Here is a 55,549-nt window from a genome sequence, read left to right on the forward strand (position 1 = left end):
GCTCTGCCCCCGGGCCCCCGTTTTTTCGGCCTGGACGGCCTCGTCCTCAAGCGCCGGACGGGCTGAGATCGCCCTGCGGGCTCGTCCTCAAGCGCCGGACGGGCTGAGACTCTCCGGCGCCGGACGAACTCAGATCAGCGTGCGCAGCATGCCCGCGTCGTACGGGGCTGCCTCGTTCAAGCGGCTTGTCAGCGCCTTGTCTGCCCATTCGGGGTCCGCGATCAGGGCGCGGCCCACCGCTATGACGTCGAACTCGTCGCGCTCCATGCGGTCCAGGAGCAGGTCGATGCCGGTCGACGCGCTTTCCTTGGCGAAGCCCTGGGGGCCGATGAACTCCTTGTCGAGGCCGACCGAGCCCACGGACAGCGCGGCCTTTCCTGTGAGCTTCTTGACCCAGCCCGCGAGGTTGAGGTCCGCGCCGTCGAACTCGGGGAGCCAGTAGCGGCGCGTGGAGGCGTGGAAGGCGTCGACGCCTGCCGTCGCCAACGGGGTGAGCAGGGCGTCGAGTTCGGTCGGGTCCGCGGCCAGCTTCGCGTCGAAGGCGTGGTCCTTCCACTGGGAGAGGCGGAAGATCACGGGGAACGTCGGCGAGACCACCGCGCGGACCGCCTCGACGATCTCCGCGGCGAAGCGGGTGCGGGACGCGAGGTCGCCGCCGTAGCCGTCGGTGCGGCGGTTGGTGGTGCCCCAGAGGAACTGGTCGATCAAGTAGCCGTGCGCCCCGTGCAGTTCGATGCCGTCGAAGCCGTTCCGCTCGGCGGCGGCGGCGCTGTCGGCGAAGGCGCCGATCACCGCGTCGATGTCGGCGCCCGTCATCGCGTGGCCCTTGGCGGCGCCGTCCAGGGCGAGGCCGGAGGGGCCCGCGGGGGGCGCGGAGGGTATGGGGCCCTGGCCCTCGTCGCGGGTCGCGCCGACGTGCCAGAGCTGCGGGACGATCCGGCCGCCCGCCGCGTGCACGGTGTCGGCGACCCGGCGCCAGCCCGCGAGCGCGTCCTCGCCGTAGAAGTGCGGGATGCGGTGGCTGCTGCCCGCCGACGCGTGGTCGACGTACGTGCCCTCGGTGATGATCAGGCCGACGCCGCCCGCGGCGCGCCGCGCGTAGTACTCCGCGACGTCCGCGCCGGGTACGCCGTCCGGCGAGAACTCGCGGGTCATGGGCGCCATGGCGATGCGGTTGCGGAGGGTGAGGCCGTTGATGTCGAAGGGGCGGCCGAGGATGTTCGCGGCTCGTGAGGTGGTGTTTTCCGTGGTGTTTTCCGTGGTGTCGTCCACGGTGTTGTCCGTGGTGTCTTCCATGGTTCCCATGCGGTCTCCTGGCGATTCTGCAGCGATTCTGCAGGGCTTCCGGCGCGAACAGAGGCATACGCGTCTGACAGCACTGTAAGCCCTTTACCCATGTCGATGTCGAGGCGGTACGGTGAAGGACATGAACTGGCCCGCGACCGAGCGCCTCCGTCTGACCCCCGCGCCCGGCGGCCTCGCCCTCGTTCAGGAGCTCCTGAACACCGCGCCCGCCGGCCATCCCGACTCCCCCGACTCCGTCGATCTGATCGCCGACGGAGCCCTCGGCCCTGCCCAGGAGTGGGCCGACCTGGCCGTACGGTCCTGGGCGGCGGAGACCGGGCGGGGCGACGTACACCTGGCCCTGACCGCCGGTGACCTGCCGGATCTGCGCTGCCTGCGCGACCAGCTGCGCCGCGCGCTGGCCGCGGACGACCAGGACGGCGAAGCGGTGCGGTTCACGTCCGCGCCGATCGTGGTCGGGCTCTCGGGGGACGGCGCCCTGTCCGTGGAGCCGGAGGGCGCGGGCGCGCGCTGGCTGGCCTCCGCCGTCCTCGCCGAGGGGCTGCTCGCCCAGGCCATGGGCCTCTGGCGGCGGCTGAAGATCTGCCGCAACGAATACTGCGCCGCCGCGTTCTACGACCGCTCCCGCAACAACAGCGGCGTCTGGCACTCGGTGCGCGGCTGCGGGAACGCCGCCCATCTGCGGGCGTGCCGGGAGCGTCGCCGGGCGGTGGGATAGGGGCCGCCCTCGTTGGCCCACTCTTGCGGCCGACAGCAGCATCAAGCTATTGCTGCTGTACGGGGTATCCGAGCCCTTGCCGATTCCGGGAAAGTTGCAGAAGATTCCCGTGGGGACCGGGGCCCCCGTGTCGGTAACGGCAGGGGCGGACCGCTACCCGGAGTACGTATCGAGGAGACAGCGATGTCCCCAGAGACGCCCGAGGCATCCCACGAGGAGCGCGCGTCCACCGAGGTCCCCGAGGCGGAGAGCCCGAACCTCGACTTCGCGGGAACCACCCCGTACGAGGACTACGTCCAGGCGGACGTCCTCACCCACCTGCAGCACCTCCGCTCGGACGACCCCGGCGAGATGGTCTTCCTGGTCACCACCCAGGTCATGGAGCTGTGGTTCACGGTGATCGTCCACGAGTGGGAGACCGCCGCGCACGCCCTGCGCCGCGACGACATCCCCGTGGCGCAGAACGCGCTCAAGCGCAGCCTGCGCGAGCTGGAGGCCCTGAACGCCTCCTGGCACCCGCTCGCCCAGCTCACCCCCGCCCAGTTCAACTCCTACCGCGGTGCGCTCGGCGAGGGGTCCGGCTTCCAGTCCGCGATGTACCGCCGCATGGAGTTCCTGCTCGGCGACAAGTCCGCGTCCATGCTCGTCCCGCACCGGGGCGCGCCGCGCGTCCACGCGGAGCTGGAGAAGGCGCTGCAGGATCCGAGCCTGTACGACGAGGTGCTCAGCCTCCTCGCCCGGCGCGGGTACGCGATACCGGACGCCGTCCTGCAGCGTGACCTCACCAAGAAGTACGATCCTTCGCCCGAGGTCGAGGCCGTCTGGACCGAGCTCTACTCCGGCGACGAGAGCGGCGAACTCGCCCGCCTCGGCGAGACGTTGACGGACGTCGCCGAGCTGGTCTGGCGCTGGCGCAACGACCACCTCGTCGCCACCCGCCGCGCGATGGGCGCCAAGACGGGCACGGGCGGCTCCGCCGGTGTGGCGTGGCTGGAGAAGCGGGCGGCGAAGAACGTGTTCCCCGAGCTGTGGACTGCGAGGAGCCATGTCTGACGCCCGTTCCGGCGCCGTGCCGGACCTCACGACCGTGCCGGACCTCGTGGCCGAGGCGGACCTCACGGCCGAGGCGGCGAAGCTGGACGCCGACGACGGACTGCGGGACAAGCGCGAGCTGTTCGTCCTCGACGAGACCGTCTACCTGGACGGCAACTCCCTGGGCGCGCTGCCCGCGCACGTGCCGGGCCGGGTGGCCGACGTCATCAGCCGTCAGTGGGGCGAGCTGCGCATCCGATCCTGGGACGAGAGCGGCTGGTGGACCGCGCCCGAGCGCATCGGCGACCGCATCGCCCCGCTGGTCGGCGCCGCACCGGGACAGATCGTGGTCGGCGACTCCACCAGCGTGAACGTCTTCAAGGCCGTGGTGGCCGCCGTCCGCATTGCCCGTGCCGCGGACGAGGGGCGCGACGAGATCGTCGTCGACGCCACGACGTTCCCCACGGACGGGTACATCGCCGAGTCGGCGGCCCGCCTCACCGGCTGCCGGATCGTCCCGGTGGCCCCCGGTGACGTGCCGGGCGTCCTCGGCGAGCGCACCGCCGCCGTCCTGCTCAACCACGCGGACTACCGCACCGGGCGCCTGCACGACCTGCCCGGCCTGACGCGGGCCGTGCACGACGCGGGCGCGCTCGTGGTCTGGGACCTCTGCCATACCGCGGGGGCCCTGCCCGTCGGCCTCGACGAGCACGGCGTGGACCTCGCGGTCGGGTGCACCTACAAGTACCTGAACGGGGGCCCGGGTTCGCCCGCCTACCTCTACGTACGCGCGGATCTGCAGCCCCGCTTCGACTCCCCCCTGCCCGGCTGGAACTCGCACGCCGAACCCTTCGGGATGCGGCCCGGGTTCGCGGCGGCGGACGGGGCGGTGCGTGGGCGCGTCGGCACCCCGGACATCCTGTCGATGCTCGCCCTGGAGGCGGCGCTCGACGTCTGGGACGGCGTCGGCGTCGACGCCGTGCGCGCCAAGTCGCTCGCCCTGACCGACTTCTTCCTGCGGTGCGTCGGGGCGTACGTGCCCCAGGGGCGCGTGGAGTCCCTCACTCCGGCCGCGCACGCCGAGCGCGGCAGCCAGGTCGCGCTCCGCTGTGCGGGAGCGGGCGACGTGATGCGCCGTCTCATCGAGCGGGGTGTGGTCGGTGACTACCGGGCGCCTGACGTGCTGCGCTTCGGGTTCACGCCGCTGTACGTCTCCTTCGGCGATGCCGAGAGGGCCGCTCGGGTGCTTGCGGACACGCTGGACTGATAGCGTCCGGCGGATCTTGCCCCCGCGTTTCCGGCTCCCGCGTTTCCGGCTCCCGGAGAACCGGAGAACCGGAGAACCGGAGAACCGGAGAACCGGAGAACCGGAGAACCGGAGAACCGGAGAACCGTAGAACCGGAGAAGCGGGGGCAGTGCCGCCAGCCGCACTGCCGTTGAGAGGTTGCCGCATGCCGGACGACGCCGCCGTGGCCCGCGATGCCGCCGAGGCCGACGCCGCCTTCGCGCATCCCGTCGTGGAGCCGGACACGACCGCCGCATACGGGGAACACCCCGACCAGGTCATCGACTTCTACGCCCCCAAAGGCCCCGCGGGCCGTCCCGCGCCCCTCGTCGTCCTCCTGCACGGCGGCGCGTGGCGGGCGCCCTACGACCGGCACCACATCACCCCGTTCGCGGACTTCCTCGCCCGCCGCGGCTTCGCGGTGGCCAACGTCGAGTACCGCAGGGGCAGTCCGATCCCCGTGCAGGGCGGCACCTCCCCGGTCGCCGGGCGCTGGCCGGAGACCTTCGACGACGTGGCCGCCGCCCTCGACGCGCTGCCCGCGCTCGCCCGCGTCGCCCTGCCCGCCGCCGACCCGCGCCGCACCGTGGTGACCGGGCACTCCGCGGGCGGCCACCTCGCCCTCTGGGCGGCCGCACGGCACGTGCTGCCCGCCGACGCGCCCTGGCACACCGGCCGCCCGGCCCCGCTGCGCGGCGTCGTCGCGCTCGCGCCGATCGCGGACTTCCGCGTCGCCGAGGAGCTGGCCGTCTGCGACGGTGCCCCGTCCCAACTCCTGGGCGGGGCCGCGCGGTTCGAGGAACGGCTGCCGTATGCCGACCCGGCCGCACTGCTCCCGACGGGCATCGCCACGACCGTCGTACAGGGGCGCACGGACATCGTCGTGCCGCAGGCGGTGGCCGAGGCGTACGCCGACGCGGCCGCGAAGTCGGGCGAGGTCGTGGGGCTCACGCTCCTGGAGGACGTGGGGCACTTCCCGCTGATCGACCCGGCGGCGGACGCCTGCGCGGTGGTCGCCGAAGAGATCGCGCAACTGGCGTTCTGACCTGCGGCGACGGGGCGATGGGTCACCCGTGGGGGATACCCGTCATACCTGAGAGCTACCCCGCGGCTGTATACCCCAGCGGGATGTGAGCGACAGAGACTGATCCATAACTTCCCTTCCGTGGAAGCGAGTCGGAGCACCGACCCGCGAAACGGCGGAAGGGACACGCACGATGAAGATCCGGGCCGGACGGCTGCGCCGCACTCTGCTGGCCGCCGGGGTCGCGGCCGCCGTGGTGATTCCGGTGTCGGGCGCCGCCCGCCCCGAGATCCCGGCCCCCGCCCCCGCCTCCCTCGGCCGCGTCACGGCGGCGGCGCTTCCCGCCGCGTATGCCGCGAACCGGGCCAACGCCACCGAGGCGGCGGCCCTCGCCGACGGGTACGGCGCCACGGGACGGGCCGCCGTGCTGCGCGCCATGGCCGCGCCCGACCGGCGGTTCCTCACCTTCGACGGGCGCGGCACGGGCCGCACCGCCGAGGTCTTCGGCGACCTGGCGGCGGCGGACCGCGTCGCCGTCCTGGTGCCGGGCTCCGACACCTCCCTCGACTCGTACGGCAGGCTGCGCTCCGGCGCCCTCGCCCTGCACGCGGCGGCCGGACCCCGCACGGCCGTCGTGGCCTGGCTCGGATACGAGACGCCGGGCACGGTCAGCCCCGCCGTCCTGACGACGGGCCGCGCCGAGGAGGCGGCGCCCGCGCTGCGTTCCTTCGTCGGCGCCCTGCACGGCATCAACGCCGACGCCCGCCTCTCCCTGCTCTGCCACTCGTACGGCTCGGTGGTGTGCGCCGCCGCCGCTTCGGGGCCGCGTGGCCTGGACGTCGCCGACATCGCGCTCTACGGCAGCCCCGGCACCGGCGTCGACACGGCGGGCGACCTGAACACCGGGGCCCGGATCTGGGCGGGCCGCGGCGCCGACGACTGGATCGCCGACGTGCCGCACACCAGCCTCGGCCTCTTCGGCACCGCCGTCGGCTTCGGCACCGACCCCGTCTCCGGCCACTTCGGCGCCCGCGTCTTCGCGGCGGGCGACGGCGGCCACAGCGACTACCTGAAGCCGGGATCCGTACCGCTCGGCAACCTCGCCCGGATCGCGCGCGGCGACGGACCGGAGGTCAGCCATGCGTGAGCGTCTCTCCACACAGCGTCTCTCCACACTGCGCCTCTCCGCCAAGCGCCTCTCCGCACTCGCCCGGCACGTCGACGCCGCCACACCCCCCGGCAGGGACCGCGGCCTCGACGCCCTGCGGGCCCTCGCCATCCTCGGCGTGGTCGGCGGGCACTGGCTGGTCACCGCCCTGGTGTCGGACGGCGGCGTCCTGCGCGCCGCGAGCCCGCTGCGGCACCAGCCGTGGCTCGCGCCCCTCTCCTGGATCTTCCAGACGCTCGCCGTGTTCTTCCTGGTCGGCGGGTACGTGGCGACGAAGAGCCACGCGTCGGCCCGTGCGCACGGCACCGGACGCACCGGATACCGGCCGTGGCTCGCGGCCCGCCTCGGCCGCCTCTTCCGGCCGGTCGCCGCCGTGCTCGCGCTGTGGACGGCCGTCGGCACGGGCCTGGTCCTGTCGGGCGCCGACCCGGACACCGTGCACACGCTGGTCAAGCTGGCGCTCTCGCCCCTGTGGTTCCTGCTGGTCTTCGCCGGGCTCACCGCACTCACGCCCCTGGTGCGGCGGCTCCACCCGCTGTGGCCGCTCGCCGTCGTCCTGCACGTGGACCTCGTACGGTTCGGCCTCGACGGCCCGGCCCGGCTCGGCTGGGTCAACCTGGCGGCGGGCTGGCTCGTGCCGTGGACGCTGGGCGCGGCCTGGGCGCGGGGCGAGCTGACGCGGCGCTCGGGCCGGGTGCTCCTGGTGGGCGGCGCGGCGGCGGCCGCCGGGCTCGTCCTGCTCGCGCGCTACCCCGCCTCGATGGTGGGCGTCCCGGGCGCGGCGGTGTCGAACCTGAACCCGCCCACGCTGGCGGCCGTCGCCTTCGGCCTCGCCCAGTGCGGCCTGGCGATCCTGCTGCGGGAGCCCCTGGCCCGGTGGACGCGCTCCCCCGCGGCGTGGGCGGCGGTGGCGCTGACGAACCTCTCCGCGATGACGATATTCCTCTGGCACCAGACGGCACTGATGGCGGTCACCGCGCTCGGTCTGCTCGCCGACGGCCCGCTGCCCGGACTGCACACGGCGCCGGACGGCTGGGGCTGGGTGCTGGCCCGCCTCGCCTGGCTGCCGGTGTTCGCGGTCGGGCTCGCGGTGTGCTGGGCGGCGTTCGGCACGTACGAGCGGGGCGGCGGGTTCGGGGTCGGGGCCGGGGGAGTGAGGAGGGCGCGGCGTGTCTAGGGTTGATCTTGTGAACGGTGGGGGGAACGGCGGGGGCCGCGGGAGCGGTGACGGGGAGCGGTTCGGCGGGGTCGTCGCCGCGGGCCTCAAGGGCCTGCGCGCAGAGCTGGGGACGGTGGCGGCGATGCGGCTGCCGCCGCTTCGGCGCCCGCGGCTGCTGCGCTGGGCCCCGCACGTCGTGATCGTCTGCATCGCCGTCGGCACGACCGTCGGCAACTTCGACCAGCTGTCGGAGCGCTATCACATCGGGTACACGCACGGCACGTTCCTCGCGCTGCTACAGGGCGGCGCCGTGGTCCTCGCCCTGGTGCGCCCGGTCCCCGCGTGGTGGCTGTCCCTCGCGGCGAGCACCTACGCCGCCGCCGTGGCGAGCCTGCCGACCGGCCACGGGGCCGAACCCTGGCCGTGGGGGCCGCCCGCGCTGATCGCACACGCGACGGTCACACTGCTGCTCGCGCTGCGGCTGCCGCCCCGGGCCGCCTGGGCGGCCTGCGCCCTCGCCGTCGGCGTCCCGCTCCTGTTGCAGCAGTCGAGCAACAAGGGGCCGGGCCCGTACGACACCACCGTGCCCCTCGCGGCGATCGTCTTCGGCGTCCTCACCCTCGTCGGCACGCTGCTGCACGGCCGCCGCGAGACCCGTACCCGGCTCGTCGAGCAGGAGACGCTCACCGCCGAGGAGCGGGCCCGCCGCACCCTCCTGGAGGAGCGCAGCCGCATCGCCCGCGAACTGCACGACGTCGTCGCCCACCACATGTCCGTGATCTCCATCCAGGCCCAGGTCGCCCCGCACCTCGTGAAGGACCCGCCCGACGCGCTCAGGGAGAACCTCGACGGCATCCGCGAGAACGCCCTCGAAGCCCTCACCGAACTGCGCCGCGTCCTCGGCGTCCTGCGCGCGGAGGACCCCGGCACCCCCGGCGCGCCCGAGGCCGCGCCGCAGGCCCCGCTGCCCACCCTCGGCCGCCTGGACGGCCTCCTCGACAACGCGCGCGCGGGCGGTCTGACCGTGCACCGCGAGAACACCGGCGTGCCGCGCCCGCTGCCGCCCGGCGTGGACCTGTCGGCGTACCGCATCGTGCAGGAGGCGCTCAGCAACGCGATGCGGCACGCGCCGGGCTCGACGGTGCGGATCGAGCTCGCGTACGCGCGCGGCGGCCTTCGCGTCCGCGTCACCGACTCCGGCGCCCGCTCGAAGGCGCCGCCCTCGCCCGGCGCGGGCCACGGTCTGCTCGGCATGCGCGAGCGGGCCGCGATGCTGGGCGGCGACCTCGCCACCGGCCCCACCCCGGACGGCGGCTACGAGGTCTCCGCCTTCCTGCCCGCGAACGCCGCTGACGCCAATAGCGCCACCAACGCCACCGACAGAGAGAGCCGACCATGACGATCCGCGTGCTGATCGCCGACGACCAGATCATGGTCAGACAGGGCTTCTCCGTCCTGCTCGACGCGGAGCCGGACATCGAGGTGACCGGCCAGGCCGTCGACGGCGCGGACGCGGTGGCCCAGGTCGCCGAGCTCGCGCCGGACGTGGTCCTGATGGACATCCGCATGCCCGAGCTGAGCGGCATCGAGGCCACCCGCCGCATCACGGCCGCACAGCCCGATGTGCGCGTCCTGGTCCTGACCACCTTCGACCTCGACGAGTACGTGTACGAGGCGCTGCGCGCGGGCGCCTCCGGCTTCCTCCTGAAGGACGCCTCCGCGCACCAGCTCGCCGAGGCCGTCCGCGTGGTGGCCGCGGGCGACGCGCTGCTCGCGCCCGGCATCACCCGGCGCCTCATCGCCGAGTTCTCCCGCATGGACGGCGCCCCGCGCGGCCCCCTCAGGTCCCGGGTGGGCGAGCTCACCGAACGCGAGACGGAGGTCCTCGCCCTGATCGCGCGGGGCCTGTCGAACGCGGAGATCGCGGCCCGCCTGGTCGTCGCCGAGCAGACCGTGAAGACCCACGTGGGCCGCATCCTGGTGAAGCTGGGCCTGCGCGACCGCACCCAGGCGGCGGTGTTCGCGTACGAGTCGGGCGTGGTCCGCCCCGGAAAGCCGTCCGGCGATTGAGGCCCGGGGCCCGGGGCAGAGCCCCGAATCCTTGACCGGCACGGGCGACGAGTAGTACTCGGGACGGACCCCCCAGAACCCCTCTTGCTATGGACGCCCCCGCGCCGGAGCCCCCGTACCGTCGTAGACGTGACCGAGATGACTGATCCGCTCAAGGCCAGAGGCCAGAGAAGCCCCGAATACCGTCTGGTGGTGGGCGTCGTCGGCGGCCTGCGCGACGCGCTGTTCCACCGGGCCTTCGACTACCGCCCGCTGCGGCCGGGCAGCCCGGACGGACCGCTGAGGAGCCGCCTGCCGCGGCGGATACGGCCGTACGCGGTCTGGTCCCGGCACGCCCTCGTGGTGTCCGCCGCCCTGATCACCGTGTTCCTCGCCTTCGGGACGGGCCACAACAGCAACTACATCGCGTACGCGCTGACCGGTCTCATCCCCGGGGTCGCGGTCCTGATGACGCTGGCCAGGCCGGTCGGCGCCTTCTGGATCGCGCTGCTCTCCACGCCCTTCACGGGTGCGCTCGGGGACAGCTGGGACGGCTGGCCGTGGGCGCCCGCCGCCTTCTTCGCGCACATCGTGGTGATGGTCGTGGTGGCGGCCAGGACGGGGCCGCGCACCGCCGGATGGATGTGGATCGCGACGGCGGCGTTCGCCCTCGTCATCGAGCTGTTCCTGGGCGGCGGCTCCTTCAGCGACAGCCCGCAGATGCTGTTCTTCTCCGCGCTCGCGCTCCTTGTCACCACCGTGGTGCACGTGCGCCGCGAGGCGCAGCGCGAGGTCACCGTGCAGCGCACCGTCACCGCCATCGAGCGCGACAAGCGCACCCTCCTGGAGGAGCGCACCACCATCGCCCGCGAACTGCACGACGTCGTCGCCCACCACATGTCGGTGGTCGCGATCCAGGCGGAGGCCGCGCCCTACCGCGTGGAGAACCCGCCGCCCGAGCTGGAGCAGGCGTTCGTGACGATCCGCGAGAACGCGGTGTCCGCGCTCACCGAACTGCGCCGTGTGCTCGGCGTCGTACGGGCGGAGGACTACGAGGCGCCGGACGCCCCGCAGCCCACGCTCGCCGACCTCGACCGGCTCCTGGACAACGTGCGCGACGCGGGCCTGACCGTCGACAAGGTGGTCACCGGGGCGGCCCGTGAACTGCCGCAGGGCGTGGAGCTCTCGGCGTACCGCATCGTGCAGGAGGCGCTGAGCAACAGTCTGCGGCACGCGCCGGGCGCCGCGGCCCGCGTCGAGGTCGGCTACGTCCTCGGCGGCCTCGGCCTGCGCATCGTGAACGGCCCCGCGACCGGCCTGGTCAAGCCGTCGCCGGGCGCAGGGCACGGCATCACCGGCATGCGGGAACGCGTCGCGATGCTCAACGGCGAGATGACGGCGGAGCAGGCGGCCGACGGCGGTTACGAGGTCACGGTCTTCCTGCCGGTGCCGCTCGCGGACCGGCTCGACCCGGCGGCGGAGGACCTCGCATGACGATCCGCGTCCTGATCGCGGACGACCAGATGATGGTCCGCGAAGGCTTCTCCGTCCTCCTCAACGCCATGCCCGACATCGAGGTCGTCGGCGAGGCCGTCAACGGCCGCGAGGCGGTGCGGCGCGTCCGCGAGCTCGCCCCCGACGTCGTCCTGATGGACATCCGCATGCCCGAGATGAACGGCATCGAGGCGACCCGCGAGATCATCGCGTCCGACGGCGAATCCAAGGTGCTCGTCCTGACCACCTTCGACCTCGACGAGTACGTCTACCAGGCACTGCGCGCGGGCGCCTCCGGTTTCCTCCTCAAGGACGCGTCCGCACGCCAACTGGCGGACGGTGTCAAGGTGGTGGCGTCCGGCGAGGCGCTGCTCGCGCCCACGGTGACGCGCCGCCTCATCACGGAGTTCTCGAAGCTCGCGGAGACGCCGAGGCTCTCGGCGACCGTCCAGGCCCAGCAGTACGGCGAACTCACCGAACGCGAGACGGAGGTCCTCGTCCTCATCGCGCAGGGCCTCTCGAACGCGGAGATCGCCTCCCGGCTCGTGGTCGCCGAATCCACCATCAAGACCCATGTCAGCCGGGTCCTGGTGAAGCTGGGGCTGCGGGACCGCACCCAGGCGGCGGTGTTCGCGTACGAGGCGAGGCTGGTCACGCCGGGGTGAACGGGTCTAGCGTCCCTTCATGGACGCAGCGACCGAAGCGACCGACGCGACCGAAGCGACCGAAGCGACCGACGCGGTCGGGGCCTTCGCCCCCTCGTCACCGGAGTTCCTGGCCGACCCCTACCCGGCGTACGCGCGGCTGCGCGAGGCGGGCCGCGTCCACTACCACCCGCCCACCGACCAGTGGCTGGTCCCGCACCACGCGGACGTCGCGGCCCTGCTCCGCGACCGGCGCCTCGGCCGCACCTATCTGCACCGCTTCACGCACGAGGAGTTCGGGCGCAGGCCCCCGCCGCCCGGACACGAGCCGTTCCACGTCCTCAATGACAACGGCATGCTCGACCTCGAAGCGCCCACGCACACCCGCATCCGGCGCCTGGTGTCGAAGGCGTTCACCCCGCGCACGGTCGAGCGGCTCCGGCCGTACGTCGAGGGCTTGGCGGACCGGCTGGTGCGCGACCTGGTGGCGGACGGCGGCGGGGACCTCGCGGCGCGCGTCGCCGAGCCGCTCCCCGTCGCGGTCATCGCCGAGATGCTGGGCGTCCCGGAGAGCGACAGGCCGCTGCTCCGCCCCTGGTCGGCGGCGATCTGCGGCATGTACGAGCTGAACCCGCCCGAGGAGACGGCCGTGCGGGCGGTCCGGGCGTCCCTCGAATTCACCGCCTACCTGCGGGAGCTGATCGCGGTCCGGCGCGAGAAACCGGGCGGCGACCTGATCTCGGGCCTGATCGCGGCGTACGAGGACGGGGAGACGCTCAGCGAGCAGGAGATGATCTCGACGTGCGTGCTCCTCCTGAACGCGGGCCACGAGGCGACGGTGAACGCCACGGTCAACGGCTGGTACGCGCTGTTCCGCCACCCCGCGCAGCTGGCCGCCCTGCGCGCGGACCCCGGGGGCCTCGTCCCCACCGCCGTCGAGGAGCTGATGCGCTACGACACCCCGCTGCAGCTCTTCGAGCGCTGGGTCCTCGACGACATCGAGATCGGCGGCGTGACCATCCCGCGCGGCGCGGAGCTCGCGCTCCTCTTCGGCGCGGCCAACCACGACCCCGCGGTCTTCGCCCGCCCCGCCGACCTCGACCTGGCCCGCCGCGACAACCCCCACATCTCCTTCAGCGCGGGCCTCCACTACTGCATCGGCGCCCCCTTGGCCCGCATGGAACTGTCCGCATCGCTGCGGGCACTGCTCCACAGGGCCCCGCACCTCACCCTCGCCTCGCCCCCGCCCCGCAGGCCGAACTTCGTGATCCGCGGCCTTGAGGAGCTGCTGGTCGAGGTCTGAGCCCACACAGGCTCTGAGCCCACACAGGCTCTCACCGCGGCAGCGTGAGCCCCCAGGCCAGCGGATGCACCGTCCACGTGCGCGTGCGGACCGGGCCCGCCACCACCGCGTCCGCGCGGTAGCGGAAGTCGGGGCCAGAGACCGTCACCGTTCCGGCCCGTACCCGTACCGGCGCCGCCTCCGCGCCCACCGAGGCCGGCCGGACCTCCACCTGGGCCAGGCCACCGTCGACCGTGGTCACGCGGACGCTCTCGACCGGCTGGTCCAGATCGACGAGGACCACGCCGTCCGCCTCGATCCGCAGCCGCGCGGGCCCGCGCCCCGCCCCGGGAACCGGCCGCGAGGGCCGGGAGGCCAGCGTGCGGACGAAGGACTGGCAGGTCCGCAGCCACGGGTGACCCTCGGCGGGGCCACCGGCGGTCACCCGGGACACGGCACGGGCGGAGATACGCGCACCCTCACCTGTGCTCCCCTCCGCACCGAATCCACCGGCGGGGACGCCCGCCCCGCCCCCGCCGCCCTCGGCCGCTCCCACCGGCGGAATCCGCAGATCCCCGAGGACCACCCCGTCGCTGTCGTCCACCAGCAGATCGAGCCGCCGCTCCGCCCCTTCGAGGACCGCACGCGCCGCGGCGACCGCCCCGGGCGGCACCCCGAGACCTCGCGCGAGAGTCTGCGACGCGCCCACAGGAACGACCGAAAGCGCGCATCCTGCGAGCTCCCTGTCCCGGTGGAGAGAGCCGACCGCACGCAGCAGCGCACGGTCGTCGCCGACCACCACGAGACGTCTCGTACCCCTCCTGGCCAGCGCTTTTGTGAAGTCCTCGGGGCCGTCGGGCAGACAGACCCGGACCGCCGCGCCCGCACTGAGCACATCCTTCGCGATCCGTACCGACTCACCGTCCGTGCGCCGGGCGACCGGGTCGATGACGACTAGGAGCTGGTCGCGAGCCGACAACGTGCGCCCTTTCTTTTAGCCGTTCATTGAGACCTCGGGTAGCATCTTTGTGCAAGAGCCCCTTGCGCTATTGCGCCAGGGGCTTCGTCTATTCCGGGGCAGCATCCAAGGCACACCCATATGGCGGCTACGGCCCCTGACCTTGGACATGCCCCGCCCGGAAGGGGTGTACGCCTGTGCCCGCACTTGTGCTGCTCGGTGCTCAGTGGGGTGACGAAGGCAAGGGAAAGGCCACTGACCTGCTCGGTGGCTCCGTGGACTATGTAGTGCGCTACCAGGGCGGCAACAACGCCGGCCACACGGTCGTCGTAGGTGACCAGAAGTACGCGCTGCATCTCCTCCCTTCCGGGATCCTCTCCCCGGACTGTGTCCCGGTCATCGGCAACGGAGTCGTCGTCGACCCGTCGGTCCTGCTCTCCGAGCTGAGCGGTCTGAACGAGCGCGGCGTCGACACGTCGAAGCTTCTGATCAGCGGCAACGCGCACATCATCACGCCGTACAACGTCACGGTCGACAAGGTGGGCGAGCGCTTCCTCGGCAAGCGGAAGATCGGCACCACCGGCCGCGGCATCGGCCCGACCTACGCCGACAAGATCAACCGCACCGGCATCCGCGTCCAGGACCTCTACGACGAGTCGATCCTGACGCAGAAGGTCGAAGCGGCCCTCGAGCAGAAGAACCAGCTGCTCACCAAGGTGTTCAACCGTCGCGCCATCGAGACGGAGCAGATCGTCGAGCAGCTCCTGGAGCACGGCGAGAACATCAAGCAGTACGTCGCCGACACGACCCTGATCCTCAACAACGCGCTCGACGACGACAAGGTCGTCCTGTTCGAGGGCGGCCAGGGCACGCTCCTGGACGTGGACCACGGCACGTACCCCTTCGTCACCTCCTCGAACCCGACCGCGGGCGGCGCCTGCACGGGTACGGGCGTGGGCCCGACGAAGATCACCCGGGTCATCGGCATCCTGAAGGCGTACACGACCCGCGTCGGCGCGGGCCCGTTCCCGACGGAGCTGTTCGACAAGGACGGCGAGGCGCTGCGCACGATCGGCGGCGAGCGCGGTGTGACCACAGGACGGGACCGCCGCTGCGGCTGGTTCGACGCCCCGATCGCCCGCTACGCGACCCGCGTGAACGGCCTGACGGACTTCTTCCTCACCAAGCTCGACGTCCTCACCGGCTGGGAGCAGATCCCGGTCTGCGTGGCGTACGAGATCGACGGCAAGCGCGTCGAGGAGCTCCCGTACAACCAGACCGACTTCCACCACGCGAAGCCGGTCTACGAGATGCTGCCCGGCTGGTCCGAGGACATCACCAAGGCCCAGACCTTCTCCGACCTGCCGAAGAACGCGCAGGGTTACGTGAAGGCCCTGGAGGAGATGTCCGGCGCGCCGATCTCCGCGATCGGCGTGGGTCCGGGCCGTACGGAGACGATCGAGATCAACTCGTTCGTCTGAGTCCTGCCCTGAGTCTTGCCCTGAGTCTTGCTCACCCGTCACACGAAGGGGTGGGTCGCGCGCAAGTGCGACCCACCCCTTGTGCATGTCCGGCGAGCCGGGGCCGCTCGGTCAGTTGCCCTTGTCGTACGTCAGTTCGCCGCTGCCGTCCGTGTTCGCGCGGCGCAGTCTGCCGTCGCCGAGGAGCGTGACGACGCTCGGTTCGCCCGGGGTGCAGGACGCCATGGGTTCGCCGGACGTGATCACGGTGGGGCCGATGTGCAGGCGGTCGCCGGACGCGGACTCCAGTTTTCCCTCGAAGACGCAGCGGTACGTGCCGCCGGTGTCGGTCGGCCCCTCCGCCGTCACGGAGAGGACCGTGTCGCCCACCTCGCCCTGCTGGAGCGTGAGTTCGCGGGTGCTGTGACCGGACTTGGTGTCGAGGCCGCCGCTCCAGTCGCCCAGGTACTTGTCGGGCACCTCGCCCTCGGCCGTGTCCGAAGCGGACGGTGACGGCGACGGGCTGGTCGGGCCGGGTCCCGATGAGGTGGGCCCGGGGGTCTGTGAGGCGCTGCTCGCGTTGTTCTTGCGGTCGTCGCCCCGCTTCTTCTCGGTGCTGTCGCCGTTCATGACGGCATAGACGGTGCCGCCCGCTCCTATGGCCACTATCAACGCCACGACGATCAGCGCGGCGGTCGAACGGCCGTTGCGGCGCGGGGGTTCGGGCTGCGGCGGGACGGGCCCGTACGGGGGCGTGGGGCCGTAGCCGTTCTGCGGGTAGCCGTAGGCGCTGGGCTGGGGGAGTTGCTGCGGGGGCGGGGGCTGCTGGGGGTAGCCGTACGCAGGGGCGCCGGGTATCGGCGTCGGTGTGGGTGGTGTGGGTGGTGTGGGTGGCGTGGGCGGTGGGGCCTGTCCGGACACCATGGTCGGCAGGTGGTTCACGGGGGGTGGGGTGCCGGGTGGTGGCGGCGAGGCGGGCGCGGCGGGTGCTGGCTGCGCGGTGGCCTGCGCGTCCTCACCACCCGCAGTATCTCCGGCACCGGCTCCGGCACCGGCACCGGCACTCGCACCGGCACCCGCACTCGCACCCGCTGCCGTCTCCTCCGGATCCTCCGCGTCCAGCAACTGCACCGCGTGCCGCCCGAGTTGCGCGACGAGCGCGCCCGGCAGCCAGGGATCGATCGTGCGGCCGTCGCCGAGGGCGTCCGCCGCGCCCGTGCGCTCCTGGATCTCGTCCAGCGAGGGCCGGTCCGCCGGGTCCTTGCGCAGGCACGCGGCGATGAGTTCGGTGAGGTCCTCGGGGAGCCCCGCCAGGTCCGGCTCCTCCTGCGCGATGCGGAACATCAGCGCGTGCACCCCGCTGTTGGCGGTGCCGAAGGGCAGCGCGCCCGACGCCGCGTACGCGAGGACGGAGCCGAGGCAGAACACGTCGCACGCCGGGGTGAGGCGGTCCCCGCGCACCTGCTCGGGCGCCATGAAGCCGGGCGAGCCGACCAGCGCGCCGGTGCGAGTCAGGCCGCCGTCGGTGACCGTCTCCAGGGCGCGGGCGATGCCGAAGTCGATGACGCGCGGGCCGTCGATCGTGACCAGGACGTTCGACGGCTTGAGGTCGCGGTGGACGATGCCCGCCGCGTGGATGTCCTTGAGCGCGCCCGAGAGCCCGGCCGCGAGGATGTTCACGGACCGTTCGGGCAGCGGCCCGTGGTCGTGCGAGACGACGCTCTGTAGCGAGGGCCCCGCCACGTACCCCGTGGCGACCCACGGGATCGCCGCCTCGGTGTCCGCGTCAAGGACCGGCGCGGTCCAGGCGCCGCCGACCTGCCGTGCGGCCTGTACCTCCTGCCGGAAGCGGTTCCTGAACTCGTCCTGTTCGGCGAGTTCCTGGCGGACGAGCTTGACCGCCACCGTCCGGCCGCGGTCCGACCGCGCCAGATACACCTGCCCCATGCCGCCGGCGCCGAGCCGCGCCAGCAGCCGGTACGCGCCGATTCTCTGCGGATCTCCGGGCACGAGCTTCTCCATCGCCGCACCGACCTCCCCCACTGGTGTGCAACAGAGTGAGGATAGTGCGCCCGTACGACAGGGTGGGACGCGCTTGGCTCTACGGTTGCGTAACGGGTTCGTCGAGGGCCGCGGCCAGCCGTTCGAGGACCCGTGCCGTCTCCGCGAATCCGTCGGTGCCGAGCGCCGCCGCGAGCCGCTCCGCGAGCGCCGCGTGGCCGGGATCTATCTCCGCGACGGCGGCCAGGCCCGCGTCCGTGGGGCGCAGGAGTTTGGCGCGGCGGTGGGCCGGGTTCGGCGCGTACGCGGCGAGGCCGTCGCGCACCAGCAGGTCGGCGACGCGCTGCACGCTCTGCCGGGTGATGCCCATCGCGCGGGCGATCCCGGCGACGGGCAGCGGTTCGCGCAGCACGGCGCCGAGCACCTGCCAGCGGGCGGCGGTCAGGCCCGCGGGTCCGGCCAGTTCCTCGGACAGGGCGAGGAACCGGCCGTTCAGGCGGAAGACGGCGAGGGCGGTGCGGCTGAGCAGGTCCTGCCGTAGCCGGGTGCTGCCTTCTTCGTCGGTCATCGTCGGTACTCCACGGCCATCATGCTTGCCCCGTTCAGGAGTTGAGGGTTTCGTACGCGGCCGGGTCCGAGTCGTGGAAGAGGCGGTACCAGGCGTCGAGCTTGTCGCCCTCGAAGACGTCGCCGAGTCGGCCGAAGACCTCCCGGGCGAACGCGACGGGTTCGGTCGGGCCCGCCGTGACCAGGTCGCCGTCGGTGACCGCGTCCGTCTCGACGTACCGTCCGCTGCCCTGGTAGCCGGTGGCCGCCAGGTACATCGCTGCCGCGCTGGTGTGCGCGCGGTCGTCGAGCAGCCCCTCGCGGGCGAGGCCCGCCGTGGCCCCGCAGATGGCGCCGACCGGCACGCCCGCGCCGAGGAACGCGCGGGCGGCGCGGCCGAACGGTGCGAGGTCGTCACTCGTGTCCCACAGATCGGCGCCCGGCAGGATCAGCAGCGTGCTGTCCTCGGGGCGCAGTTCGGCGAGGGAGAGGTCGGGCTGGACGCGCAGGCCGCCGATGGAGACGACGGGTTCGGCCGACAGGGCGACCGTGCGAATTTCGTAGCCGACGCGGGCGAGCCAGGCGGTGGTGTGGCCGGTCTCCCAGTCCGCGAACGTGTCGTAGAGGGCCAGATGTACGGGCTTGCGGGACATGACGGCCTCCGGGGCTCGGGTCACGATGCTTTGCCGTGCTGCGTACGTAAGTATGCTGTCGTAGTGACAGCATACTGTCAATGGCTCTGTTAACGCTCATGGGGGGCGGCCTTAACCCGCCGCTCCCTAGCGTCCTCGGCATGGACAGCACCCTGAACCTCAGCGCCCACCTGGGCCTCGATCTCGCCGCCGTAGCCCTGCTGACCTTCGGTGTCTTCTATCCGCGGCACCACAGGCGCGAGCTCGTCCCCGCGTATCTCGCCCTGAACGTCGCGCTGTTCGCGGTGGTCGCCGGGCTCGGGACCGTCGGCGGCGACGGTGGACTCGCCCTCGGCTTCGGGCTCTTCGGCGTGCTCTCGATCGTGCGGCTGCGCTCCGACGCCCTGCAGCACCAGGAAGTCGCGTACTACTTCATCACCCTGGTGCTCGGCCTGCTCTGCGGCCTGCCCGAGCTCGACCTGCCGGTGGCCGCCGGGCTCGCCGCCGTGCTGCTCGTGGTCATGTACGGCGCCGACCATCCGCGCCTGTTCGCCCGCGACCGGCGGGCCGTCGTCACGCTGGACTCCGTGCACCGCGAGGAGGAGACCCTCCGGGCCGAGCTGGCGCGGCGGCTCGGTGAGCCGCTCGGGTGGACCGTCCAGGAAGTGGACTACGTACGTGACCTCATGGTGCTGGAAGTGCGTTTCCGTCAGCCGGAACCTTCCGTGCCCTCCGGGGAGTTGACGGTACGACGACGCACGACCCGGTCCGACACGATCGCCCCCAGGTACCCGAAGGAGACCGTGTGAACCCCGCCGTACGCGCCATCGGCCGCGCCGCCCTCGCCGCGCACCCCATCGCGCTCGAAGAAGTGAACGCCAAGGCGGAACTGCTCGCCCGCTACGACAACAGCTATCTCGTGCCCGTCGAGATATTCGAGGACCTCGCGGCCCTGCTGACCGATCCCCGGCGGGCGAGCGGCCCCTTCCGGGCGCTCAGCATCGGGGGCAGGCGCTGGTTCCGCTACCACTCGACGTACTACGACACCCCCGAGCTCGGCACCTTCCACGATCACCGCCAGGGCCGGAGGCTGCGCTACCGCATCCGGGAGCGGGTCTATCAGGACAGCGGGGAGCGGCAGTTCGAGATCAAGCTGAAGAGCGGGCGCGGCGAGACCGTCAAGCACCGCCAGCGGCTCGAAGGGGACGACCACGCGCTCGACGCGGTGCGGCTCGGCTTCCTCGACGGAGTGCTGCGGGGGTCGTACGGCCTGGAGGCGCCCGGCGGCCTCACACCCTCGCTCGTGACCGAGTACCAGCGGGCGACCTTCGTCGCCGACGGGCAGCGCGTCACGTGCGACGCGGGACTCGTCGTGACGGACACGGTGACCGGGCGCAGCGCCGCCGCCGACAGCGGCCTCGTGCTGGTGGAGACCAAGACCAAGGGGCATCTGACGGACGCCGACCGGGTGCTGCACCGGTTCGGGGTGCGGGCCGCGGACTTCACCAAGTACTGCGGGGGGTATGCCGCGGTCCGGCCGGAGCTCGGGATCAACAAGTGGGCGCGGGCGGTGCGGACGGCGTTCCCTCGGGGAGCACGCGCGGGAACGTGAGGGTGACGCGGGCGCCGGTGGTCCGTTGAGGAGCCACTTCGGCGCCCCTGTTCGACGTGTCGAAGCGGCCGTTCGCCTCCTCGGCGGTGCGGCGGGCGATGTCCAGGCCCAGGCCCGTGGAGCCCGCGCCGCTGGTGCCGCGGTCGGGGGCCGTCCCGTCGGGGAAGCCGGGGCCCTCGTCGGTGACGGTCAGCTCCGCCTCGCCACCGGGCGTGCAGCGGACCTCGATGGTGAAGGGCGTCCCTTGCGGTGTGTGGTCGAGGACGTTGCCGATCAACGCGTCCAGGGCCGCCGCGAGTTCGTCGGCGGGGACCGGGACCAGGATCTCTTCGGGCGGCGCCGTGGTGCGGGCGGCGCGGCTCTGGTCCTCCGCCAGCGGTGCCCAGAACGCCGCCCGTTCGCGCGTCACCGCCGCCAGGTCCGCGCGCGGCGCCTCGCGCAGGGGGCGCCGCGCCTTGCGGATCACGTCGTCGACACTGCGCTCAAGGGCTGCGACGTCCGCCGCGATGCGGCGGGCCCCCTCCGGGTCGCGGAGGGTCTCCGCGTCCAGGCGCAGGGCGGCGACCGGGGTGCGCAGCCGGTGGGCGAGGTCGGCGGCGTTCTCCCGTTCGGCGGTGAGCAGCTCGTCGATACGGGCCGCGAGGCGGTTCAGCTCGCCCGCGACGAGGCGGAGTTCGGGTGGGCCCGCCAGCTCGGCGCGGGCCGTCAGGTCGCCCGCGGCCAGCCGGTCCGCCGTGCGGGCGAGGCGCCGCGTCGCACCGACCAGGCGGGCGCCGAGCCGGTCGGCGAGCAGGAGGCCGAGCAGGACGAGGCCCACGCCGATACCGGCGAGGACGAGCCAGGACGCGAGGGTGCCCGCGTACAACTGCTTCTCGGTCAACGTCACTTGTACGACGGCCGTGCCGTCTTTCGCGCCCTGGACGGGGACGAGGACGAGGCGGCTGCCGGAGCTGGTCTCGTAGGTGAAGGCGCGGCCCGTGCGGGCGAGGCGGACGGGGTCGGTGACGGTGGTGGTGTCGTGTGCGTGTGCGCCGACGTGTGCGCCGATGACCTGGTCGTTCGCGAGGATCAGGGACGTGGCGGGCAGGCCGTCGCCGTTGACGCTCTCCACGGTCTGCTCCGCCGTCTCGTGCTCGTCGGCGGTCGCGAGCGCGGGGCCGAGGGCGTGGGCCACCCACTGGGCGCGGGCGGTGGCCTCGGCGGTGGCGCGGTCCGCGGCGTGGGTGCGGGTGAGCAGGGTGAGGGGGACGAGGAGGGCGGTGAGGACCAGGGCGGTGGTCGCGGCGGTCAGGAGGAGGAGGCTGCGGCGCATCGGTCAGCCCGCGTCCCGGCCGTCGGGGGCCGCGTCGGGGGTCGCGTCGGGGGCCGCGAGTTTGACGCCCACGGTGCGGACCGTGTGCAGGTAGCGGGGTTCCTGGGCGGTCTCGCCCAGCTTGCGGCGCAGCCAGGAGAGATGGACGTCGACCGTCTTGTCGGCGCCGCCGAGGGGCTGTTGCCAGACCTCGGCGAGGAGTTCGCGGCGGGAGACGACCTGGCCGGGGCGGCGGGCCAGGTAGGCGAGGAGGTCGAACTCGCGGGGCGTGAGGTCGAGAGCCGCGTCGTCCAGGGTCACCTCGCGGGACGCCGGGTCGATGGAGAGCGCCCCCACGCGCAGCGGCTCCTCGGTCTCGCCCACGCCGAGGCGGCGAAGGACGGCCTTGATGCGGGCGTCCAGTTGCGCGGCGCCGAACGGTTTGACGATGTAGTCGTCGGCCCCGGCTTCGAGGACGGTCACCATCTGCGGTTCGTCGTCGCGGGCGGTGGCCACGATGACGGGGACGTCGCTGACGGCGCGCAGCATGCGCAGCACCTGTGCGCCGTCGACGTCGGGCAGCCCCAGGTCCAGGACGACCAGGTCGGGCCTGCTGGTCACGGCCGTGTCCAGGCCTGCCATGCCGCTCGGCGCGGTCGCCACGGCGTGCCCCTTGTCGCGCAGGGCCCGTACCAGCGCGCCGCGGAGCTGGGGGTCGTCCTCGACGACGAGAAGATGTGCCATACAACCACCGTAGTCAGGGGCGGGGCGGCACCCTTGTCGGGGTCTTAACCGGACGTTAGGAAACGATGCGGCACAGTGGCGGGATGAGGAAGTGGCGGAACGCGGTCGGTACGGCGGCGTGGGTGGCCGTGGGCACGGCGGCGGGGGCGTTGGGCGCGTGGCAGTTGGCGAGTTCGGACAGTTCGGGTGGGGCGGCGCACAGTCGTCCGCTGGACGAGGCGGCGGTGCGGCGCGCACTGACGTCATCCTCGGCGCACCCTCCGGCTTCCACACCCTCGAAGTCCCCCTCCCCCTCCTCTGAGCCTTCCTCCCCAGAACGATCCACGCTCCGTTTCACGGGGGGCTCGGCGACGGTGGAGTGCCGGGGCGACGGGACGGTGTATCTCGTCTCCTGGAGTCCGGCGGACGGCTTTCACATCGACGACGATGTGGAGCGGGGGCCTTCGGCGGTCGCCCGCCTGGAGGCGGAGCCGGGGGACGACGACGAACAGGACGACCTCCCGTACGAGATCCGCTGCGCGCCGTCGGGCCCCCGGGCAAAGGTGGTCCCGGACCTGGACGACGACTAGCCCTCCCCGGTCCGGAACCTCGCCTGCGGGCCACACGTGGCTGATCGCGCAGTTCCCCGCGCCCCTAAAACCAAGCCCCGTGCCGCCCCCCGCCAAGGCAACGCCCAGAAGTCCTACCTCAGGGGGCGCGGGGAACTGCGCGACAAGCCCCCACCCAGCGGACGCAGAAAGCGCACCCCGCCCCGCAGGGGCGAACGCCCACCCGACACTCTGTCGGGTTCCGCACCCCACGCCCGACAAGACGCCCATGTCCCGTCCACTCCGCGGACACTTACCCTCGGCCCCATGACCCCTCAGCCGAATCCCCAGGTCGGCGCAGCCGTGAAGGCCGCGGACCGCGCACATGTCTTCCACTCCTGGTCCGCACAGGAGCTCATCGACCCACCGGCCATCGCCGGCGCCGAGGGCTCGTACTTCTGGGACTACGACGGGAACCGCTACCTCGACTTCACCAGTGGCCTCGTCTACACCAACATCGGCTACCAGCACCCGAAGGTCGTCGCCGCGATCCAGGAGCAGGCGGCGACGATGACGACGTTCGCGCCCGCCTTCGCCGTAGAGGCCCGCTCCGAGGCCGCACGCCTCATCGCCGAGCGCACCCCGGGCGACCTGGACAAGATCTTCTTCACCAACGCGGGCGCCGACGCCGTCGAGCACGCCACCCGCATGGCCCGCCTGCACACGGGCCGCCCCAAGGTGCTCTCCGCGTACCGCTCGTACCACGGCGGCACTCACCAGGCCATCAACCTCACCGGCGACCCCCGCCGCTGGGCATCCGACACCGGCACGGCGGGCGTCGTCCGCTTCTGGGCGCCCTTCCTCTACCGCTCCCGCTTCTACGCGGAGACGGAAGCGCAGGAGTGCGAGCGCGCGCTGCGGCACCTTGAGGACACCATCGTCTACGAGGGCCCGCAGACCGTCGCCGCGATCATCCTGGAGACCGTCCCCGGCACCGCGGGCATCATGATCCCGCCGCCCGGATACCTCGCGGGCGTCCGCGCGCTCTGCGACAAGTACGGCATCGTCTTCGTCCTCGACGAGGTCATGGCGGGCTTCGGCCGGACCGGCGAGTGGTTCGCCGCCGACCTCTTCGACGTCACCCCCGACCTGCTGACCTTCGCCAAGGGCGTGAACTCGGGCTACGTACCGCTCGGCGGCGTCGCCATCTCCGGCGCCATCGCGGAGACCTTCGCCGAGCGCCCCTACCCGGGCGGACTCACCTACTCCGGCCACCCGCTGGCCTGCGCCGCGGCCGTCGCCACGATCAACGTCATGGCGGAGGAAGGCATCGTCGGGCACGCCGCCACCCTCGGCGCCCAGGTCATCGAGCCGGGCCTGCGCGCGCTCGCCGAACGCCACCCCTCGGTCGGCGAGGTGCGCGGCGTCGGCATGTTCTGGGCCCTGGAGCTGGTGAAGAACCGGGAGACCCGCGAGCCCCTCGTGCCCTACAACGCCACCGGCGAGGCGAACGCCCCGATGGCGGCGTTCGGCGCCGCGGCCAAGAAGCGGGGCCTGTGGCCGTTCATCAACATGAACCGCACCCACGTGGTCCCGCCGTGCAACGTCACGGAAGCCGAGGCGAAGGAGGGCCTGGCCGCCCTGGACGAGGCCCTGACGGTGGCGGACGAGCACACGGTGTAGCCCGCACAGAGATCGATCACACCGGGTAGCACAGCCGTTTCCCACGGTGACGAAGGGTGGGGGGCCGGATCGCGGCCCCCTGCCCCGGAACCCCGACCACGTAGTCTGACGTGCTCGTAAGCGACCACGTACCCGGACCCCGCGGGGGAAACAGATGCCCGGCACCGACGGCTCCGCCGTCATCCGCAGCACTCTGCGCCAGCAGATCGCCGACGCCCTGCGCGACGAGATCCTGGGCGGCCGCCTCGAGCCGGGCCAGGAGTTCACGGTCAAGGAGATCGCCGAGCAGTACGGCGTCTCCGCGACCCCCGTCCGCGAGGCCCTGGTGAACCTCACGGCGCAGGGCCTCCTCGACGCCGACCAGCACCGCGGCTTCCGCGTCCACGAGCACACGCTGGTGGACTACCGCTCCATGCTGGAGGCCCGTGGCCTCGTCGCCGACGGCATCTTCCGCGACCTCGCGGCGCACGGCCCCCGCAGGGACGTCGCCGACGCGCTGCTCTCCGTACGCCGCCGCGGCGAGGAAGCGTCCCGCGCGGCCTGCGCGGGCGACCTGACCGTCCTGATCGGCTACGACCTGCGCTTCTGGCGCGAGCTCAGCGCCCTCTTCGGCAACCCCTACCTCTCCGACTTCCTGCACCGGCTGCGCGTGAAGTCCTGGGTCTGCGCCGTCACCCACCTCCGGCGCTGGTGCGAGAACAGCGGCGGTGACCTGCGGGGCGTCCTCTGGTCCCGGCACACCGAGCTCGTCGACGCGCTGGCGCGCCGCGAGCCGGAGACCGCCCACGGGATCGTCGTGGAGTACAACGCGCACTCCCTGGCCCTGATCGAGCGGCTGGCCGCTGCATGAGCGTAGATCTGACCGTCGTCGTCCCCGCGTACAACGAGGAGCGGCGCCTCGGCCCCACTCTGGACGCGATCCGCGCCCACCTGGAGCTGACGGACCGGGGCGCGTGGGAGCTGATCGTCGTCGACGACGGGTCCACCGACCGCACCGCGGAGATCGCCGAGGAGGCGTCAGCCGCCGACCCCCGCGTCCTCCTCCTGCGCGGCGACCGCAACCGCGGCAAGGGCCACGCCCTGCGCGAGGGCGTCCTCGCCTCCTACGGCCGTCGCGTCCTGATCACCGACGCCGACCTCGCCGCGCCCATCGAGGAGCTCGACCACCTCGACAAGGCGCTCACCGACGGCCACGCGGCGGCGATCGGCTCCCGCGCCCGCCCCGGCGCGACCATCGGCGCCCACCAGCACCGGCTGCGCGAGCTCCTGGGACGTACCGGCAACTTCCTGATACGCGCGGTCGCCGTCCCCGGAATCCGCGACACCCAGTGCGGCTTCAAGCTCTTCGACGGCGACCGCGCCCGTGCGGCGTTTGCGGAGTCCCGCCTGCACGGCTGGGGTATAGACGTCGAGATACTGCAGTACTTCCGGCGCTCGGGATGGCCCGTCGCCGAGGTGCCCGTGCGCTGGTCGCACCAGGAGGGGTCGAAGGTCAGGCCGCTCGATTACGTCAAGGTCCTCGCCGAGCTGACCGCCCTGAAGGCCCGCGCGGTCAACCGCACCGACGTCCGGGTCGCCCTCCTCTTCCTGGCCCTGTCCACCGTCCTGTTCTCAAGTCGCTGGCTGGCCCCCGCGCACCGCTACTTCCCCGACTCCATGCAGGACCAGAACCAGTGGGAGTGGTTCTTCGCGGTGACGGCGGACAACGTCCGCCACCTCCACAACCCCCTGTTCACCACCTTCCAGAACCTCCCGGATGGCGTGAACCTCATGGCCAACACGGCCATGCTCGGCCTCTCCGTGCCGCTCGCCCCCGTGACCTGGCTGCTCGGCCCGGCGTTCGCCCTGAACGTGGCGATGACCGGCGGCCTCGCCGCCACCGCCGTCTCCTGGTACCGGCTGATCCGCAGGCGACTCGTCCCGCACCGCGGCGCCGCGTTCGTCGGCGCGGCCGTCGCGACCTTCGCGCCCCCGATGGTCAGCCACGCCAACGCGCACCCGAACTTCGTCGTCCTGTTCATGATCCCGCTGATCATCGACAGGGCGCTGCGGCTCTGCGAGGGCACCCGTGTCGTACGTGACGGGGTCGTCCTCGGCCTCTTCACCACGTACCAGATCTTCCTGGGCGAGGAGCCGCTCCTCCTCGCCGCGCTCGGCATGCTGCTCTTCGCCCTCGCGTACGGGGTCGCGCGCGGGGACGTGGCGAAGGCGGCCTGGCGTCCGCTCCTGCGCGGCATCGGCGTGGCGCTCGCCGTCACCGTCCCGCTGATCGCCTTCCCGCTGTACTGGCAGTTCTTCGGGCCGCAGAGCTACAAGAGCGTGCTGCACGGCGAGTCGGGCAACAGCCCGCTCGCCTTCCTCTCCTTCGCCGAACGCTCCCTCGCGGGCAGTGCCGAGAGCTCCGACCACCTCGCGCTGAACCGCACCGAGCAGAACGCGTTCTACGGCTGGCCCCTCGTCGCCCTGGCCTTCGCCGTCGTCATACGCCTCTGGGAGCGCCCGGCGGTCAAGGCGCTCGCTTTCACCGTGCTCGGTGCGGCGCTGCTCTCGCTGGGGCTGAAGTTCCGCATCCCGCTGACGGACATCGTCCTGCCGGGGCCGTGGGCGGCGCTCTCCGACCGGCCCCTCTTCGAGTCCGTCATCGAGGCGCGCGTGGCGATGGTGTGCGCACCGGCGCTCGGCATGCTCCTCGCTCTGGCCCTCGTCCGGCTGTTCTCGGTGCCGCGCCGCGCCCCCCGGTACGCGGGCGTCGCCGCCGTCGCGCTCGCGCTGCTGCCGATCCTGCCCGCGCCGCTGAAGGCCGTGGACCGGGCCGACGTGCCGCCGTTCATCGCGGACGGCACCTGGCGCGCGTACCTGGGCGAGGGCGAGACGCTCGTCCCCGTGCCGGTCCCGGACGCCGCCAACGCGGAGGCCCTGCACTGGCAGACCAGCGCCGACCTGGGCTTCCGCATCCCCGGCGGCTACTTCAACGGCCCCTGGGGCCCGGACCGCATCGGCATCTACGGCCCCTCGCCCCGCAGCACGTCCGACCTGCTGCGCGACGTCATCGCCTCCGGCCGCACCCCCCGGATCACCCCGGCCTGGCGCGCCGCCGCCCGCGAGGACCTGAAGTTCTGGAAGGCGGGCCTCCTCGTCCTGGCACCGCAGGAGCACGACGGACAACTGCGCGCGACCGTGGACGCACTCCTTGGCCGTCCCGGAAAATGGGTAGACGGCGTATGGGTATGGGACCTGCACCGGGGCAACGGCCGGGATCCGCACAAGGGCGGATAGCGGCCCCCGTGCCCGACTACGCTGCCTGCACGCCGGGCGCCATCCGTTCGACCGACCCGAGGAGTCCTTCTTGGCCTGCGACCTGTGGCTGGTCCCCCTCGTCGACGTGCTGTGCCACAGCGCCGACAACCCCTTCGCGGATGAGCTCGCCGCCTACGACAAGGCACTGCACGAGGCCGGACTCCCGGCCGTGCCCGTCTTCGCCTACATGCCGGGCCTCTCCGGCGACGTCGCCCCGGTCGCGGGCTTCGACTACGACGCGCTGCACTTCCTGCGCCGCGCCTACCTCCTACAGATCTGCGGCCTGGAGGTCACGCCGGTGGACGCGCTCGGCGGTGACTACGAACAGCTCCTGGAGATGTTCGACGCCACGGCACAGCAGTCGCACCTCGTCTGGCACTACGACCACGCGGGCGCGTACGTCCCCGTGGACTTCCCCGCCCCGCTCTCCAACGACGACCTCCTCGCCGGGGGCGGCCCGCTGGGCTCCTCGCAGGCGCTCCTGCGCGAGCTGGAGTTCGTCGCCCCGTCGATCGGCATAGACCCGGCGAACCCGCCGCTGCCCCCGGCGCCGCCCGAGGCGCCCACGTCCCTGGAGGAACCGGCCGCCGCGGCGCCGCCGGACGAGAGCCCGTTCGCCAGGGAGCGGCACGTATGGCTGGGCCTGCACGCGGCGGCGACCCGGAGCCTCGCCCAGGGCTCGATGATCATCTACAGCTAGGGCCTGGTTTCCGGTTCGGGCGGCCGATGAGTTCGTGCGGTCCGGGCGGTCTACCTGTCATCGATGGCGTGACGCAGGAGGAGGAGCGGGCCCATGGAACAGCTGCTGAAGGTCCAGAATTTCAACGTGTCGAGTGACGGTTTCGGCGCCGGTGAGGGCCAGAGCCTGGAGCGACCGTTCGGCCACGCCGACCCGATGGAGATGATTTCCTGGGCCGTCGCCACGGCGAGCTGGCCGAACCGTACGGAGCCCGGTGGCAGCCGGGGCCTGGACGACTTCCTCACGCGGGACTTCCACCACAACATCGGCGCCGAGATCATGGGCCGCAACAAGTTCGGGCCGCAGCGCGGGCCCTGGCAGGACCACGAGTGGCGCGGCTGGTGGGGCGAGGAGCCGCCCTTCCACACGCCGGTGTTCGTGATGACGCACCATGTGCGCCCGTCGTTCACGCTCTCCGACACCACGTTCCACTTCGTGGACGACGACCCCGCCACCGTCCTGGCGCGGGCGCGGGAGGCGGCACAGGGCAAGGACGTCCGGCTGGGCGGCGGCGCGACCGTCGTACGGGAGTTCCTGGCGGCCGACCTCGTCGACACCCTGCACGTGACGGTCTCGCCGCTGAAGCTCGGGGCGGGGACCCGCCTCTGGGAGTCGCCCGACGAGCTGCTCGACCGCTTCCACCGGGATGTCGTGCCGAGCCCGAGCGGTGTGACGCACCACTTGTTCTGGCGCAAGTGAAAGAAGGGCCCGGGGGAGGGGTCAGCGCGGCTCAGCGCGGCTCCGGCGGCCGCTGCCGAGGCATGTTCGGCCGGGTCCCCGGCGGCATCGGGAACCGCCCGGGGGCGGCCGGTGCCTCCCGGGGCGGGCTCCCCGGGCTCATCGCCTGCATGGTCAGCGGCACGGGCCCGGCCCGGAACTCCACCATCCAGTCCGAGGTCTCCGCCCGCACCAGCTCCGTGACGTCCTCGGTGAACTTCCGCAGCACTCCCAGGCACCGCTCGGCCGCCTCGCCCGCCGTGCCCTCGGTGGGCCCGAGCACCTCCCGCACGCTCTCCGACGCCCAGTCGAACTGCAGCACCTGCAGCCGCCGCTGCACGGCCTGCGCGGTCGCCACGTCCCGCATCCACCCGGACGTGAGCCCGAAGAACCGGTCGCATGCCACGCACGCCACCCCGGCGAGCAGCGAGACGAACCCCCAGGTGGCCACGGGCCCCACGGCCCCCGCCAGATCGAGCAGCGGCAGCACCCCGCCGCCCACGGCGCCGAGCGCGGCGCCCGCCCGCAGGAGCCGCGCCCCGAGCCGCTTGTGGCCCCGGTCGGCGAGGTACCACTCGGCGGTGTCCAGGGCGCCCCGCTCGACCCAGCGGTACAGCTCGTCGAGGCGCGCGGCGGGCTCGCCCCAGTCGCCCTGAGGGAAGGCCCGGCCGGTCAGATCGCCGAACCGCGCCCCCGGCCCCGCGCCCCCCGCACCAGGCCCCGCACCCGCCCCCGTACCCGCGCCAGGCCCCGAACCGGTCCCCGCACCCTGCCCCTCGGGGGGCACGCCCTCGGGCTGCATCTCCGGCTGGCTCACCCGGCACTCCTCTACGAGATCGCGCGTATCGACGCTAAGTCCTACCGCCCAATGGGTGGCCATGAGACCGGGTTCACGGCTTTTCCGCCCGGAAGAGGTGCTTGATCAGGTATAGGAAGACGGCTGATCTCACTCGAAAGAGTGTCGGCGAGAGTGCTGGGGCGGCCCGGCCGCCGACCACGTAGGCTCGGTGAAGGCGGGAAAACCGCCAGAAGGACCCGTACGAAACGGAGCTGATCGTGATCCCCGGTGGTGGCCAGCCCAACATGCAGCAGCTGCTGCAGCAGGCCCAGAAGATGCAGCAGGACCTCGCGGCCGCGCAGGAGGAACTGGCGCGCACTGAGGTGGAAGGCCAGGCGGGCGGCGGCCTCGTCAAGGCGACGGTCAACGGCTCCGGCGAGCTGCGCGGCCTGGTGATCGACCCCAAGGCGGTCGACCCCGAGGACACCGAGACGCTGGCGGACCTGGTCGTCGCGGCGGTCCAGGCGGCGAACGAGAACGCGCAGGAGCTCCAGCAGCAGAAGCTGGGCCCGCTGGCCCAGGGTCTGGGCGGCGGCGGCATCCCGGGGCTTCCCTTCTAAGAAACCCCCCGGCCAACTACCGTACGTACAGGGCCGACACCCTCTAGAGGACTTCAGGAAAGGCGTTCCGTTGTACGAAGGCGTGGTTCAGGACCTCATCGACGAGTTGGGCAGGCTGCCCGGCGTCGGTCCCAAGAGCGCGCAGCGGATCGCCTTCCACATCCTGCAGACCGAGCCGACGGACGTACGGCGCCTCGCGCACGCCCTCCTTGAGGTGAAGGACAAGGTCCGCTTCTGCGCGACCTGCGGGAACGTGGCGCAGGAAGAGCTCTGCAACATCTGTAGGGACCCGCGCCGCGACCTCTCCGTCATCTGTGTGGTGGAGGAGCCGAAGGACGTCGTGGCGATCGAGCGTACGCGCGAGTTCCGGGGGAAGTACCACGTTCTGGGGGGCGCGATCAGCCCGATCGAAGGCGTGGGCCCGGATGACCTGCGCATACGGGAACTCCTCGCGCGCCTCGCTGACGGCACGGTCACGGAGCTGATCCTGGCCACCGACCCGAACCTGGAGGGTGAAGCCACGGCCACGTACCTCGCGCGCATGATCAAGCCCATGGGCCTGAAGGTCACCCGCCTGGCCAGCGGACTCCCTGTCGGGGGAGATCTGGAATACGCGGACGAGGTCACCCTGGGCCGCGCCTTCGAGGGGAGACGACTCCTAGATGTCTGACGCCACGCTCAACACCGTGACCGACAATCCGGACGACTTCGCGGTGCAGATCTCCGACCAGATCGAGAGCTTCATCGTCTCGGTCAGGGAGATCGCGAAGGGCGACGAGCCGGACTCGGCGGTCCCCTTCCTCCTCCTGGAGGTCTCCCAGCTCCTGCTGGCCGGCGGCCGCCTGGGCGCGCACGAGGACATCGTCCCCGACGAGCGGTACGAACCGGATCTGGGCCCCGAGCAGGACGTCGACGACCTCCGCGAACGCCTCGCGCTGATGCTGGAACCGATCGACGTCTACTCCGAGGTCTTCGACCCGTACGAGCCCCGCAAGGCCCCGGTGCCCTGCCGCATCTCGGACGACCTGGCGGACCTCGTCGCCGACCTCTGCCACGGCCTGGCCCACTACCGCGCGGGCCGCACGACCGAGGCCCTGTGGTGGTGGCAGTTCTCCTACTTCTCGAACTGGGGCTCCACGGCATCGGGCACCCTCCGCGCCCTCCAGTCCCTGGTGGCCCACGTCCGCCTCAACCAGCCCCTGGAAGACCTCGACGGCCTCGACACGGACGAGGACCTGACGGAGTCGGCACTGGAGGAAGCGGCCGGAAAGGTCATGGCGGAGGAGATCGCGGGCCCGTTGGGGTTGCGGACGGTCAAGTAACCCTTGTTCACGGCTTGTTGTGGGACGCGGCGCTACGCTGCGTCCCACACGTGTGTGAGGGGGTGTCTGATGGGTGAGTACAGCAACTGGGCGGACGTGAAGCGCCGGATGCGTGAGAGCGACCCCGACGTATCCGACGCCGAGTGGGAGCGCCGCAAGCAGACGGCGCGTACTGCCACCGAGGCGCACGTCCTCGGGCATCACCTGCGGGAGATCCGCGAGGAACAGAACCTGACGCAGGCGGACGTCGCCAAGGCGGTGGGAATTTCCCAGGCGCGGGTGTCGCAGGTGGAGCGGGGCGAGATCCACAACCTGGAGACGATGCGGACGTATGCGGCGGCGCTGGGCGCGAGGCTCACGGTGTCCATCGAGTACGGGGATCGCGTCGGCGGCGCGGCATGACGGACGAGGCCTGGGCGGAGCGCCGCCCCCGGTAGGGCGGTGGCCGTGTCATGGACGTGCGACGGGTCGTGGAGGTCTGGAACCCGGGTGGGAGGCAGGCGGGCACCGGGTATCTGGTCGCGGACCGGGTCGTTCTGACCGCGCGGCACAACGTGCGTGGCGGGGGCGGGGGTGGCCTGGAGGTTCGGCTGCTTGGTTCCGGGGGGCGTGAGGCGTGGGTGGGCGCCGAGTTGCTCTGGCCCGGGAGGGGAGAGGGCGAGGGAGAGGGCGCTCAGGTCGATGCTGCGTTGATCCGGGTGACGGGCGGCGCGTGGGTGCCGCCGGTGGGCGCGGAGCCCGTGCGGTGGGGCCGGATTCATGTGACGGCGGCGGGGGATGGTCGGCTCGGGTGTCTTGCGGTCGGGTTTCCGCGTGCGGAGGTGCGGGACGGGGTCCGGGACACCAAGGAGATCCGGGGGCACATCGAGACGCTGACCGGACTGAGGTCGGGCGGCGAACTGATCACCGCGCACGTCGACGGCGTCGCCACCCCGAGCCGCCCGGCCGAACGGTCGCGCTGGGCGGGCGCCTCCGGTGCGGCGCTGTTCGCGCGGGGCCGGCTCGTCGGCGTGGTCACCACGGACCGGGCCCGGGACTACGCGGCGGACCAGCTGACGGCGGTGTCGGTGGCCTCGCTGGCGGCGCGGCCGGGGTTCGCCAACGCGGTGGGCGACGGCCTGGTCCTGGAGGACGTCACGGCGACCGGCGCCCACCCCGAACTCACCCCTACCTCCTATGACATGGACGTACCCCGGGGCCTGCACAACCTGCCTGAGCTGCCCTCGCGCTTCTTCGTCGGCCGGGACGAGGCGCTGGCCTCGCTGAGCCGAGCCCTGTCCGACGGCTCCCGGACCATTACACAGACGGTGCACGGCCTCGGGGGAGTCGGCAAGACGACGCTCGCGCTGCACTACGCCCACGGTCACCGTGAGGCGTACCGCCTCGTGTGGTGGATCCGCGCCGACACGCCGGACCTCATCGACACGGGCCTGGCCGCGCTCGCCGCCCGCCTCAGGGGCGACGCCCCCGTCCTCGCGACGGCACAGGCCGCCTCCTGGGCCATCGGATGGCTACAGACCCACCCGGGCTGGCTCCTGGTCTTCGACAACGCGGAGAGGCCGCAGGACGTCAGGGCGGTCACCGGTCAACTGGGCTCGGCGGGCCGTCAGTTGATTACCAGCCGTTGCAGAGCGGGCTGGTCCGGCGAGCCGATCCCGCTGCCCGTCCTCGCCGCCGACGACGCGACGGACCTGCTGGCGCGCCTGACGGACGGCAGTGGCGACGGCGGCGACTGCGGCGACGGGGACGAGGCGCGCGCGCTCGCCGAAGACCTCGGGCACCTGCCCCTCGCCCTGGAACAGGCGGGCGCGTTCATCGCGCAGACCATGATGACGACGGGCGAGTACCGGGAGATGCTCGGCCGGTACCCGGGAGAGGCCACCGACGCCGCGCCGGAGGGCTCGGACCCGGCCCGCACGATGGCCCGGATCTGGCGCATCACCCTCGACGCCCTCGACGCGCGCGACCCCCGAGCCGTGGACCTCCTGCGCGTCACCGCCTGGTACGCCCCGACCGGCATCCCCCGCGACCTGCTCGCCCCGCTCGCGGAGAACCCCGTCGACCTCGCCCGCCTCCTGGCCCTCCTGGCCAACTACAACATGATCACCCTCGACCGCTGGACCATCGGCGTCCACCGCCTCGTCCAGATGGTGGCCCGCACGGCGTCGGACGCTGACCCCCACCGCGCCGGTGACCTCGTCCCCGAGGCCCGTGAGCGGGCGGCGACGTGGCTGTGCGACACGCTTCCCGACGCCCCCATGGACAACGTGGCGGGGTGGCCGACGTGGCGGAGGCTCCTGCCTCACGCCGAGGCGCTGCTGGCGGCCTGGCAGCCCGAAGAGGACACCATCCGGACCCAGTTCCTCCTCAACCAGGTCGCGTTGTACCTCCAGGCGCAGGGCGAGGTGCGCAAGGCCATCGGGCTGCTCCAACGGGGCCTGGCGGCGAGTGCCCGGGTCCATGGCACGGACGACCCGGTGACGCTGGGAGCGCGGAACAACCTGGCGGGCGCGTACGAGATGGCGGGCGAGGTGGACCGGTCGATCCGCCTGTTCGAGCGGACGCTGGCCGACCGGCTTCGTGTCCTCGGCCCGGACCATCCGGACACGCTCAGGTCGCAGAACAACCTGGCGGGCGCGTACGAGTCGGCGGGCGACGCGGGCCGCGCGATCCCCCTGTACGAGCAGACGCTCGACGACCGTCTTCGCGTCCTCGGCCCGGACCACCCGGACACCCTGATGTCGCGGAACAACCTGGCCTACACGTACCGGGCGTCGGGCGAGGTGGAGCGCGCGATCCCGCTGTACGAACGGACGTTGGCCGACCGGCTCGGCGTCCTCGGCCCGGACCACCCGGACACGCTCACCTCGCGGAACAACCTCGCGAGCGCGTTCGCGATGTCGGGCGAAGCGGTCCGTGCGATCCCCCTGTACGAGGAGATGTTGGCCGACCAGATCCGGGTGCTCGGCGCGGACCACCCGGACACGCTGCGGTCGCGGAACAACCTGGCCCACGCGTACGAGTCGGCGGGCGACGTGGACCGCGCGATCCCCCTGTACGCAGAGGTAATCGCCGATCAGTTGCGAGTCCTCGGCAGGGACGACCCGAGGACCCTGCGGTCGCGGAACAACCTGGCCCACGCGTACTGGCGGAAGGGCGACAGCGCCCGAGCGATCCCCCTGTACGAGGAGGTCCTCGCCGACCAGCTCCGGGTCCTCAGCCGAGACCACCCGGACACCCTGACCACCCGGAACAACCTGGCCCACGCGCACTGGACGGCGGGCGACGCGCACCGCGCGGTCGCACTGTACGAACAGGCACTGACCGACAGCGTCCGCGTACTCGGCCCGGACCACCCGACGACCCTGATCCTGCGGCAGGGTCTGACCAGGGCCCGCTCGAAGAGCTGGAAACCGAAGAAGGCTACGGACTGAAGGCTACGGACTGACGGGCCCCAGCGCGGCGAGCAGGTGCCCCGGGTCCACATACGGACTGCTCGGCGTCGGCTCTGAGTACCAGAGGAGCGGCCAGGTGTTGCCGTTCAGCGCGGGCACCCCGATGTACGTCACCGTGCGGCACCCCGCCCCGCCGAACCGCTGCACGCCGAGCGGCCAGTTGCGCTCCTTGGCCGCGCCCGGCGCCACCAGGAAGTACATCCACCGGAAGCCGGTCGCCTCGCAGATGACGGGCCCCGCGTCGTCGTCGGTCTCGGCGATGAGCCGGGCGGCGACCTGTTCCCCTCGTACGCCCTGAATCCGCACCGCGTCGAAGTGGACTCCCGAGACCCGGAGATGGTGCCCCGCCAGCGGGACCCACTCCGGCCAGTGAATTGCGTTCGTCATGGTCACAGAGTGCGCACTGCGGGGCTACGCTCGGTAGTGACTGAGGGGATACGCGCCCCCGTGTATCCGTCGGAGGTGGTGGCTGTGTCCGTTCAGTACAACCCGACGTGGCGGTATAGCGGGAACCAGTTGAAGCGGTGGCGGATGAAGGCGAACGTCACGCGCGAGGAGTTGGGCGCGGCCGCGAATTACGCGCCGGACACGATCAAGGCCATGGAGCAGGGCGTACGGATGCCTACGGCGCGGGTGCTGGATGTGGCGGATGAGTTGTGTGGGGCGGAGGGGTTGCTGAGCGCAGCCAAGGAGTACCTTCAGCGCGAGAAATTTCCGCAGCGAGTGCAGGACTTCATGGATCGGGAGCAGGAGGCGCTGAGCCTGTGGTCCTACGAAGTTGCCCTGATCCCAGGGCTGTTGCAAACAGAGGCCTATGCGAGAGCGCTGCTCGGGAACCGGTGCCCTCCGGTGGGTGAGGAGACGGTGGAGGAACGAGTTTCTGCCCGGCTGGAACGGCAGTCGATCCTGAGCCGGAAGCCCCCGGTGGCGATCAGCTTTGTGATCTACGAGGCCGCATTGAACGCCGCGCAGGTCGACAAGGCCCAGTTGGTGCGGCTGCTGGAGGCAAGCGACTTGTACAACGTGTCGTTGCAGGTGCTGCCCTACAAGCGGGCGACGTCATCCGCGCTTTCAGGGCCGATGGTGCTTCTGGAAACCCTTGAGCATGAACGGCTGGCCCTGTCCGAGGGCCAGTCGGTGAGCCAGTTGACGTCCGATCCGGATGTGGTCACCGCCCAGAGCGAGCGGCTTAGCATGATCCGCACTGTGGCGCTCAGTCCTGCTGAGTCGGCCCAATTTATCGAGCGGATGGTGGGTGACCTGTGAGCGGCGAGCTGCATTGGTTCAAGTCAAGCTACAGCGATGACGAGGGAGCCAACTGCCTGGAAGTAGCCCTGAGTCGAAGCATCCACATCCGGGACTCGAAACTCCCCGCGAGCCCCGAGATACAGGTGCACGCCTCCGCGTGGGCCACCTTCATCGCCGCAGTTCAGCCCGGAGCTTGAGCCCCGGGACCCGAGCTCTTTCCTGGTTGGTCCGGCGAGAGAAATGAACCCAACCAACCGGCCCAGAAGCGGAGTTGAGGGTTCCGTCACCCTCAAGAGTGACGTTCCGTAGTCAGCTTGCGTCAGAACGTAAAGCCGCCCTAGGTTCGCGGCAATAGAACGGCCTCGGCCGGTGCTACCAACACCGGGTCCGAGGCCTAGCCCTACGGATCGAAAGCAGTCGATCGTGGCTTGCGCCCAGCCTAATCCCGTCCTCCCCTCCCCGTCCCACCCGATGGCCAAATCGGGGTACGGGAAGCGCCAAGCGGGTGACGAAGAACCGGACACCGAGCCCGACTTCGCACACCTGGGCGCCCGTGAGAGCGACCTCGCGACCTTCATCGACCACCTGCCGGACGGCGCGGCGATGGGTCACAAGGCCATCGCCGCCGCCCACCCCCGCTACGGCCAGCAGGCAGTCCGTACCTCCCTCAACCACCTCATCGACGCCGGTCACCTCCGCTGGGTCAAGGAGCACCTCACCGTCGAGGACGGCACGATGCGCTGGGTGACCAGGACGTACTGGTCACGCACCCCGGAATCCCCGGCCTGGTGGGCCGAGTTCGTACGGGAACGGCACGGACGCGACGTAACGCACACGTACCGGCCGGGCCTGGCAAGAACAGCGGAACCGGAGCCGAAGCCGGAGCCGACTTCGCCCACCCCGCCCGAGCCGAGCGCAGCTCACCGCACCCTCGCCCAGCTCCGTACCGCCGACCGACGCATGGCCCTCTCCGAGGGCGAGTGCAAACAGCTGGAGCCGAGCGCAGCGGAGTGGCTGGAGCGGGGCGCGACGCCGCACGACATCACGCGCGCCCTCACCGAAGGGCTGCCGCCGACCGTCACCAACCCGGGCGGACTCGCCCGCAACCGACTGGAGAACAAGATGCCCCCCAAGCGTCAGGCCCCCGCCAAGGCCCGCGCCCGCGTCACCCGTGCCGTCATGATCTGCGGGGACTGCGAGGAGCCGGAGACCTCCGTGGAGCTGGTCAACGGGATCTGTACCGACTGCTACCCCCGCGCGGAGCGGACCGGGTACATCCCGGACACGTTCCGCGCGCGGCCTCGCCGAGCCGCCGCGTCGGGGGTCGTGGACGTCACCGAACGCGTGGCGGAGCTGCGCCGCGCCGCCGGTCTGCCGACGCCCCGGGGTGACGTATGAGCGTGCAGGACGTGCCGGTCCGGGCACCATGGAGTCAAGGAGGCGACGCCATGACCCCCAGCACCGAAGAGCGCCCTCAGATGTCCGTCGAGGACTTCGAGGAGCTTGTCCGCAGGGCCCCGGAAACCGTGCGCAACAAGCTGGAATTCCTCGGCGGCAGGTTGTGTGTCAAGCACGGTCCGCTCGATGTCGAGGACTTCGAAGAACTTGCCGAAGTGGCGCCCGAGACGGTGACGCTCGAGTTCATCGACGGACGGCTGGGAGTCAAACCTGTGCCCGATGGGGACCACGGAGAGATCATCATGTGGCTGCTGCGGCAGTGCATGCAGCAGCGGGCGGAACTCGGTCTCTACCCCGAGCAAGGGCTTGTCATCGCGGGATACCGTGCGGGCCGTGCCAAGCCTGACGGGGCGCTCGCGCCGCTCGGCAGCTTCGCCGGCCAAGGAGAGTGGGCGGACCCCGGTGGCGTCCTCATGGTCGTCGAGGTCACCTCCTACGACCGCGACACCGACCGCCGCGACCGCCACGAGAAGCGCCACGGATATGCCAGGGCGGGCATCCCCGTCTACCTCCTCGTCGACCGGGACAGCGACACCCTGACGGTGTTCGGCGACCCGCACGACGGTGATTACCGGCAGAGTCCTACGTACGCGTACGGCGCCACGCTCACCCTCCCGGCGCCCGTCGCCATCACCCTGAACACCGAGAAGCTCAAGGACTACACCGCCTGAGACCCCCGCCCCGGAACCTGTGACCCGCCCCACTTTCCGGAGTGCAGCGCTCCACAGTGGGCATGTGCCCAGCCGAGCGGCCGGAACGTACTCCCCGAACAGCGGGGCCGTATGCCCCTGGTGATCACCTTGTGAGCGGGACATCTCACGATGTGATATGGCCGAGGCGGATTTCGGTCGCTCGTTAGACTGAGCCGACCGCACAACGGATTGAGCGAGGAGCGCACGTGAGCCTTGTCGTGCAGAAGTACGGAGGCTCCTCCGTAGCCGATGCCGAGGGCATCAAGCGAGTCGCCAAGAGAATTGTCGACGCCAAGAAGAACGGCCACCAGGTCGTTGTCGTGGTGTCGGCGATGGGCGACACGACGGATGAGTTGATCGATCTCGCCGGACAGGTATCCCCGATCCCTGCCGGACGCGAATTCGACATGCTGCTGACCGCTGGTGAGCGCATCTCCATGGCCCTGCTGGCCATGGCGATCAAAAACCTGGGCCACGAGGCCCAGTCGTTCACGGGCAGCCAGGCGGGCGTCATCACCGACTCCGTCCACAACAAAGCGCGGATCATCGATGTCACCCCGGGCCGCATCCGGACCTCCGTCGACGAGGGCAACATCGCCATCGTCGCCGGGTTCCAGGGCGTCAGCCAGGAGGGGAAGAACATCACCACCCTCGGGCGCGGTGGTTCGGACACGACGGCCGTCGCCCTCGCCGCCGCCCTCGACGCCGAGGCCTGCGAGATCTACACGGACGTGGACGGTGTCTTCACCGCCGACCCGCGTGTGGTCAAGAAGGCCCGCAAGATCGACTGGATCTCGTTCGAGGACATGCTGGAGCTCGCCAGCTCCGGCTCCAAGGTGCTGCTCCACCGCTGTGTGGAGTACGCCCGCCGTTACAACATCCCGATCCACGTACGGAGCTCGTTCTCCGGCCTCCAGGGCACGTGGGTCAGCAACGAACCGCAAGGGGACCGCAAGGTGGAGCAGGCCATCATCTCCGGTGTCGCGCACGACACCTCCGAGGCCAAGGTCACGGTCGTCGGCGTGCCCGACAAGCCGGGCGAGGCCGCGTCGATCTTCCGCGCCATCGCGGACGCCGAGGTCAACATCGACATGGTCGTGCAGAACGTGTCGGCCGCCTCGACGGGCCTGACCGACATCTCCTTCACGCTCCCCAAGGCCGAGGGCCGCAAGGCCGTCGACGCCCTGGAGAAGACCCGCGCCTCCGTCGGCTTCGACTCGCTGCGCTACGACGACCAGATCGCGAAGATCTCGCTCGTCGGTGCCGGTATGAAGACCAACCCGGGCGTCACCGCGACCTTCTTCGAGGCGCTCAGCGACGCCGGGGTGAACATCGAGCTCATCTCGACCTCCGAGATCCGCATCTCGGTCGTCACGCGCGCCGACGACGTGACCGAGGCCGTGCGGGCCGTGCACACCGCCTTCGGACTCGACTCCGACACGGACGAGGCCGTGGTCTATGGAGGCACCGGGCGATGAACCGGAAGCCGACGCTCGCGGTCGTCGGAGCGACCGGGGCCGTCGGCACCGTCATGCTCCAGATCCTGTCGCAGCACGCCGACATCTGGGGCGAGATCAGACTCGTCGCCTCACCGCGCTCGGCCGGCCGCAAGCTGGCCGTGCGCGGTGCGGAGACCGAGGTGCTTGCCCTGTCCGAAGAGGTCTTCGACGGGGTCGACGTCGCCATGTTCGACGTGCCCGACGAGGTCGCCGCGCAGTGGGCCCCCATCGCCGCCGCCAAGGGCGTCGTCGTGGTCGACGACTCGGCCGCCTTCCGGATGGACCCGGACGTGCCGCTCGTCGTGCCGGAGGTCAACCCGCACGCCGCGCGCGTACGGCCGCGCGGCATCATCGCGAACCCCAACTGCACGACGCTCTCGATGATCGTGGCCATCGGCGCGCTGCACGCCGAGTTCGGCCTGCGCGAGCTGATCGTCTCCTCGTACCAGGCCGTGAGCGGCGCGGGACGGGACGGCGTCGACACGCTCCGCCGCCAGCTGAAGCTCGTCGCGGGCACGGAGCTGGGCATCAGCCCCGGTGACGTACGCCGCGCCGTCGGCGACGACACCGGCCCCTTCCTTGAGCCCGTCGCGCTGAACGTGGTGCCCTGGGCCGGGTCCCTCAAGGACGACGGCTGGTCGTCCGAGGAGATGAAGGTCAGGGACGAGTCGCGCAAGATTCTGGGGCTGCCCAAGCTCCGTGTCGCCGCCACCTGCGTACGCGTACCCGTGATCACCACGCACTCCCTGACCGTCCACGCCCGCTTCGAGGACGAGGTCACCGTCGACCGCGCGCGCGAGATCCTCGCCACCGCCCCCGGCGTCGTGCTGTTCGACAACCCGGCCGCAGGGGAGTTCCCCACCCCCGCCGACGTGGTGGGCACCGACCCGACCTGGGTGGGCCGGGTGCGGCGGTCGCTCGACGACCCGACCGCGCTTGAGCTCTTCGTGTGCGGCGACAACCTGCGCAAGGGCGCGGCGCTGAACACCGCGCAGATCGCGGAGCTGGTGGCGCGGGAGCTCACGGCGGGCTGAAGCTCGCGGCGAGGGTTCGGCGCGGTTGCTCGGTGCGATAGCTCGGTGCGATTGGTATGGACCACCCCGGAGCGGATCCCTTTGTGGGATCTGTGTAAGTTCTGTGTCCAACTTGGTGGTCGTGAGCGCTTGAACTGGATCATCTCCGCGTTCGAAGATTCGCCTCTGATCACTGCAACCGACGGCGGGACGGGGGGCGTCTTTAGCGGTCGCCCTCAGGGGTGGCCCGGCGGCCACTTTCAGGGGTGGCCCGAGCGCTGTCGGAAAAACGGGGCATAGGGGAAGAGCTGGTACGCATGGGGGCATTTGATGCATCGTCACGAGCGGTGCCCACGCAGCATGCCGCAAACGCGATCCCGGATGCGTACAACCCTGAAGGGGGGAAGCGTGTCCAACAAGCGTGGCAGAGGTACTCGATTTCACAGTGGTACAGGCGAGAGGCGCGGCAACACTGCGCCCCACTCGCCGACCCCGCACGACCGGTGGCATGCCGGTGATCGCACCCATGCCCGCAGCGCGGCCCGCCCGCATCCCGTCGCCGCGCGAGGGCGCTGACGACACGATGACCGCGGGCACCACAGTCGACCATCTCACCGAGACCTACCGCGCCCACTACCGGTCGCTGCTCGGTCTCGCCGCGCTGCTCCTGGACGACACGGCGTCCTGCGAGGACGTGGTCCAGGAGGCGTTCATCCGGGTCCACTCGGCACGCAAGCGCGTGCGCGACCCGGAGAAGACGCTCGCGTACCTCCGCCAGACCGTGGTCAATCTGTCCCGTTCCGCGCTGCGTCGGCGCATCCTCGGGCTCAAGCTTCTCTCGAAGCCGATGCCCGACATGGCGAGCGCGGAAGAAGGGGCTTACGACCAGCTGGAGCGCGACGAGCTGATCAAGGCCATGCGCGGCCTGCAGCGGCGCCAGCGCGAGGTCCTCGTGCTGCGCTACTTCGCCGACATGACCGAGGCGCAGGTCGCCGAGACCCTGGGCATATCGCTCGGCTCGGTGAAGGCGTACGGCTCGCGCGGCATCGCGGCCCTCAGGGTCGCCATGGAGGCGCCGGCATGAGTGAGCGCAAGCGTGATGAGCAGGGCGGATCTGAGCGGCATGGCAGGAACGGAAACGTGAACCACGGACCCGAAGACGGCCCCGGGCCGGACGGCGGGCCCGACGGTGCCGACGAACTCGCGCTGCGGCGGATGATGCGCCAGGCCGTCGAGGAGATCGAGCCGAGCGACCGCTCCCTCGAACACCTGCGGAAGGCGGTGCCCGCCCGCAGGGCCCGCAAGCGCCAGGCCGTCGTCGGCCTCGCCGCCGCCGCGCTCTTCATCGGCACCGCCGTCCCCGCCCTCGTGCACGTGACCAACTCCGAGGGCGACTCGGACGACCGGACCTCGATCGCTGGGAACAGCCAGGACGCGCAGGGCGGTTCGAGTCAGGGCAAGGGCCCCGACGGCGGCGAGAAGGACCCGGGCAAGAAGCCGGGGAGCAAGTCCAAGGACAAGGACGAGAAGGACAAAAAGGGCAAGAAGGGCGACAAGGAGAAGGGCGGCACCGGCGGCGGCGGTACGGGATCGCCGGACCCCTCCACCTCCGAGGCCGCCAGCTCGCCGGTCTGCGACGCCGCACAGCTCGGCGCCACGGGCGGCGCGGGCACGCCGGAGACCGACAACAAGGTGTACGGCTCCTTCCGCGTCTCCAACGTCTCCGACAGCAGTTGCACCATCGAGGCCGCGGGCGCCGTCGGCACGGTGGCGCAGGGCGCGGCCGACCCCGCGAAGATCACCGTGGTCGACCACACGGCGGGGGACGCGGCGACCGGCCTGCCCGACCCGGCGAAGGAGGCCAGCCCGTTCGTGCTGCAGCCCGGCGCCGCGTACGAGGTGCGGTTCGTCTGGGTGCCGTCGGAGACGTGCCCCACGGACGGCGGCGAGCCGACGCCCAACCCGACGCCTTCGGAAGGCGGCAGCGGAACGCCGGAGGGCGGCTCGCCCGGTGGTACGGAGCCGCAGCTGGGCCGGACGGACGGCGGCGTGGCCGAGGGTAGCGTCGTGGTCTCCCTGACCGCGGAGGCGGGTTCGCCCTCGGCGGGGGCGACGGTCCCCGACGCGTGCGCGGGAACGGTGTACCGGACCGGGGTACTGCCCGCTTCTTAGCGGGTGCCGCGCGGCTCGGGCCGGTCCAGGCCTTGGCTCAGGCCTCCAGCAGGCCCAGGTGGGCGTCGCGCGCGAACTCCGCCTCGCGGCGGAACAGCCGGAACCACATGAAGACGACGAAGCCCGCGAAGACGAACCACTCACCGGTGTAGCCGAGGTTCTGGAACGCCTTCAGGTCAAGGCCGGTGTTGTTGGGCGCGGCCGCGGGGACCGGCTTCATCCCGGAATCCGCCTTGTCGAGCGTGACCCACGCGTCGTACACGTCGTCGCGTACGAGGTTGACCAGTGACGCCGAGCTGATCGCGCCCAGCTGGCCCCGGGGCAGGCCGCCCGTGGCGCTGACCCCGTTGGAACCGGGGCTCTCCGAGGCCTGTAGGGCGCCTCTGACCGTGACCTTGCCCGTCGGAGCGGCCGGTGCCTTCGCCGCGCTCGCGTCGCCGGGCAGCCAGCCGCGGACGACGGGCAGGGACTTGCCGCCGTCGGTACGCAGCAGCGTCAGCACGTAGAAACCGCGCTTGTCGTCCAACTCCCGCCCCGGCACGAGCAGCTGCCTGCCGTACCGTCCGGTGGCCGTGGCCTGCTCGCCGGAGGTCTCCTTGTCGACGGGCAGCAGCGCGTCGAGGGGCCGGCCCTGCGTGTTCCGCTCCCTGCCCTGCTCCGCGACCTGCTCCTTGGCGGACTCGTGGTCCTGTACGCGGTCCTCGAAGCGGCCGAGCTGCCAGGAGCCCATGAAAATGCAGAAGGGGATGGCCAGCACGACGAAGACGTTGATCCCCCACCAGCGGGGCGTCAGCAGAAACCGGTACACACGCCCCACGGTACGGGGCCCCTGCGGGGTGCCGAGCCGTGGGGTCATCGTCCTGCGACGCCGGACGCCCCCGTTCGCCCCCTATGCCTCCCGATGGAGGGCCTCGCGCAGGGCGCGTACCTGGTCGGTGAGGTTGCGTTCGCTGATGCGGGCCTGGGGGAAGAGGAGGTCGAAGCCGTGGACGGCGCCGGGGACCTGGACGAGTTCGGTGGTGACACCGGCGGCGGACAGGCGTGCGGCGTAGTCGCGGCCCTCGTCGCGCAGCGGGTCGATCTCGGCCACGGCGATGTAGGTGGGCGGCAGGCCGCTGAGATCGGTGGCGCGGATCGGGAAGGCGTACGGGTCGGCGTGGCCGTCCTCCGCGTAGTACCGCACGGCCAGTTCCAGCGCGCCCCGGTCGAAAACCGGGGTATCGGTGAACTCCCGTGCCGAGGCGCTGGTGAGGCTGCCGTCCACGCTGGGGTAGGTCAGGGACTGGAAGAGCAGGTGCGGGCCCGCCTGGTCGCGGGCGCGGAGCACGGTGGAGGCGGCGATGTTCCCACCGGCGCTGCCGCCGGCCACCGCGATGCGTGTCCGGTCTCCGCCGAGTTCGGCCGGGTTGTCGGCGATCCAGGTCAGGGCGGCGTAGGCGTCGTCGGCTGCGGCCGGGTAGGGGTGTTCGGGGGCGAGGCGGTAGTCGACGGACACGACGACGGCGTGGGCGTCGCGGGCGTAGCGCAGGGAGCGTCCCTCTTCGGCCTCGGGGGATCCGTAGGTGAAGGCGCCGCCGTGCACGTAGAGGATCATCGGCAGGTCTTCGGTGGTGTCGGGGCGGTAGACGCGCAGTCGCAGTTGTCCCGCGGGGCCGGGGATGTACAGGTCCCGCACCTTGACCTGGTCGTCGACGGGGGTGTCGGGGTGTGCGCGCAGCAGTGCGTAGCGCTGGGGGTCGGCGAGGACGGCGTCCAGGCCGTGGACGGGGAAGACGCCGGTGTCGGCGGTGTCGAGCAGGGTCTGGATCTCGGGATCGACAGCGGGGGCAGTCATGGCTGGCTGGGCACCTTCCGGGTGTTCGACCGGGTGGTGCCCGGTCTGATGTGCGGAACTGACCTCAGTCTCTGCCGATCACGAGCGGCACAGAAGTGGCCCGAGGGCCACTATGTGCAACTATTGGGCCATGACTGTTGCGGCACCGCATCATGTGGCCGTCCTGGCCCTCGCACCGGTGGTGGCCTTCGACCTGAGCATCCCGGCCCAGATGCTTGCCTCGGTCGAAATCCGCGCGGGCACCGCGGCCTACGAGGTGCGCACCCTCACCCCGGACGGCTCCCCAGTACCGACGGTGAACGGGTACGGCGTCACGCCGCAGGGCGACCTGTCCCTGCTGGAGCACGCGGACACGGTGATCGTCGCCGGCACCCGCTGCCCGGAGGTACTGGACGCCGGCGTGGTGGACGCCCCCGTCGCCGAAGCGCTGCGCCGTGCGGCCCGGCGCCGCGCCCGGGTGGTGTCCCTGTGCACCGGCTCGTTCGTACTCGCGGCCGCCGGCCTGCTGGAAAGCCGCCGGGCCGCGACCCATTGGCGCTACGCGCAGCAGTTCAGGCGGCTCTTTCCCGCAGTCGACCTCGACACCGACCCGCTCTACATCGCCGACCGCGGAATCCTGACGTCAGCCGGTGGCGCGGCCGCCATCGACCTGTGCCTGCACCTGATCCGGGAGGACCACGGCAGTTCCGTGGCGAACCGGGTGGCGCGGTACAACGTGGTCGCGCCGATGAGAGACGGCGGGCAGGCGCAGTACATCGAGCACCCGGTCCGGGAGGACGCGGGCACCTCGACGGCCGGGGCGCGCACGCTGATGACGGAACACCTGGATCGGCGGCTGTCCCTCAAAGACCTCGCGGCTCACTGCCACATGAGCGTGCGAACCTTCACCAGGCGCTTCCGACAGGAAACCGGACTCTCCCCGGCCGAATGGCTCGCCTCGGCCCGCCTGGCACACGTACGCCATCTGCTGGAGTCGACCGAACTGCCTGTCGACGACATCGCCGCCAGGTCCGGCCTGGGCAGCGGCACCAACCTGCGGCAGCATATGCGCACCGCCCTGGACATCACCCCGTCCGCCTACCGGAGGGCATTCCACCCCCTACGTGCCGCCCCGCGAACTCCAACTCCAGAGCCACCTGCTTGATCCGCTCGTCCACGACCAGTGACCCGTGACCCGCGTCGTACCGATAGACCTCATGCACCGCGCCCCGCGCGACCAGCCGGTCCACGTAGTTGTCGATCTGGCGGATCGGGCACCGCGGGTCGTTGACTCCGGCCGAGATGTAGACGGGGGCCTTGACCTCGTCCACGTACGTCAGCGGGGACGACGCGCGGAACCGCTCGGGCACCTCCTCGGGCGTGCCGCCGAGCAGCGTGCGGTCCATCGCCTTGAGGGCCTCCATCTCGTCGTGGTACGCCGTCACGTAGTCCGCGACGGGGACCGCCGCGAGGCCCACCGCCCAGGCCTCCGGCTGCGTGCCGAGGCCGAGCAGGGTGAGGTAGCCGCCCCAGGAGCCGCCCGACAGGATCAGGCGGTCGGGGTCCGCGAGGCCCGACGCCACCGCCCACTCCCGCACCGCCGCGATGTCCTCGAGCTCGATGAGGCCGACGCGGTGCTTGAGGGCGTCCGTCCACTCGCGGCCGTACCCCGTGGAGCCGCGGTAGTTCACCCGTACCACCGCGTACCCGTGGTCGACCCAGGCCGCCGGGCCCGCGGCGAAGGAGTCGCTGTCGTGCCAGGTGGGGCCGCCGTGCACCTCGAAGACGGTGGGAAGCGGGCCTGAGGAGCCCGCGGGCCGCTGCACCAGCGCGTGGATGCGGCCGCCGGGCCCGTCCACCCACCCGTCCTCCACCGGAACGGACTTCGGTGCCTTCATGCCGGGCGGGTCCAGGACCACACCGCCCGCCGTCGAGCGGACGACCGGCGGCTCGGCGGCCGACGACCACATGTACTCCACGGAGCCGTCGGGGCGGGCCGTCGCACCCGACACGGAGCCCGCGGGCGTCTCGATGCGGTCGAGGTCGCCGGAGGCGAGGTCATAGCGGAAGAGTTCGCCGCGTGCCTCGAAGCCGTGCGCGATGAGCAGGGCCGAGCCGTCCGGATACCACTCGGCGCTCACGTCGCCCGGCAGTCCGAGCACGAGGTCGCTCTCCTCGCCCGTCGTCACGTCCCACACCAGCGGCTCCCAGCGGCCCCGCCGCTGGTGCCCGATGAGCAGGCGCGAGTCGCCCGCCACCGGTGCGAAGCCGAGGACCTCGAGGCCCAACTCGACCGTGCCGCCCCGGGTGTCGTCGAGCTCGGCGACCGTCGAGCCGTCCGGGCGGATCACCCGGAGCGCGGAGTGCATCGCGTCGCCGTGCTCCGTGTGCTCCACGGCGATCAGCGTGCCGTCGTGCGAGAGGTCGCCGACGCCCGCCGACTCGCGGTGGCGGTACACCTCGACGGGGCCGGTGCCGTCGGGGTGCACGACGTGGATCGTCGAGCCTTCGTCGTCCGTGGAGCGGCCGACGACCACCGTGCGGCCGTCCCTGCCGAGGGCCAGGCCCGAGGGGTACGAGCCGTCGAGGCCCGGCACGGCGGGCTCGTCGGGGCCGCCGCCGAAGGGCTGGCGCAGCCACACGCCGAACTCGTCGCCGTCCTTGTCGTTGAACCACCAGATCCATTCGCCGTCGGGCGAGAGCGCGCCGTCCGTCGTGCCGTTCGGCCGGTCGGTCACCTGGCGTTGGGCGCCGGTCGTCCGGTCCCATGCGTACAGCTCATACGTCCCCGTCGCGTTCGACACGAACAGGGAGCGCTGCGGGGCGTCCTCCGCCCAGTCCGGCAGCGACACCCGGGGCGCCCTGAACCGCTTCTCCCAGTCCGGCATGACGTCCGGCATAACGTCCGGCATGGCGTCCGGCCCCCCGGACCCCGCCGCACTCGACCCCGCCGCACTCATTTCGTTCGTCGCACCCGTCTCGCTCATGCCCCCCATAGTGCCTGGACCCGCCCACAATTCGCTGGCGGGAGTCCCCAGCCTGTGGATAACTTTTCGACCATGTACTCCCCGACGCCCGCCGACTGGCGCGAGACCAACCGGAAGCGCTGGGACGAGCGCGTCCCCCTCCACCTCGCCAGCAGCTACTACGACCTCGACGCCTTCCGCGCGGGCAAGGACCCCCTGCGCGACTACGAGCTGACGGAAGTCGGTGACGTACGCGGAAAGTCCCTGCTGCACCTGCAGTGCCACATCGGCCTCGACACCCTCTCCTGGGCGCGGCACGGGGCGTCCCGCGTGGTCGGGCTCGACTTCTCAGAGCCCGCTGTCGAGGCGGGCCGAGCGCTCGCCGCCGAGCTGGGCCTCACCCCGGAGCAGGCCACCTTCGTTGCCGCCGACGTGTACGACGCGGGCGTGGCGGCGCCCGACTCCTCGTACGACATCGTCTACACCGGAGTGGGCGCGCTCGGCTGGCTGCCCGACATCCGGCGCTGGGCGGAGACCGCCGCCGCGCTGGTGGCGCCCGGCGGGTTCCTCTACCTCGCCGAGTTCCATCCGCTCGCCGACGTCCTTGACGACGCGACGGGCTCCCGCATCGAGCACGACTACTTCGCGCGCGACGCCTGGATCGAGGAGTCCTCCGGCGGTTACGCGGACTCCGTCACCCCCACCGTCCACAACCGCAGCGTCGAATGGCAGCACCCCATCGGCGACGTCGTCTCCGCGCTCGCCGCCGCGGGCCTGCGCATCGACTTCCTGCACGAACGGGACGAGACCCTCTTCGAGCGTTTCGACGCGCTCGAACGGCGCGACGGCGCCTACCGGTTCCCCGCCGACCGGCCACGCGTACCGCTCATGTACTCCCTGAAGGCGAGCAGGCCGCAGGATCCGTCGTCCGCCTCACGGCAGCGGTGACGGCGGACGCAGCCAGCCCTCACGACCGGGTGAGAACTCGCCCAGTTTCCGCCAGTCCCACGCCTGTAGCACCTCCCGCCCCAGATCGTCGTCCCGCCGGGTGACGGTGACGACGACGTCGGAGGTGTGCCGCGTCAGGAGCAGCGTCCGCAGCCGGGAGGCGACGTCCGCTCTGCGTCCGGCGGGCGCCACGAGCAGCTCGCTCAGCCGGAACACCCGCCCCGACGCGGTCTGTTCCTCGGCCTCGGCGGGCAGGACGCCCCGGAACCCCTCCCACCACTCGCCACTGCGCTCGGCGCGGTATCCGTAGAGGCAGCCGACCAGGCCCGACGCGTCGGCCACGACCATCTCGAAGTCCGTCCGCTGCACATCGCGTGCGAAGCGGCGCAGAAAGTCCTCCCGGTCGCGGTACTCGGCCCCGACCGTCCCCCGATACGCCTCTACGTAGAGGTCCGCCACGGCCTCACGCTGCTGCTCCGCCTGCCAACGGCTCAGCCGCCGCAGGAACACGTCCGACATGTGCGCCTCCCGCCCGCCCTGCTGAGGGCGACTCCCCCTACACCCTGACTCCGCATGGTGACAGCACGGACCGGCTAGCGGAACGGCGCGAAGGGCCGGAAGAGGGGCCGGGCGAGGTTCTGGACGGCGGGTTGGGAGAGCGGGCTTTGAACTCCTATGGTGATCACGGTGCTTAACCCGCCCACGAATGGGCAGGCGCATTGATGTCGTCCCGATAGTTGTCCCCGATGTCCCCCCACCAGAGGTGAACTTGTGAGGCCGCCTACACAGTTGACTGCCACATCGACGGATGAGGCAGAACACGCTGCGAGCCCCTGGGAAGAGATGTCCAGCAGCGAGCTGCCCTGGGTGGAAGACGCGGGCAGCGTCGCTCCCAAGGACGCGCGGGCCTTGTCGAAGATCTTCTTCGACCGGCTCCAGTTCCTCGAAGAGGGCACGCACGAATACCAGTACGCGCGCAACACCCTGATCGAGATGAACCTGTCGCTCGTGCAGTTCGCGGCCGCGCGCTTCCGCGGCGGCAGCACCGATGCCGACGACATCGTGCAGGTCGGCACGATCGGCCTGATAAAGGCCATCGACCGCTTCGAGCTCTCCCGCGAGGTGGCGTTCAGCACCTTCGCGCTGCCCTACATCACCGGCGAGATCAAGCGGTTCTTCCGGGACACCACCTGGGCCGTCCACGTGCCGCGCCGCCTCCAGGAGCTCCGCGTCGACCTGGCCAGGGCCAAGGAGCGGCTCGGTGGCGAGCTGGACCGCGAGCCCACCGTCCGGGAACTCGCCGCGCACCTCGACCTCACCGAGCGCGAGGTCAACGACGGCCTCGTCGCCTCCAACGGCTACACCGCAGGCTCCATCGACGTGCCCGTCGGCCAGGACGACGGCACCCAGGGGCGCGACTACGCCGACGTCCTCGGCGAGGACGACCCGGCGCTCGACCTCTTCGAGGAGCTGCACACGCTGGCGCCCCTCATAGAGCAACTGGACGAGCGCGAACGCACCATCATCGAGATGCGCTTCGGGCAGGAGCTGACGCAGGCGCAGATCGGTCAGGTCCTCGGGATCTCCCAGATGCACGTCTCGCGACTCCTGACACGCACCCTCGGCAAGCTCCGCTCCGGAATGCTCGCCCAGACCTGATCCGTCAGCATTGGCGCAGGCGCCTCGATGTGTGTGAGCGCATCGTCAGCCGTACGTCGACGCGCAGCGCACGGGGCGCCGCCGCCGCTCTTGCCTCGGCCACCGTGTGCCGGGCAAGGCGGCCGAGGACGGCCTCCGGGCAACTGTCCGGCAGCAGCACCAGCGTGACGCGTGCGCGCAGCCGCCGGGGGCTCCCTCGAAGGCTCACGTGCGCGTCGGCCACACCCTCGACGGCACGTGCCCGCTCGGCCATCGCCGCGGCCAGGGCGGGCCCCGACAGGGTGACGTCCGCACGCCCCAGGGACAGTTCGCGCAGCCGCCCGCCGCGGGCCTGGGCCACGGTCAGGGCCAGGAACAGGAGTACGCCGACGGAGAGCGCGGCGATGACGGCGAGCGTCCACCAGCCGTGCTCGCGCCACCGGCCGAGGTCTTCCCCGTCGGCCCAGAGCCAGCCCCGGTCGCCGTCAAGCCGCGGCAGACCGGACGGCAGCCGGTCGCGGACGGGGCCGGTGGCGGACGCAAGGACGGCGCCCGAGCCGATGAGCGCCACGGCCGCGCAGAGCAGGGCGGTGCGGTTGGCGCAGGTGCGCAGACCGCTCTGAATGCGGCTCACCGACCGGTGCCCCCTTGCTGCGCCTCCGCGGCGGCCTCCCGTACCGGCTCCGCCCCCGGCTCCGCCTCCGCTGCCGCCTCCCGTACCGCGGGCGCGTGCCACGTGGGCTCCGGGCGCAGCCCGACCCGCACGCGCGGCGCACGCGCCAGACCCCAGCCCGCCACGGTCCGTGCCACCGTGTCGGCCAACTCGCCCCGCGCCGCCTCCAGGTGGCCGAAGGCGAGCCCCGCGCGCACGCGGACCCGTCGGCGGCCGACGCCGACCCGTACCCGGGCGACCCCGGGCAGCTCCGTCACGGCGTCCCGCAGCAGCGCGGCCGCCGCGCCCCGGTCGAGGACCGCGTGGACGTCCGGCAGCGGCTCGCGCAGGGGCAACCGGCCGCGCAGTCCGGGTGTGACGGCGAGGATCAGCAGCCACACGCCGAGGCCGAGCACGGCGAGCGCCGCCGCCAGGCCCGGCCACGCGCTGTCGGCCGGGCCGTGCGTGGTGAGCCACTCCACGGGGCCGGTCCGCCACCGTCCGGGCGCCCACCCGGCCGCGTGCACGGCCACCACGTCGTACAGGAGCACCCCGCAGACCGCGGCGACCGCCAACGCCAGCACCCCGACGGGCACCCGGCGTGCGGACCACGGCCGCCACACCCTGCCGCCGCCCCCCGGCAACGGGACCTCGCCCTCGCTCTCGTCGGCCCGTGCCCGCACGCGCAGCCCCGCGACCCGGACCCGCGCCGAGGGCACGACGAGTCCGGTGAGCTGCCGCGTGCGGTCGGCGACGTGCGACCGCACGCGTTCGCCCGCGTCGTCGAGCACCTCGGGGTAGGGCAGCGTCACGGTGACGGCGACCCGTGCCCGGCGGCCCCGTACCGACGCCGAACTCCGGGTGGTGCGGACCTCGCCGGGCGCGAGCGCCTCCGTGGCGGCCCGCTCGGCGATCCGGCGCACCGCACGGTCGGCGACGTTGGTCGAGCCGCGCTCCCCCGCGGGCGTACTCATCGCCGCCCCCGGTCACGGCCGCGGAGGAAGCCGCCGACCGCGTCCAGCGCGGCGACCAGACCTGTCAGAGCTGTGCTCACCACTCACCTCACTCCACGGAAACGGACTGCACGGAAACGGGCCGCACGGAAACGGACATCGCTGCGTCGGTACCCCGGGTCGGCCGCGGGATTCCTACTCCACGCGCGTCTCGCCGCCGGAGTCCGCGCTCTCGTCGTCGGGCAGCCGTACGTCGTTGACCGCGACGTTGACCTCGACGACCTCCAGGCCGGTGATGCGTTCCACGGCGGCGATGACGTTCTCGCGCACCTCGTGGGCGACGTCCGTGATCGGCACGCCGTATTCGACGACGATGTCCAGGTCGATGGCCGTCTGCCGCTCGCCGACCTCGACCTTCACGCCGCGGCCGACATTGGGGCGGCCGCCGGGGACCCGGTCGCGGACGGCGCCGAGCGTGCGGGAGAGCCCGCCGCCCATGTCGTACACGCCGGGGATCTCACGGGCGGCCGTCCCGGCTATCTTCACCACCACCACGTCGGCGATGGAGGTCTTCCCGCGGGTCGCGGCGGGCTCGGCGGCCCCGGTACGGCCCGCCACGGTGGTGCTGCCCGGCACGCTCTGGTGCGTGCCGCCGGTGAAGGCCGTGTCGTCACCGGACGTGGCCGTCTTCGAAGTGATCTCCTGAGGCGTCATGCCGCCATCTCCTCGTCGTCAGGGACGTGTCGCCGTCCGTCTGCTGTCCGGGCGGTCGGTGGAAGCCGGGTGCCCGGACCGGCGTTCGTCTGACCCTCGCGTGTGCGATTCGTTACGCGGCTCGGCCGGATTTCTTCGCCCGCTTCTTCGCCCGCTTCTTCGCCCGCTTCTTCACCCGTTCCTTCTCCCGGCGGGCCGTCCGCCCGTATCGCGTAACGCGGGCGGACGCCGCAGTGTCGTAGGAGGACGACGTGAGTGAGAGGAGCCGCGTGTGCCGGGGGACCGGGACAGCGTGCGGGAGGAAACCGGTGGGTCCTCCCCGCGCGACGACGGATTGCTGGCCGTACGGGCCGCGGAGGGTGACGAAGAGGCCTTCGAGCAGCTCGTGCGCCGCCACGCGCCCGGACTGCTGCGCCTCGCGACGCGGCTGCTCGGCAGCCGGACGGAGGCCGAGGACGCGGTGCAGGAGTCGTTCGTGAGCGCCTGGCGCAAAATGCCGGAGTTCCGCGGGGACGCGCGCTTCGGCACGTGGATGCACCGCATCGTCACGAACCGGTGCCTGAACGTGCTGCGGGGCCGCCGCCCCTCCGTGGACCTGGGCGAGGTCCCCGAGCCGCAGGCGCCCGAGCACGAGGCCTCGCCCGCCCGGGTGGCCGAGTCGCACGCCGCCGTGGAAGCCCTCGGCAAGGCGATGGAGGGGCTGTCCCCGGAACAGCGCGTGTGCTGGGTGCTGCGCGAGCTCAACGGCCTCGCCTACGAAACCATCGCGGAGACGGTCGGCATCAGCCCCGAGGCGGTACGGGGCCGGGTCTTCCGGGCGCGGCGCTATCTCACGGAGGCGATGGCCGGATGGCGGTGAACGAGATGCACGGGCCGGACGGGGAGAACCGCGGACCGGACGGGGAGAACCACGGGCCGGACGGAGAGATGACGGACCAACCGAACGAACTGCTGCCCTGCGGACGCGACGTGTGGAGCGTCTGGGAGCGCGCGGAGGACGGCGAGCCCGATCCGCACGCCGAGACCTGTCCGCACTGCGCCGAAGCGCTGGACACGCTGCGGCGCCTGGAGGACGTCGTATCGGCGGCCCGAGAGACGGAACCGCGGGAGCCGGAGGCCGACGCCGCAGCGCTCGTCGGCCGGGTCATGGACGTGGTGCGTCTCGAACTGAGGCCGGGCCGCACGCTTCCGCTGGGCGAGGAGGACGAGGACGCCTGGATCGTGGAGGCCGCGGCGGCCCGTACGGTCCGCGCCGCCGCGGAGACCCTGTCGGGGGTACGGGCGGGCAGCTGCCGCATCGAGCCGCTCACCGCGGAAGGCGGGCCGCGGGGGCCCGTACGGGTCCGGGTGGCGGTGACCGTGGCCCTGACCTGGAATCTTCAGGAGGTCGCGGAGCGGGTCAGGGACAGGGTCCTGGAGGCGGTCGACGCCGAGCTCGGCCTGCGGGTCACCGAAGTCGACGTAACGATCGCGGACGTCACCGACAGCACCGACAGCACCGATGTCACCGACAGGACCGATGACGACAGCGTGGAGAGGCGGCAGCCGTGACGGAACGACTCACTCCCGGCGCGCGGGCCGATGCCGTACGGGAAGCGGTGCTCGGCACGCCGGGCGTCGCCTTCCTCCGCCCCGGCCTCGCCGAACTCCTGCGGGCGTCCAACCTGCTGACCAGAGGACCGGCACGCACCGCTGGCGTACGGCTCACCCGCGACGGCGGCTCAGGCAGATGGCACGCCGACATCCACGTCGTCCTGCACCGGGGCCACCGGGCCGTGGACGTCACCCGCGAGGTGCGCGCCGCGGTGGCCGAGGCACTGGGCGGGACGGCTGGCGACGCGTCCCTGCCCCGCGTGACGGTGACGGTCACCGGCCGCGTATGACGATGCGTGTGACGATGCGTGTGACGAAGCGTGTGACTACGTGAACGCCACGTCGCCCGCGGTGTCGGCGAGCTGCCTGGCCTTGGCCGTACGGGAGTCCTCGGCGGTCATCGTCACCGCGACCGACGCCTTGGTGGCCTTGGTCGCGGGCCCGGCGAAGGCGTACTCCCAGCGGTGGGCCGTGGCGCTGCCGTCGCAGGTCCCGTCGAGCGTCCGGGTTCTGGCGGTCGTCGCCGTGCTCGTCTTCGGGACGGGCGCCCCGGGCACGCCGAGCCACTGGAAGAGGTTCTTCACCGTCTCGGTCTCGGCCGCGTTGAGCGGGCGCGTCTGTTCCGTCCGGAGCGCGACCCTGAGCCG

General features: G+C 72.0%; 57 protein-coding genes (1 of these 57 cut by a window edge). 39 read left to right on the forward strand and 18 right to left on the reverse strand.

Annotated elements, in window-relative coordinates:
* Positions 1–129 precede the first annotated feature (129 nt).
* The gene (locus tag ABZ953_RS19535; protein ID WP_361725878.1) at positions 130–1,296 is read right to left on the reverse strand and encodes an NADH:flavin oxidoreductase; all 1,167 of its coding nucleotides are present in this window, start codon (positions 1,294–1,296) and stop codon (positions 130–132) included.
* 130 nt (positions 1,297–1,426) lie between these two features.
* Here ABZ953_RS19535 and ABZ953_RS19540 point away from each other — a divergent pair, with 130 nt between their 5' ends.
* The 11 genes from ABZ953_RS19540 (at position 1,427) to ABZ953_RS19590 (ending at position 13,182) form a co-directional block, all read left to right on the forward strand.
* A complete protein-coding gene (locus ABZ953_RS19540; protein WP_361725127.1) occupies positions 1,427–2,023 on the forward strand; it encodes a CGNR zinc finger domain-containing protein in 597 nt (198 codons plus the stop codon).
* Between the two features lie 183 nt (positions 2,024–2,206).
* Positions 2,207–3,076: a tryptophan 2,3-dioxygenase family protein gene (locus ABZ953_RS19545; protein WP_361725130.1), complete on the forward strand. Its 870-nt coding sequence runs from the start codon at positions 2,207–2,209 to the stop codon at positions 3,074–3,076.
* Entirely contained in the window at positions 3,069–4,322 is a 1,254-nt protein-coding gene (gene kynU, locus ABZ953_RS19550; protein WP_361725133.1) for a kynureninase, read from the forward strand. Before ABZ953_RS19545 ends, kynU begins: the two co-directional genes overlap by 8 nt.
* Positions 4,323–4,507: 185 nt before the next feature.
* Positions 4,508–5,386 carry an alpha/beta hydrolase gene (locus ABZ953_RS19555; RefSeq protein ID WP_361725136.1) on the forward strand — a complete coding sequence of 293 codons (879 nt, stop codon included), beginning with the start codon at positions 4,508–4,510 and terminating at the stop codon, positions 5,384–5,386.
* 172 nt (positions 5,387–5,558) lie between these two features.
* Positions 5,559–6,512 carry an alpha/beta hydrolase gene (locus ABZ953_RS19560; protein ID WP_361725139.1) on the forward strand — a complete coding sequence of 318 codons (954 nt, stop codon included), beginning with the start codon at positions 5,559–5,561 and terminating at the stop codon, positions 6,510–6,512.
* Positions 6,505–7,710: an acyltransferase gene (locus ABZ953_RS19565; RefSeq protein ID WP_361725142.1), complete on the forward strand. Its 1,206-nt coding sequence runs from the start codon at positions 6,505–6,507 to the stop codon at positions 7,708–7,710. Before ABZ953_RS19560 ends, ABZ953_RS19565 begins: the two co-directional genes overlap by 8 nt.
* Positions 7,711–7,720: 10 nt before the next feature.
* Entirely contained in the window at positions 7,721–9,091 is a 1,371-nt protein-coding gene (locus ABZ953_RS19570) for a sensor histidine kinase (RefSeq protein WP_361725145.1), read from the forward strand.
* Positions 9,088–9,762: a response regulator transcription factor gene (locus ABZ953_RS19575; protein WP_361725148.1), complete on the forward strand. Its 675-nt coding sequence runs from the start codon at positions 9,088–9,090 to the stop codon at positions 9,760–9,762. Before ABZ953_RS19570 ends, ABZ953_RS19575 begins: the two co-directional genes overlap by 4 nt.
* 138 nt (positions 9,763–9,900) lie before the next feature.
* Entirely contained in the window at positions 9,901–11,235 is a 1,335-nt protein-coding gene (locus ABZ953_RS19580) for a sensor histidine kinase (RefSeq protein ID WP_361725881.1), read from the forward strand.
* Positions 11,232–11,900 (forward strand): response regulator transcription factor, encoded by a 669-nt coding sequence (locus ABZ953_RS19585; RefSeq protein WP_361725151.1) that lies wholly within the window; start codon positions 11,232–11,234, stop codon positions 11,898–11,900. Before ABZ953_RS19580 ends, ABZ953_RS19585 begins: the two co-directional genes overlap by 4 nt.
* 19 nt (positions 11,901–11,919) lie before the next feature.
* Positions 11,920–13,182, forward strand: a complete 1,263-nt coding sequence (locus tag ABZ953_RS19590; RefSeq protein ID WP_361725154.1) for a cytochrome P450 — start codon at positions 11,920–11,922, stop codon at positions 13,180–13,182.
* A 31-nt stretch (positions 13,183–13,213) separates the two neighbouring features.
* On the opposite strand, the gene ABZ953_RS19595 is transcribed toward ABZ953_RS19590, so the two are convergent.
* Entirely contained in the window at positions 13,214–14,140 is a 927-nt protein-coding gene (locus ABZ953_RS19595; RefSeq protein WP_361725157.1) for a diacylglycerol kinase family protein, read from the reverse strand.
* 176 nt (positions 14,141–14,316) lie between these two features.
* On the opposite strand from ABZ953_RS19595, the gene ABZ953_RS19600 reads away from it, so the two are divergent.
* Complete coding sequence (locus ABZ953_RS19600; protein WP_361725160.1) at positions 14,317–15,600, forward strand: adenylosuccinate synthase; 1,284 nt, start codon at positions 14,317–14,319, stop codon at positions 15,598–15,600.
* A 111-nt stretch (positions 15,601–15,711) separates the two neighbouring features.
* On the opposite strand, the gene ABZ953_RS19605 is transcribed toward ABZ953_RS19600, so the two are convergent.
* The 3 genes from ABZ953_RS19605 to ABZ953_RS19615 form a co-directional block, all read right to left on the reverse strand.
* Positions 15,712–17,601, reverse strand: coding sequence for a serine/threonine-protein kinase (locus ABZ953_RS19605; protein ID WP_361725163.1), 1,890 nt, complete (start codon positions 17,599–17,601; stop codon positions 15,712–15,714).
* A 79-nt stretch (positions 17,602–17,680) separates the two neighbouring features.
* Positions 17,681–18,148 carry a MarR family transcriptional regulator gene (locus ABZ953_RS19610; RefSeq protein WP_361725166.1) on the reverse strand — a complete coding sequence of 156 codons (468 nt, stop codon included), beginning with the start codon at positions 18,146–18,148 and terminating at the stop codon, positions 17,681–17,683.
* A gap of 34 nt (positions 18,149–18,182) precedes the next feature.
* A complete protein-coding gene (locus ABZ953_RS19615; protein ID WP_361725169.1) occupies positions 18,183–18,779 on the reverse strand; it encodes a DJ-1/PfpI family protein in 597 nt (198 codons plus the stop codon).
* Positions 18,780–18,919: 140 nt separating this feature from the next.
* Between ABZ953_RS19615 and ABZ953_RS19620 the strand changes: the two genes are divergently transcribed.
* The gene (locus ABZ953_RS19620; protein ID WP_361725172.1) at positions 18,920–19,567 is read left to right on the forward strand and encodes a DUF4956 domain-containing protein; all 648 of its coding nucleotides are present in this window, start codon (positions 18,920–18,922) and stop codon (positions 19,565–19,567) included.
* Complete coding sequence (locus ABZ953_RS19625) at positions 19,564–20,370, forward strand: VTC domain-containing protein (RefSeq protein ID WP_361725174.1); 807 nt, start codon at positions 19,564–19,566, stop codon at positions 20,368–20,370. Before ABZ953_RS19620 ends, ABZ953_RS19625 begins: the two co-directional genes overlap by 4 nt.
* On the opposite strand, the gene ABZ953_RS19630 is transcribed toward ABZ953_RS19625, so the two are convergent.
* From ABZ953_RS19630 to ABZ953_RS19640, 3 genes are read right to left on the reverse strand one after another with little or no spacing between them, the layout of a single operon-like run.
* A complete protein-coding gene (locus ABZ953_RS19630; RefSeq protein ID WP_361725177.1) occupies positions 20,309–21,682 on the reverse strand; it encodes a HAMP domain-containing sensor histidine kinase in 1,374 nt (457 codons plus the stop codon). The two genes, ABZ953_RS19625 and ABZ953_RS19630, sit on opposite strands and share 62 nt — an antisense overlap.
* A gap of 3 nt (positions 21,683–21,685) precedes the next feature.
* Complete coding sequence (locus ABZ953_RS19635) at positions 21,686–22,405, reverse strand: response regulator transcription factor (protein WP_361725180.1); 720 nt, start codon at positions 22,403–22,405, stop codon at positions 21,686–21,688.
* Between the two features lie 55 nt (positions 22,406–22,460).
* A complete protein-coding gene (locus ABZ953_RS19640) occupies positions 22,461–22,676 on the reverse strand; it encodes a hypothetical protein (protein ID WP_361725183.1) in 216 nt (71 codons plus the stop codon).
* 106 nt (positions 22,677–22,782) lie between these two features.
* On the opposite strand from ABZ953_RS19640, the gene ABZ953_RS19645 reads away from it, so the two are divergent.
* From ABZ953_RS19645 to ABZ953_RS19670, 6 genes are all read left to right on the forward strand, one after another.
* Positions 22,783–22,974, forward strand: coding sequence for a hypothetical protein (locus ABZ953_RS19645; RefSeq protein ID WP_361725186.1), 192 nt, complete (start codon positions 22,783–22,785; stop codon positions 22,972–22,974).
* A 285-nt stretch (positions 22,975–23,259) separates the two neighbouring features.
* A complete protein-coding gene (locus ABZ953_RS19650; protein ID WP_361725189.1) occupies positions 23,260–24,615 on the forward strand; it encodes an aspartate aminotransferase family protein in 1,356 nt (451 codons plus the stop codon).
* A 154-nt stretch (positions 24,616–24,769) separates the two neighbouring features.
* Positions 24,770–25,465: a GntR family transcriptional regulator gene (locus ABZ953_RS19655; protein WP_361725192.1), complete on the forward strand. Its 696-nt coding sequence runs from the start codon at positions 24,770–24,772 to the stop codon at positions 25,463–25,465.
* Positions 25,462–27,891, forward strand: a complete 2,430-nt coding sequence (locus ABZ953_RS19660) for a dolichyl-phosphate beta-glucosyltransferase (protein ID WP_361725195.1) — start codon at positions 25,462–25,464, stop codon at positions 27,889–27,891. The genes ABZ953_RS19655 and ABZ953_RS19660 overlap by 4 nt, the downstream gene beginning before the upstream one ends.
* 70 nt (positions 27,892–27,961) lie before the next feature.
* Entirely contained in the window at positions 27,962–28,612 is a 651-nt protein-coding gene (locus tag ABZ953_RS19665; protein ID WP_361725198.1) for a hypothetical protein, read from the forward strand.
* A 93-nt stretch (positions 28,613–28,705) separates the two neighbouring features.
* The gene (locus ABZ953_RS19670) at positions 28,706–29,350 is read left to right on the forward strand and encodes a dihydrofolate reductase family protein (RefSeq protein WP_361725201.1); all 645 of its coding nucleotides are present in this window, start codon (positions 28,706–28,708) and stop codon (positions 29,348–29,350) included.
* Between the two features lie 31 nt (positions 29,351–29,381).
* Here ABZ953_RS19670 and ABZ953_RS19675 read toward each other — a convergent pair whose 3' ends face one another.
* Positions 29,382–30,185 (reverse strand): SLATT domain-containing protein, encoded by an 804-nt coding sequence (locus ABZ953_RS19675; RefSeq protein WP_361725204.1) that lies wholly within the window; start codon positions 30,183–30,185, stop codon positions 29,382–29,384.
* A gap of 239 nt (positions 30,186–30,424) precedes the next feature.
* Here ABZ953_RS19675 and ABZ953_RS19680 point away from each other — a divergent pair, with 239 nt between their 5' ends.
* The 5 genes from ABZ953_RS19680 to fxsT all read left to right on the forward strand — a co-directional run bounded on the left by ABZ953_RS19680 (position 30,425) and on the right by fxsT (position 35,522).
* The gene (locus ABZ953_RS19680; protein WP_361725207.1) at positions 30,425–30,766 is read left to right on the forward strand and encodes a YbaB/EbfC family nucleoid-associated protein; all 342 of its coding nucleotides are present in this window, start codon (positions 30,425–30,427) and stop codon (positions 30,764–30,766) included.
* A 70-nt stretch (positions 30,767–30,836) separates the two neighbouring features.
* Positions 30,837–31,436, forward strand: a complete 600-nt coding sequence (gene recR / locus ABZ953_RS19685) for a recombination mediator RecR (RefSeq protein ID WP_125514107.1) — start codon at positions 30,837–30,839, stop codon at positions 31,434–31,436.
* A complete protein-coding gene (locus ABZ953_RS19690; RefSeq protein WP_361725211.1) occupies positions 31,429–32,088 on the forward strand; it encodes a DUF5063 domain-containing protein in 660 nt (219 codons plus the stop codon). Before recR ends, ABZ953_RS19690 begins: the two co-directional genes overlap by 8 nt.
* A gap of 69 nt (positions 32,089–32,157) precedes the next feature.
* Complete coding sequence (locus tag ABZ953_RS19695) at positions 32,158–32,490, forward strand: helix-turn-helix transcriptional regulator (protein ID WP_361725214.1); 333 nt, start codon at positions 32,158–32,160, stop codon at positions 32,488–32,490.
* A 50-nt stretch (positions 32,491–32,540) separates the two neighbouring features.
* Positions 32,541–35,522 carry an FxSxx-COOH system tetratricopeptide repeat protein gene (gene fxsT, locus ABZ953_RS19700; RefSeq protein ID WP_361725217.1) on the forward strand — a complete coding sequence of 994 codons (2,982 nt, stop codon included), beginning with the start codon at positions 32,541–32,543 and terminating at the stop codon, positions 35,520–35,522.
* Between the two features lie 3 nt (positions 35,523–35,525).
* Here fxsT and ABZ953_RS19705 read toward each other — a convergent pair whose 3' ends face one another.
* Positions 35,526–35,936: a hypothetical protein gene (locus ABZ953_RS19705; RefSeq protein WP_361725220.1), complete on the reverse strand. Its 411-nt coding sequence runs from the start codon at positions 35,934–35,936 to the stop codon at positions 35,526–35,528.
* 78 nt (positions 35,937–36,014) lie between these two features.
* Here ABZ953_RS19705 and ABZ953_RS19710 point away from each other — a divergent pair, with 78 nt between their 5' ends.
* The 8 genes from ABZ953_RS19710 (at position 36,015) to ABZ953_RS19745 (ending at position 43,625) form a co-directional block, all read left to right on the forward strand.
* Positions 36,015–36,809: a helix-turn-helix transcriptional regulator gene (locus ABZ953_RS19710; RefSeq protein ID WP_361725223.1), complete on the forward strand. Its 795-nt coding sequence runs from the start codon at positions 36,015–36,017 to the stop codon at positions 36,807–36,809.
* On the forward strand, positions 36,806–36,988 hold the full coding sequence (locus tag ABZ953_RS19715; RefSeq protein ID WP_361725226.1) for a DUF397 domain-containing protein: 183 nt from the start codon (positions 36,806–36,808) through the stop codon (positions 36,986–36,988). The genes ABZ953_RS19710 and ABZ953_RS19715 overlap by 4 nt, the downstream gene beginning before the upstream one ends.
* 274 nt (positions 36,989–37,262) lie before the next feature.
* Positions 37,263–38,189 (forward strand): hypothetical protein, encoded by a 927-nt coding sequence (locus ABZ953_RS19720; RefSeq protein WP_361725229.1) that lies wholly within the window; start codon positions 37,263–37,265, stop codon positions 38,187–38,189.
* A gap of 50 nt (positions 38,190–38,239) precedes the next feature.
* Positions 38,240–38,920, forward strand: a complete 681-nt coding sequence (locus ABZ953_RS19725) for a Uma2 family endonuclease (protein WP_361725232.1) — start codon at positions 38,240–38,242, stop codon at positions 38,918–38,920.
* Positions 38,921–39,147: 227 nt separating this feature from the next.
* Complete coding sequence (locus ABZ953_RS19730) at positions 39,148–40,419, forward strand: aspartate kinase (protein ID WP_361725235.1); 1,272 nt, start codon at positions 39,148–39,150, stop codon at positions 40,417–40,419.
* Positions 40,416–41,474, forward strand: coding sequence for an aspartate-semialdehyde dehydrogenase (locus ABZ953_RS19735; protein WP_361725238.1), 1,059 nt, complete (start codon positions 40,416–40,418; stop codon positions 41,472–41,474). Before ABZ953_RS19730 ends, ABZ953_RS19735 begins: the two co-directional genes overlap by 4 nt.
* 400 nt (positions 41,475–41,874) lie before the next feature.
* Positions 41,875–42,537, forward strand: a complete 663-nt coding sequence (locus tag ABZ953_RS19740; protein ID WP_361725241.1) for a SigE family RNA polymerase sigma factor — start codon at positions 41,875–41,877, stop codon at positions 42,535–42,537.
* A gap of 56 nt (positions 42,538–42,593) precedes the next feature.
* Positions 42,594–43,625, forward strand: coding sequence for a hypothetical protein (locus ABZ953_RS19745; protein ID WP_361725244.1), 1,032 nt, complete (start codon positions 42,594–42,596; stop codon positions 43,623–43,625).
* A 37-nt stretch (positions 43,626–43,662) separates the two neighbouring features.
* Here ABZ953_RS19745 and ABZ953_RS19750 read toward each other — a convergent pair whose 3' ends face one another.
* Together ABZ953_RS19750 and ABZ953_RS19755 are read right to left on the reverse strand one after the other, a co-directional pair.
* Positions 43,663–44,433 carry an SURF1 family protein gene (locus tag ABZ953_RS19750; RefSeq protein WP_361725247.1) on the reverse strand — a complete coding sequence of 257 codons (771 nt, stop codon included), beginning with the start codon at positions 44,431–44,433 and terminating at the stop codon, positions 43,663–43,665.
* An 81-nt stretch (positions 44,434–44,514) separates the two neighbouring features.
* Positions 44,515–45,459 carry an alpha/beta hydrolase gene (locus tag ABZ953_RS19755; RefSeq protein ID WP_361725250.1) on the reverse strand — a complete coding sequence of 315 codons (945 nt, stop codon included), beginning with the start codon at positions 45,457–45,459 and terminating at the stop codon, positions 44,515–44,517.
* A 130-nt stretch (positions 45,460–45,589) separates the two neighbouring features.
* On the opposite strand from ABZ953_RS19755, the gene ABZ953_RS19760 reads away from it, so the two are divergent.
* Positions 45,590–46,603 (forward strand): helix-turn-helix domain-containing protein, encoded by a 1,014-nt coding sequence (locus ABZ953_RS19760; RefSeq protein WP_361725253.1) that lies wholly within the window; start codon positions 45,590–45,592, stop codon positions 46,601–46,603.
* Here the strand turns inward: ABZ953_RS19760 and ABZ953_RS19765 are convergent.
* Complete coding sequence (locus ABZ953_RS19765) at positions 46,524–48,326, reverse strand: prolyl oligopeptidase family serine peptidase (RefSeq protein ID WP_361725884.1); 1,803 nt, start codon at positions 48,324–48,326, stop codon at positions 46,524–46,526. The genes ABZ953_RS19760 and ABZ953_RS19765 overlap by 80 nt on opposite strands.
* Before the next feature lie 171 nt (positions 48,327–48,497).
* Between ABZ953_RS19765 and ABZ953_RS19770 the strand changes: the two genes are divergently transcribed.
* Positions 48,498–49,352 carry a class I SAM-dependent methyltransferase gene (locus ABZ953_RS19770; protein WP_361725256.1) on the forward strand — a complete coding sequence of 285 codons (855 nt, stop codon included), beginning with the start codon at positions 48,498–48,500 and terminating at the stop codon, positions 49,350–49,352.
* Here ABZ953_RS19770 and ABZ953_RS19775 read toward each other — a convergent pair.
* Positions 49,338–49,871, reverse strand: coding sequence for a hypothetical protein (locus ABZ953_RS19775; protein WP_361725259.1), 534 nt, complete (start codon positions 49,869–49,871; stop codon positions 49,338–49,340). The genes ABZ953_RS19770 and ABZ953_RS19775 overlap by 15 nt on opposite strands.
* Before the next feature lie 324 nt (positions 49,872–50,195).
* Here ABZ953_RS19775 and ABZ953_RS19780 point away from each other — a divergent pair, with 324 nt between their 5' ends.
* Positions 50,196–51,011 (forward strand): RNA polymerase sigma factor SigF, encoded by an 816-nt coding sequence (locus ABZ953_RS19780; RefSeq protein ID WP_361725262.1) that lies wholly within the window; start codon positions 50,196–50,198, stop codon positions 51,009–51,011.
* 4 nt (positions 51,012–51,015) lie between these two features.
* Here ABZ953_RS19780 and ABZ953_RS19785 read toward each other — a convergent pair whose 3' ends face one another.
* The 3 genes from ABZ953_RS19785 to ABZ953_RS19795 all read right to left on the reverse strand — a co-directional run bounded on the left by ABZ953_RS19785 (position 51,016) and on the right by ABZ953_RS19795 (position 53,309).
* Positions 51,016–51,624 (reverse strand): hypothetical protein, encoded by a 609-nt coding sequence (locus ABZ953_RS19785; protein WP_361725265.1) that lies wholly within the window; start codon positions 51,622–51,624, stop codon positions 51,016–51,018.
* Entirely contained in the window at positions 51,621–52,616 is a 996-nt protein-coding gene (locus ABZ953_RS19790; RefSeq protein ID WP_361725267.1) for a DUF6286 domain-containing protein, read from the reverse strand. Before ABZ953_RS19790 ends, ABZ953_RS19785 begins: the two co-directional genes overlap by 4 nt.
* Before the next feature lie 174 nt (positions 52,617–52,790).
* Positions 52,791–53,309, reverse strand: coding sequence for an Asp23/Gls24 family envelope stress response protein (locus tag ABZ953_RS19795; RefSeq protein WP_361725270.1), 519 nt, complete (start codon positions 53,307–53,309; stop codon positions 52,791–52,793).
* Positions 53,310–53,580: 271 nt separating this feature from the next.
* On the opposite strand from ABZ953_RS19795, the gene ABZ953_RS19800 reads away from it, so the two are divergent.
* The 3 genes from ABZ953_RS19800 to ABZ953_RS19810 all read left to right on the forward strand — a co-directional run bounded on the left by ABZ953_RS19800 (position 53,581) and on the right by ABZ953_RS19810 (position 55,192).
* Positions 53,581–54,168: a sigma-70 family RNA polymerase sigma factor gene (locus tag ABZ953_RS19800; protein ID WP_361725273.1), complete on the forward strand. Its 588-nt coding sequence runs from the start codon at positions 53,581–53,583 to the stop codon at positions 54,166–54,168.
* Between the two features lie 68 nt (positions 54,169–54,236).
* On the forward strand, positions 54,237–54,860 hold the full coding sequence (locus ABZ953_RS19805) for an Asp23/Gls24 family envelope stress response protein (protein WP_361725276.1): 624 nt from the start codon (positions 54,237–54,239) through the stop codon (positions 54,858–54,860).
* Complete coding sequence (locus ABZ953_RS19810; protein ID WP_361725279.1) at positions 54,857–55,192, forward strand: Asp23/Gls24 family envelope stress response protein; 336 nt, start codon at positions 54,857–54,859, stop codon at positions 55,190–55,192. Before ABZ953_RS19805 ends, ABZ953_RS19810 begins: the two co-directional genes overlap by 4 nt.
* 36 nt (positions 55,193–55,228) lie before the next feature.
* On the opposite strand, the gene ABZ953_RS19815 is transcribed toward ABZ953_RS19810, so the two are convergent.
* On the reverse strand, positions 55,229–55,549 hold the 3' portion of the coding sequence (locus ABZ953_RS19815) for a hypothetical protein (RefSeq protein ID WP_361725281.1). Its footprint extends 174 nt past the window's final position; 321 of the gene's 495 nt are visible here — the last part of the coding sequence; its start codon lies off the right edge, out of view — the gene reads right to left on this strand; the stop codon is at positions 55,229–55,231.

It is taken from the genome of Streptomyces sp. NPDC046465, assembly GCF_040646035.1.
In the GTDB taxonomy this organism is placed as follows: domain Bacteria; phylum Actinomycetota; class Actinomycetes; order Streptomycetales; family Streptomycetaceae; genus Streptomyces.

Excerpts from the sequence above, each read along its gene's own strand:
- ABZ953_RS19775 (WP_361725259.1), bottom strand. The coding sequence starts at position 49,871 with ATGTCGGACGTGTTCCTGCGGCGGCTGAGCCGTTGGCAGGCGGAGCAG.
- kynU (WP_361725133.1), top strand. The coding sequence starts at position 3,069 with ATGTCTGACGCCCGTTCCGGCGCCGTGCCGGACCTCACGACCGTGCCG.
- ABZ953_RS19790 (WP_361725267.1), bottom strand. The coding sequence starts at position 52,616 with ATGAGTACGCCCGCGGGGGAGCGCGGCTCGACCAACGTCGCCGACCGT.
- ABZ953_RS19620 (WP_361725172.1), top strand. The coding sequence starts at position 18,920 with ATGGACAGCACCCTGAACCTCAGCGCCCACCTGGGCCTCGATCTCGCC.
- ABZ953_RS19650 (WP_361725189.1), top strand. The coding sequence starts at position 23,260 with ATGACCCCTCAGCCGAATCCCCAGGTCGGCGCAGCCGTGAAGGCCGCG.
- ABZ953_RS19545 (WP_361725130.1), top strand. The coding sequence starts at position 2,207 with ATGTCCCCAGAGACGCCCGAGGCATCCCACGAGGAGCGCGCGTCCACC.
- ABZ953_RS19655 (WP_361725192.1), top strand. The coding sequence starts at position 24,770 with ATGCCCGGCACCGACGGCTCCGCCGTCATCCGCAGCACTCTGCGCCAG.
- ABZ953_RS19760 (WP_361725253.1), top strand. The coding sequence starts at position 45,590 with ATGACTGTTGCGGCACCGCATCATGTGGCCGTCCTGGCCCTCGCACCG.
- ABZ953_RS19690 (WP_361725211.1), top strand. The coding sequence starts at position 31,429 with ATGTCTGACGCCACGCTCAACACCGTGACCGACAATCCGGACGACTTC.
- ABZ953_RS19660 (WP_361725195.1), top strand. The coding sequence starts at position 25,462 with ATGAGCGTAGATCTGACCGTCGTCGTCCCCGCGTACAACGAGGAGCGG.
- ABZ953_RS19610 (WP_361725166.1), bottom strand. The coding sequence starts at position 18,148 with ATGACCGACGAAGAAGGCAGCACCCGGCTACGGCAGGACCTGCTCAGC.
- ABZ953_RS19725 (WP_361725232.1), top strand. The coding sequence starts at position 38,240 with ATGACCCCCAGCACCGAAGAGCGCCCTCAGATGTCCGTCGAGGACTTC.
- fxsT (WP_361725217.1), top strand. The coding sequence starts at position 32,541 with ATGGACGTGCGACGGGTCGTGGAGGTCTGGAACCCGGGTGGGAGGCAG.
- ABZ953_RS19795 (WP_361725270.1), bottom strand. The coding sequence starts at position 53,309 with ATGACGCCTCAGGAGATCACTTCGAAGACGGCCACGTCCGGTGACGAC.
- ABZ953_RS19535 (WP_361725878.1), bottom strand. The coding sequence starts at position 1,296 with ATGGAAGACACCACGGACAACACCGTGGACGACACCACGGAAAACACC.
- ABZ953_RS19695 (WP_361725214.1), top strand. The coding sequence starts at position 32,158 with ATGGGTGAGTACAGCAACTGGGCGGACGTGAAGCGCCGGATGCGTGAG.
- ABZ953_RS19585 (WP_361725151.1), top strand. The coding sequence starts at position 11,232 with ATGACGATCCGCGTCCTGATCGCGGACGACCAGATGATGGTCCGCGAA.
- ABZ953_RS19635 (WP_361725180.1), bottom strand. The coding sequence starts at position 22,405 with ATGGCACATCTTCTCGTCGTCGAGGACGACCCCCAGCTCCGCGGCGCG.
- ABZ953_RS19770 (WP_361725256.1), top strand. The coding sequence starts at position 48,498 with ATGTACTCCCCGACGCCCGCCGACTGGCGCGAGACCAACCGGAAGCGC.
- ABZ953_RS19580 (WP_361725881.1), top strand. The coding sequence starts at position 9,901 with ATGACTGATCCGCTCAAGGCCAGAGGCCAGAGAAGCCCCGAATACCGT.
- ABZ953_RS19670 (WP_361725201.1), top strand. The coding sequence starts at position 28,706 with ATGGAACAGCTGCTGAAGGTCCAGAATTTCAACGTGTCGAGTGACGGT.
- ABZ953_RS19755 (WP_361725250.1), bottom strand. The coding sequence starts at position 45,459 with ATGACTGCCCCCGCTGTCGATCCCGAGATCCAGACCCTGCTCGACACC.
- ABZ953_RS19540 (WP_361725127.1), top strand. The coding sequence starts at position 1,427 with ATGAACTGGCCCGCGACCGAGCGCCTCCGTCTGACCCCCGCGCCCGGC.
- ABZ953_RS19780 (WP_361725262.1), top strand. The coding sequence starts at position 50,196 with ATGTCCAGCAGCGAGCTGCCCTGGGTGGAAGACGCGGGCAGCGTCGCT.
- ABZ953_RS19590 (WP_361725154.1), top strand. The coding sequence starts at position 11,920 with ATGGACGCAGCGACCGAAGCGACCGACGCGACCGAAGCGACCGAAGCG.
- ABZ953_RS19765 (WP_361725884.1), bottom strand. The coding sequence starts at position 48,326 with ATGCCGGACTGGGAGAAGCGGTTCAGGGCGCCCCGGGTGTCGCTGCCG.
- ABZ953_RS19805 (WP_361725276.1), top strand. The coding sequence starts at position 54,237 with ATGACGGACCAACCGAACGAACTGCTGCCCTGCGGACGCGACGTGTGG.
- ABZ953_RS19735 (WP_361725238.1), top strand. The coding sequence starts at position 40,416 with ATGAACCGGAAGCCGACGCTCGCGGTCGTCGGAGCGACCGGGGCCGTC.
- ABZ953_RS19615 (WP_361725169.1), bottom strand. The coding sequence starts at position 18,779 with ATGTCCCGCAAGCCCGTACATCTGGCCCTCTACGACACGTTCGCGGAC.
- ABZ953_RS19575 (WP_361725148.1), top strand. The coding sequence starts at position 9,088 with ATGACGATCCGCGTGCTGATCGCCGACGACCAGATCATGGTCAGACAG.
- ABZ953_RS19605 (WP_361725163.1), bottom strand. The coding sequence starts at position 17,601 with ATGGAGAAGCTCGTGCCCGGAGATCCGCAGAGAATCGGCGCGTACCGG.
- ABZ953_RS19565 (WP_361725142.1), top strand. The coding sequence starts at position 6,505 with ATGCGTGAGCGTCTCTCCACACAGCGTCTCTCCACACTGCGCCTCTCC.
- ABZ953_RS19555 (WP_361725136.1), top strand. The coding sequence starts at position 4,508 with ATGCCGGACGACGCCGCCGTGGCCCGCGATGCCGCCGAGGCCGACGCC.
- ABZ953_RS19720 (WP_361725229.1), top strand. The coding sequence starts at position 37,263 with ATGGCCAAATCGGGGTACGGGAAGCGCCAAGCGGGTGACGAAGAACCG.
- ABZ953_RS19560 (WP_361725139.1), top strand. The coding sequence starts at position 5,559 with ATGAAGATCCGGGCCGGACGGCTGCGCCGCACTCTGCTGGCCGCCGGG.
- ABZ953_RS19630 (WP_361725177.1), bottom strand. The coding sequence starts at position 21,682 with ATGCGCCGCAGCCTCCTCCTCCTGACCGCCGCGACCACCGCCCTGGTC.